Origin of the sequence: Peribacillus alkalitolerans (assembly GCF_010882125.1) — a bacterium.
In the GTDB taxonomy this organism is placed as follows: Bacteria; Bacillota; Bacilli; order Bacillales; family DSM-1321; genus Bacillus_BN; species Bacillus_BN alkalitolerans.
This window is the reverse complement of the sequence record NZ_JAAGVZ010000005.1, coordinates 57672-115342: the sequence shown is the minus strand read 5'-3', so window position 1 is coordinate 115342 and position 57671 is coordinate 57672. Positions and strand designations below refer to the sequence as shown.

At 36.7% G+C, this 57671-nt stretch carries 54 protein-coding genes, 1 other RNA gene, 2 pseudogenes and 1 riboswitch (2 of these 58 cut by a window edge); of the genes and pseudogenes, 47 read left to right on the top strand and 10 right to left on the bottom strand.

Features of this window, described 5'->3' with window-relative positions:
* The 8 genes from dinG to G3O09_RS07945 all read left to right on the top strand — a co-directional run.
* On the top strand, positions 1-203 hold the end of the coding sequence (dinG, locus tag G3O09_RS07980) for an ATP-dependent DNA helicase DinG (RefSeq protein WP_163100968.1). 2596 nt of this gene lie to the left of the window's left edge; 203 of the gene's 2799 nt are visible here — the last part of the coding sequence; its start codon lies beyond the left edge, outside the window; its stop codon occupies positions 201-203.
* 346 nt (positions 204-549) lie between these two features.
* Positions 550-720, top strand: a complete 171-nt coding sequence (locus G3O09_RS07975; RefSeq protein WP_163100967.1) for a YpmA family protein — start codon at positions 550-552, stop codon at positions 718-720.
* Positions 721-735: 15 nt separating this feature from the next.
* Positions 736-1212, top strand: a complete 477-nt coding sequence (locus tag G3O09_RS07970; protein WP_163100966.1) for a cell wall elongation regulator TseB-like domain-containing protein — start codon at positions 736-738, stop codon at positions 1210-1212.
* A gap of 18 nt (positions 1213-1230) precedes the next feature.
* The gene (locus tag G3O09_RS07965) at positions 1231-2421 is read left to right on the top strand and encodes a pyridoxal phosphate-dependent aminotransferase (protein ID WP_163100965.1); all 1191 of its coding nucleotides are present in this window, start codon (positions 1231-1233) and stop codon (positions 2419-2421) included.
* A 468-nt stretch (positions 2422-2889) separates the two neighbouring features.
* A complete protein-coding gene (gene asnS / locus G3O09_RS07960) occupies positions 2890-4182 on the top strand; it encodes an asparagine--tRNA ligase (protein WP_163100964.1) in 1293 nt (430 codons plus the stop codon).
* 181 nt (positions 4183-4363) lie between these two features.
* Entirely contained in the window at positions 4364-5053 is a 690-nt protein-coding gene (locus G3O09_RS07955) for a DnaD domain-containing protein (RefSeq protein ID WP_163100963.1), read from the top strand.
* 14 nt (positions 5054-5067) lie between these two features.
* The gene (nth, locus tag G3O09_RS07950; RefSeq protein ID WP_163100962.1) at positions 5068-5739 is read left to right on the top strand and encodes an endonuclease III; all 672 of its coding nucleotides are present in this window, start codon (positions 5068-5070) and stop codon (positions 5737-5739) included.
* A complete protein-coding gene (locus tag G3O09_RS07945; protein ID WP_163100961.1) occupies positions 5720-6259 on the top strand; it encodes a YpoC family protein in 540 nt (179 codons plus the stop codon). Before nth ends, G3O09_RS07945 begins: the two co-directional genes overlap by 20 nt.
* Before the next feature lie 65 nt (positions 6260-6324).
* Here the strand turns inward: G3O09_RS07945 and G3O09_RS07940 are convergent, their stop codons facing one another.
* Together G3O09_RS07940 and recU are read right to left on the bottom strand one after the other, a co-directional pair.
* Entirely contained in the window at positions 6325-8937 is a 2613-nt protein-coding gene (locus tag G3O09_RS07940; protein WP_163100960.1) for a transglycosylase domain-containing protein, read from the bottom strand.
* A 36-nt stretch (positions 8938-8973) separates the two neighbouring features.
* On the bottom strand, positions 8974-9591 hold the full coding sequence (recU, locus tag G3O09_RS07935; protein ID WP_163100959.1) for a Holliday junction resolvase RecU: 618 nt from the start codon (positions 9589-9591) through the stop codon (positions 8974-8976).
* A 138-nt stretch (positions 9592-9729) separates the two neighbouring features.
* On the opposite strand from recU, the gene G3O09_RS07930 reads away from it, so the two are divergent.
* The 4 genes from G3O09_RS07930 to G3O09_RS22180 all read left to right on the top strand — a co-directional run bounded on the left by G3O09_RS07930 (position 9730) and on the right by G3O09_RS22180 (position 12751).
* Positions 9730-10713 carry a DUF2515 family protein gene (locus tag G3O09_RS07930; protein ID WP_163100958.1) on the top strand — a complete coding sequence of 328 codons (984 nt, stop codon included), beginning with the start codon at positions 9730-9732 and terminating at the stop codon, positions 10711-10713.
* 379 nt (positions 10714-11092) lie between these two features.
* Positions 11093-11362: a hypothetical protein gene (locus G3O09_RS07925; RefSeq protein WP_163100957.1), complete on the top strand. Its 270-nt coding sequence runs from the start codon at positions 11093-11095 to the stop codon at positions 11360-11362.
* A 68-nt stretch (positions 11363-11430) separates the two neighbouring features.
* Entirely contained in the window at positions 11431-11793 is a 363-nt protein-coding gene (locus G3O09_RS07920; protein WP_163100956.1) for a DUF1798 family protein, read from the top strand.
* A 136-nt stretch (positions 11794-11929) separates the two neighbouring features.
* Complete coding sequence (locus G3O09_RS22180; protein ID WP_240338378.1) at positions 11930-12751, top strand: YppG family protein; 822 nt, start codon at positions 11930-11932, stop codon at positions 12749-12751.
* Positions 12752-13163: 412 nt separating this feature from the next.
* Here G3O09_RS22180 and G3O09_RS07910 read toward each other — a convergent pair whose 3' ends face one another.
* Positions 13164-13637 carry an Hsp20/alpha crystallin family protein gene (locus G3O09_RS07910; protein WP_163100955.1) on the bottom strand — a complete coding sequence of 158 codons (474 nt, stop codon included), beginning with the start codon at positions 13635-13637 and terminating at the stop codon, positions 13164-13166.
* 227 nt (positions 13638-13864) lie between these two features.
* On the opposite strand from G3O09_RS07910, the gene hcp reads away from it, so the two are divergent.
* The 15 genes and pseudogenes from hcp (at position 13865) to G3O09_RS07845 (ending at position 31632) form a co-directional block, all read left to right on the top strand.
* On the top strand, positions 13865-15154 hold the full coding sequence (hcp, locus tag G3O09_RS07905) for a hydroxylamine reductase (RefSeq protein WP_163100954.1): 1290 nt from the start codon (positions 13865-13867) through the stop codon (positions 15152-15154).
* A 354-nt stretch (positions 15155-15508) separates the two neighbouring features.
* Positions 15509-15748: pseudogene (locus tag G3O09_RS22470) on the top strand (IS5/IS1182 family transposase); the annotation flags it as partial.
* Between the two features lie 423 nt (positions 15749-16171).
* Positions 16172-18478, top strand: coding sequence for a DEAD/DEAH box helicase (locus G3O09_RS07900; protein ID WP_163100953.1), 2307 nt, complete (start codon positions 16172-16174; stop codon positions 18476-18478).
* 20 nt (positions 18479-18498) lie between these two features.
* Entirely contained in the window at positions 18499-18837 is a 339-nt protein-coding gene (locus tag G3O09_RS22465) for a hypothetical protein (protein ID WP_240338377.1), read from the top strand.
* Positions 18812-19771: a ribonuclease H-like domain-containing protein gene (locus G3O09_RS07895; protein ID WP_338048407.1), complete on the top strand. Its 960-nt coding sequence runs from the start codon at positions 18812-18814 to the stop codon at positions 19769-19771. The genes G3O09_RS22465 and G3O09_RS07895 overlap by 26 nt, the downstream gene beginning before the upstream one ends.
* Before the next feature lie 505 nt (positions 19772-20276).
* Positions 20277-20804: a CotD family spore coat protein gene (locus tag G3O09_RS22745; RefSeq protein WP_275898306.1), complete on the top strand. Its 528-nt coding sequence runs from the start codon at positions 20277-20279 to the stop codon at positions 20802-20804.
* 103 nt (positions 20805-20907) lie between these two features.
* Positions 20908-21459, top strand: a complete 552-nt coding sequence (locus tag G3O09_RS07885; protein WP_163101113.1) for an SLOG family protein — start codon at positions 20908-20910, stop codon at positions 21457-21459.
* Between the two features lie 121 nt (positions 21460-21580).
* Positions 21581-21892 carry a cell division regulator GpsB gene (gene gpsB / locus G3O09_RS07880; RefSeq protein WP_163100952.1) on the top strand — a complete coding sequence of 104 codons (312 nt, stop codon included), beginning with the start codon at positions 21581-21583 and terminating at the stop codon, positions 21890-21892.
* Between the two features lie 69 nt (positions 21893-21961).
* Positions 21962-22346: RNase P RNA component class B (gene rnpB, locus G3O09_RS07875), an RNA gene on the top strand.
* Positions 22347-22647: 301 nt separating this feature from the next.
* Complete coding sequence (locus G3O09_RS07870; RefSeq protein ID WP_240338376.1) at positions 22648-24741, top strand: sensor domain-containing protein; 2094 nt, start codon at positions 22648-22650, stop codon at positions 24739-24741.
* Positions 24738-25877 carry a THUMP domain-containing class I SAM-dependent RNA methyltransferase gene (locus G3O09_RS07865; protein WP_163100951.1) on the top strand — a complete coding sequence of 380 codons (1140 nt, stop codon included), beginning with the start codon at positions 24738-24740 and terminating at the stop codon, positions 25875-25877. Before G3O09_RS07870 ends, G3O09_RS07865 begins: the two co-directional genes overlap by 4 nt.
* A 72-nt stretch (positions 25878-25949) precedes the next feature.
* Positions 25950-26123 carry a hypothetical protein gene (locus tag G3O09_RS07860; protein WP_163100950.1) on the top strand — a complete coding sequence of 58 codons (174 nt, stop codon included), beginning with the start codon at positions 25950-25952 and terminating at the stop codon, positions 26121-26123.
* 312 nt (positions 26124-26435) lie between these two features.
* Positions 26436-28361 (top strand): ATP-dependent DNA helicase, encoded by a 1926-nt coding sequence (locus tag G3O09_RS07855; RefSeq protein WP_163100949.1) that lies wholly within the window; start codon positions 26436-26438, stop codon positions 28359-28361.
* A 502-nt stretch (positions 28362-28863) separates the two neighbouring features.
* Positions 28864-30378, top strand: coding sequence for a carboxypeptidase M32 (locus G3O09_RS07850; protein WP_163100948.1), 1515 nt, complete (start codon positions 28864-28866; stop codon positions 30376-30378).
* 345 nt (positions 30379-30723) lie between these two features.
* Entirely contained in the window at positions 30724-31632 is a 909-nt protein-coding gene (locus tag G3O09_RS07845) for a DMT family transporter (RefSeq protein ID WP_163100947.1), read from the top strand.
* 183 nt (positions 31633-31815) lie between these two features.
* Here the strand turns inward: G3O09_RS07845 and G3O09_RS07840 are convergent, their stop codons facing one another.
* Genes G3O09_RS07840 through G3O09_RS07830 form a run of 3 tightly spaced genes read right to left on the bottom strand, consistent with a single transcriptional unit; the run spans position 31816 to position 34115 of the window.
* Positions 31816-33468, bottom strand: coding sequence for a b(o/a)3-type cytochrome-c oxidase subunit 1 (locus tag G3O09_RS07840; protein WP_163100946.1), 1653 nt, complete (start codon positions 33466-33468; stop codon positions 31816-31818).
* The gene (locus G3O09_RS07835) at positions 33468-33944 is read right to left on the bottom strand and encodes a cytochrome c oxidase subunit II (protein WP_163100945.1); all 477 of its coding nucleotides are present in this window, start codon (positions 33942-33944) and stop codon (positions 33468-33470) included. Before G3O09_RS07835 ends, G3O09_RS07840 begins: the two co-directional genes overlap by 1 nt.
* Before the next feature lie 21 nt (positions 33945-33965).
* On the bottom strand, positions 33966-34115 hold the full coding sequence (locus G3O09_RS07830) for a cytochrome c oxidase subunit 2A (RefSeq protein WP_163100944.1): 150 nt from the start codon (positions 34113-34115) through the stop codon (positions 33966-33968).
* A gap of 530 nt (positions 34116-34645) precedes the next feature.
* Positions 34646-34747: riboswitch (purine riboswitch) on the top strand.
* A gap of 122 nt (positions 34748-34869) precedes the next feature.
* On the opposite strand from G3O09_RS07830, the gene G3O09_RS07825 reads away from it, so the two are divergent.
* The 3 genes and pseudogenes from G3O09_RS07825 to G3O09_RS07815 form a co-directional block, all read left to right on the top strand.
* A complete protein-coding gene (locus G3O09_RS07825) occupies positions 34870-35463 on the top strand; it encodes a xanthine phosphoribosyltransferase (protein ID WP_163100943.1) in 594 nt (197 codons plus the stop codon).
* Positions 35463-36773 carry a nucleobase:cation symporter-2 family protein gene (locus G3O09_RS07820; RefSeq protein WP_163100942.1) on the top strand — a complete coding sequence of 437 codons (1311 nt, stop codon included), beginning with the start codon at positions 35463-35465 and terminating at the stop codon, positions 36771-36773. Before G3O09_RS07825 ends, G3O09_RS07820 begins: the two co-directional genes overlap by 1 nt.
* 482 nt (positions 36774-37255) lie before the next feature.
* Positions 37256-37363: pseudogene (locus tag G3O09_RS07815) on the top strand (SDR family oxidoreductase); the annotation flags it as partial.
* A 91-nt stretch (positions 37364-37454) separates the two neighbouring features.
* On the opposite strand, the gene G3O09_RS07810 reads toward G3O09_RS07815, so the two are convergent.
* A complete protein-coding gene (locus G3O09_RS07810) occupies positions 37455-37907 on the bottom strand; it encodes a chemotaxis protein CheX (RefSeq protein ID WP_108671179.1) in 453 nt (150 codons plus the stop codon).
* Positions 37908-38103: 196 nt separating this feature from the next.
* Between G3O09_RS07810 and G3O09_RS07805 the strand changes: the two genes are divergently transcribed.
* From G3O09_RS07805 to G3O09_RS07775, 7 genes are all read left to right on the top strand, one after another.
* Entirely contained in the window at positions 38104-39198 is a 1095-nt protein-coding gene (locus G3O09_RS07805; RefSeq protein ID WP_163100941.1) for a type III polyketide synthase, read from the top strand.
* Positions 39191-39715 carry an isoprenylcysteine carboxyl methyltransferase family protein gene (locus G3O09_RS07800; protein ID WP_163100940.1) on the top strand — a complete coding sequence of 175 codons (525 nt, stop codon included), beginning with the start codon at positions 39191-39193 and terminating at the stop codon, positions 39713-39715. The genes G3O09_RS07805 and G3O09_RS07800 overlap by 8 nt, the downstream gene beginning before the upstream one ends.
* A 638-nt stretch (positions 39716-40353) precedes the next feature.
* Positions 40354-44025, top strand: coding sequence for a dynamin family protein (locus G3O09_RS07795; protein ID WP_163100939.1), 3672 nt, complete (start codon positions 40354-40356; stop codon positions 44023-44025).
* Between the two features lie 13 nt (positions 44026-44038).
* Complete coding sequence (locus G3O09_RS07790; RefSeq protein WP_163100938.1) at positions 44039-44803, top strand: DNA polymerase beta superfamily protein; 765 nt, start codon at positions 44039-44041, stop codon at positions 44801-44803.
* 21 nt (positions 44804-44824) lie between these two features.
* Positions 44825-45655: a sulfurtransferase gene (locus G3O09_RS07785; RefSeq protein WP_163101111.1), complete on the top strand. Its 831-nt coding sequence runs from the start codon at positions 44825-44827 to the stop codon at positions 45653-45655.
* A gap of 15 nt (positions 45656-45670) precedes the next feature.
* Positions 45671-46573, top strand: a complete 903-nt coding sequence (locus tag G3O09_RS07780) for a 5'-3' exonuclease (protein ID WP_163100937.1) — start codon at positions 45671-45673, stop codon at positions 46571-46573.
* A gap of 70 nt (positions 46574-46643) precedes the next feature.
* The gene (locus G3O09_RS07775) at positions 46644-46910 is read left to right on the top strand and encodes a DUF6123 family protein (RefSeq protein ID WP_163100936.1); all 267 of its coding nucleotides are present in this window, start codon (positions 46644-46646) and stop codon (positions 46908-46910) included.
* Positions 46911-47006: 96 nt separating this feature from the next.
* Here the strand turns inward: G3O09_RS07775 and G3O09_RS07770 are convergent, their stop codons facing one another.
* Together G3O09_RS07770 and G3O09_RS07765 are read right to left on the bottom strand one after the other, a co-directional pair.
* The gene (locus G3O09_RS07770) at positions 47007-47927 is read right to left on the bottom strand and encodes a DMT family transporter (RefSeq protein ID WP_163100935.1); all 921 of its coding nucleotides are present in this window, start codon (positions 47925-47927) and stop codon (positions 47007-47009) included.
* Between the two features lie 5 nt (positions 47928-47932).
* Positions 47933-48325, bottom strand: a complete 393-nt coding sequence (locus G3O09_RS07765) for a reverse transcriptase-like protein (RefSeq protein WP_163100934.1) — start codon at positions 48323-48325, stop codon at positions 47933-47935.
* A 306-nt stretch (positions 48326-48631) separates the two neighbouring features.
* Between G3O09_RS07765 and G3O09_RS07760 the strand changes: the two genes are divergently transcribed.
* The 5 genes from G3O09_RS07760 to G3O09_RS07740 all read left to right on the top strand — a co-directional run bounded on the left by G3O09_RS07760 (position 48632) and on the right by G3O09_RS07740 (position 53145).
* The gene (locus G3O09_RS07760) at positions 48632-49285 is read left to right on the top strand and encodes a reverse transcriptase-like protein (protein WP_163100933.1); all 654 of its coding nucleotides are present in this window, start codon (positions 48632-48634) and stop codon (positions 49283-49285) included.
* Between the two features lie 9 nt (positions 49286-49294).
* Positions 49295-49477, top strand: coding sequence for a zinc-finger domain-containing protein (locus tag G3O09_RS07755; protein WP_338048406.1), 183 nt, complete (start codon positions 49295-49297; stop codon positions 49475-49477).
* Between the two features lie 101 nt (positions 49478-49578).
* Positions 49579-51744, top strand: a complete 2166-nt coding sequence (locus G3O09_RS07750; RefSeq protein ID WP_163100931.1) for a DNA topoisomerase III — start codon at positions 49579-49581, stop codon at positions 51742-51744.
* A gap of 95 nt (positions 51745-51839) precedes the next feature.
* Positions 51840-52271: a transcriptional regulator MntR gene (mntR, locus tag G3O09_RS07745; protein ID WP_163100930.1), complete on the top strand. Its 432-nt coding sequence runs from the start codon at positions 51840-51842 to the stop codon at positions 52269-52271.
* 193 nt (positions 52272-52464) lie between these two features.
* Entirely contained in the window at positions 52465-53145 is a 681-nt protein-coding gene (locus G3O09_RS07740; RefSeq protein ID WP_163100929.1) for a class I SAM-dependent methyltransferase, read from the top strand.
* Between the two features lie 90 nt (positions 53146-53235).
* On the opposite strand, the gene metA is transcribed toward G3O09_RS07740, so the two are convergent.
* Positions 53236-54141: a homoserine O-acetyltransferase MetA gene (metA, locus tag G3O09_RS07735; protein WP_163100928.1), complete on the bottom strand. Its 906-nt coding sequence runs from the start codon at positions 54139-54141 to the stop codon at positions 53236-53238.
* Between the two features lie 212 nt (positions 54142-54353).
* Between metA and G3O09_RS07730 the strand changes: the two genes are divergently transcribed.
* From G3O09_RS07730 to G3O09_RS07710, 5 genes are all read left to right on the top strand, one after another.
* Positions 54354-54905: a hypothetical protein gene (locus tag G3O09_RS07730; RefSeq protein WP_163100927.1), complete on the top strand. Its 552-nt coding sequence runs from the start codon at positions 54354-54356 to the stop codon at positions 54903-54905.
* Between the two features lie 71 nt (positions 54906-54976).
* Positions 54977-55453: a glutathione peroxidase gene (locus tag G3O09_RS07725; protein WP_163100926.1), complete on the top strand. Its 477-nt coding sequence runs from the start codon at positions 54977-54979 to the stop codon at positions 55451-55453.
* Positions 55454-55864: 411 nt separating this feature from the next.
* A complete protein-coding gene (locus G3O09_RS07720; RefSeq protein ID WP_163100925.1) occupies positions 55865-56710 on the top strand; it encodes a DegV family protein in 846 nt (281 codons plus the stop codon).
* Positions 56711-56839: 129 nt separating this feature from the next.
* Positions 56840-57487: an HD domain-containing protein gene (locus G3O09_RS07715; RefSeq protein WP_163100924.1), complete on the top strand. Its 648-nt coding sequence runs from the start codon at positions 56840-56842 to the stop codon at positions 57485-57487.
* A protein-coding gene (locus G3O09_RS07710) for an ABC-F family ATP-binding cassette domain-containing protein (RefSeq protein WP_163100923.1) crosses the window boundary here: on the top strand, positions 57484-57671 show its beginning. The gene runs 1702 nt beyond the window's last position; 188 of the gene's 1890 nt are visible here — the first part of the coding sequence; the start codon lies at positions 57484-57486; its stop codon lies beyond the right edge, outside the window. The genes G3O09_RS07715 and G3O09_RS07710 overlap by 4 nt, the downstream gene beginning before the upstream one ends.

The following is a 57671-nucleotide window of genomic DNA, read 5'->3' as shown; positions in this document are numbered from 1 at the left end:
TACCAGAGGCAATCCTACGTTTTAAGCAAGGTTTTGGAAGACTCATCCGTACTGAAAAGGATAAGGGGCTTCTGATTGTATTAGATAGAAGAATCATTACGACTGAATACGGTAAATCCTTTATTAAATCTATACCAAAAGTTGATATCCAAGAGGTAAAAAAAGATGAAATGGTAGAAATTATCAATAATTGGCTCTTTTAAAGAATGTAAAAGGCTGTTTTCGTAAAGTTTGCTGTTTTTTTAGTGTTATTTAACTTTAACTTTCTGAGTTGAATGTAGTGCCTAAATCTGTAATCAACGGACAAACTTTACCACACCTTTCAAGAAAAAAAGCAGCTCAAGAGCTGCCAACAGTGTGTGTGGATTAGAAATAATAATTAGTGGTATGCAAAAAAAGTCTACATGCAAGGTTGAAAAGTTGGGTAAACATTATCCTATCGCTTTTCAACCTGTTATAATGATGTGAGAAAGAATCATTGTACAAATAGTATGAGTCATACAAAGGTTGTCTATGATTAACAATTTCTTCTGCCCACAGGAGGTCAATATGGAAAGCAAAATTGAAGTGATTTCAACAGTGAAGATTCAAAATACTCCTGATTTGTACAAGGTTGTTGATGCTTTGAATCGTACCTTGAAGGACCGGGATTTAATGTTTGGCCTAGCACTGGATCAAAAGGATAAAGAAAAAGCAATTTTTACGATCTACCGTACATAGAAAGTGTGAATAAAAGTGAAAAAATGGTTGGTTTTTATCGGGATTGCTGTTTTCTTAATAGTTGCATTAATAATAAACAGTTATATCCAAGGAATTAATGTAAAGAAGGAACATTACAACTATGCTGTTTCTATTGCTAAAAAAGATGGAAAGCTCGTGGAAATAAACCAGTTTCATCTTTATAATGGTATGGAAACATATTATGTGGTGCAAGGGATAGATGAAAATGGTAAGGGGAAAACAGTATGGATTCCCGAAAACAAGAAAAAAGAAATAACCATTCTTTATAATTCCAATGGCAAATCAAAGGAAGATATCGTAAAAATAGTTAATAAAGAGCTCAATCCATACGAAATCATTGCTATAAAGCCTGGGATGGAAAAGGATACTCCTCTTTGGGAGGTAACCTTTAAAGATGAAAAAGGTCGCTTTAGTTATTATTACTTTGATTTTCGGACTGGTGAATGGTTAAAATTTTATCGAAGCATATAGGATTAGGGGGATCATTTCATGAAACTTTCACAAAGAGTGGCTGCATTGACACCATCTACTACTCTGGCCATTACAGCTAAAGCAAAAGAGTTAAAGACACAAGGATTCGATGTAATTGGATTGGGAGCAGGGGAGCCTGATTTTAATACCCCGCAACATATAATTGACGCTGCATTTAAGTCTATGAATGAAGGCCAAACGAAATATACGCCTTCAGCAGGATTGCCGCAGTTAAAACAAGCGATTGTGAATAAATTAAAAAAGGATCAAGGGTTGGATTATAAACCATCTCAAGTAACAATTGGTTCTGGAGCTAAGCATTCTCTATATACTTTATTCCAAGCTATTCTGGATGAAGGCGATGAAGTGCTCGTTCCAATTCCATATTGGGTTAGTTATCCTGAACAAGTAAAGCTTGCTGACGGAATTCCAGTCTATATTGAGGGTAAGGAAGAAAACCAATTTAAAATTACTCCGCAACAAATAGAAGAATCCGTTACAGACCGTACAAAGGCAATTATCATTAACTCACCAAGTAACCCTACTGGGATGCTTTATTCAGAATCAGAACTAGCTGAAATTGGTGAGGTCTGTATTAAACATGACCTATTGATTGTATCAGACGAAATATATGAAAAACTAATTTATGGTGATAACAAGCACGTGTCAATTGCTCAGCTTTCTGAGGAACTGAAACAACGTACTATCATCATCAACGGAGTTTCTAAATCGCATTCCATGACGGGTTGGAGGATTGGTTATGCGGTTGGTAACCAAGAGATAATAGACGCGATGACGAATCTTGCGAGCCACAGTACTTCTAATCCTACAACTACCGCTCAATTTGGTGCGATTGCTGCCTATGAAGGACCACAAGATGCGGTTGAGGAAATGAGAAGCGCATTTGAAGAACGATTGAATATTATCTTTGACAAACTAGTAGCAATCCCTGGTATTACATGTTTAAAGCCACAAGGTGCATTTTACCTATTTCCAAACGCTAAAGAAGCCGCAAAATTAACTGGTTTTGAAAACGTAGATGATTTTTCAACTGCATTACTAGAGAAAGCGATGGTTGCCGTAATACCTGGGTCAGGATTTGGTTCACCAGATAATATCCGACTTTCTTATGCAACATCAATGGATGCTTTAGAAAAAGCAGTGGAACGAATCCATAATTTTGTTGTGACAAATTCTGTTTATAAATAATGTAATGTTAGTAGCTAAAACTGAGGATGACTCATTAGGTTCTAACCCTATAGAAATTTTAAAAGGAGTAAACGGCGTTACTCAATTTAATGTTTTGGCTGTTTTCATAAAGTTTGTAGCTTTATTAGTTTAATTTAACTTTAACGTTCTGAATTGATTGTAGCGGAGGGCACTTGTCTCCTCGAAAATGCAATCGCATTTTCTTCGTGCGGTGTTTTTTCAAAGCAGATTATTCAATGTCCTATGGGAAAAAGAGGGAAGTGGGAGACCCCACAGGCGTAAACGCCGAGGAGGCTCCAACCCTCCCCGCGGAAAGGAAGTGCCTCTCGCTGCAATAGACCGGACAAACTTTATGTCTTACTAAGTTTTGAGTCGCCTGTGTCTACTCATTGCTTGTATTAAAAGGTGAAGGTATAATAGTAACGATTATAGTAAATGATTTGGTTATTTTTTGGAGGGAACGTAGCATTGAAAACAACAATTTCACAAGTACATAAATTTATCGATCAGCAAGTCACAATTGGCTGCTGGATTGCTAATAAACGTTCAAGCGGTAAAATTGCCTTTTTACAGCTCCGTGATGGGACGGGCTTCATTCAAGGTGTAGTCGTTAAGGCAGAGGTACCAGAAGAAGTTTTCGCTGTATCAAAGTCTGTTACTCAAGAATCTTCTGTTTACGTAACTGGTACAGTTAGTAAAGACGAACGTTCACCGTTTGGATATGAACTGCAAGTATCGAATGTTGAAGTTATTCATGAATCGGTAGATTATCCAATTACTCCAAAAGAACATGGTACGGAATTCTTGATGGATCATCGTCATTTGTGGCTTCGATCTAAGCGTCAACATGCGGTAATGAAAATTCGTAACGAAGTAATTCGTGCAACATATGAGTTCTTTAATAATGAAGGTTTCGTGAAAGTAGACCCACCTATTTTGACAGGTAGCGCTCCAGAGGGAACCTCTGAACTGTTTGCAACGAAATACTTCGATGAAGATGCTTATTTATCGCAAAGTGGACAACTATATATGGAAGCAGCAGCTATGGCATTAGGTAAAGTATTCTCTTTCGGTCCAACATTTCGTGCTGAAAAATCAAAAACACGTCGCCATCTAATTGAATTCTGGATGATCGAGCCAGAAATGGCATTTTATCAGTTCGAAGATAATCTAGTAGTTCAAGAACAATATGTATCGTACATTGTTCAATCTGTATTGAACAATTGCAAACTTGAACTTCATACTTTAGGACGTGATGTGTCCAAACTTGAAAACATCAAAGCTCCATTCCCACGAATTTCGTATGATGATGCCATTAAATTCCTAAATGAAAAAGGCTTTAATGACATTGAATGGGGAGATGATTTTGGAGCTCCGCATGAAACGGCAATTGCAGAAGCCTATGATAAACCAGTGTTTATCACACATTACCCTAAGAGCTTAAAGCCTTTCTACATGCAGCCTGCACCAGATCGTGATGATGTTGTCCTTTGTGCGGATATGATCGCTCCTGAAGGCTATGGTGAAATCATTGGGGGATCAGAACGTATCCACGATGCTGAATTGCTAAAAGAGAACCTAGAAAAGCATAACTTAGGTATGGATGCTTATAAATGGTATCTTGAATTACGTCAATACGGTTCAGTTCCTCATTCAGGTTTTGGTTTAGGGTTAGAAAGAACTGTAGCTTGGATAAGTGGTGTGGAACACGTTAGAGAAACGATTCCGTTCCCTCGCTTATTGAACCGTCTATATCCATAATATGAATAAATAGAAAAAAGAGCTGACCTTTGACAGCTCTTTTTTCCTTCTTATCATTCAACTAGACTTATTGAAGTTTGAGAGGAACTGACGCATTGCCTTTCTTATTCATGTAAGTTTTTGTCAATTGCTTTATCCCTCATATTTTCATGATATACTAGGATGAAAGAGGTGTCTGTTAATGTCCTATGATGATTTATTAGCTTGGAACCAAGAAGGTAATTTTACAATTCCTTCTTTTCTTTTGACTCATTATGCAAAAATGGGATTGAATGAAAAGGAAATGCTCCTATTATTACACTTACAATATTTCCACGATCAAGGGAATGATTTCCCCACTCCAGATGAAATTGCCGAACGAATGTCGGTTTCTTCTTTCGATTGCTTGAATATTTTAAGAAGGCTGGTCCAACAAGGTTTTGTTGATATACTAGAGGAAATGTCAGACGCATCCATTCTAGGTGAAAAATATTCATTATTGCCTTTGCAAGAAAAAATGATGCAGTTTTTCTTATTAGAACGAAATAAATTAAAGAATGTATCAAGGTTACAATCGGAAGAAAGTTTATATACCATTTTTGAAAAAGAATTTGGCCGGGCACTGTCTCCATTTGAATGTGAAAGTTTAAGCATGTGGATGGATGAGCATGAAAATCACAGTGTCATCAAATCCGCATTAAGAGAAGCTGTCATTTCAGGTAAATTAAATTTCCGCTATATCGATAGAATTTTATTCGAATGGAAGAGGAATGGAATTAAAACTGAAGAACAAGCTGTAGAGTATTCACAAAAATTTAGAACTTATCAAAAAAGAGAAAAGAAAGATGAACAAACCCAGCACGTTCCATTTTATAATTGGCTCGAAAAGTAGGTGGAGAATGTAAGATGCTAAATAAATCTCAAGTCAGAATATGCTTGGATACAATAGCTGAAATGTTTCCGGAAGCCCATTGCGAATTGAATCATTCCAATCCTTTTGAACTTGTAATCGCAGTGGCTTTGTCAGCTCAATGTACGGATGTATTAGTGAATAAGGTTACCAAGAATCTATTTGAAAAATACAAAACTCCAGAAGATTACTTAGCAGTCTCATTAGAAGAATTGCAAAATGACATTCGTTCTATTGGACTGTATAGAAATAAAGCTAAAAACATACAAAAACTTTGTCAAATGGTCATCCACGAATATGGGGGACAAGTCCCACAAGATCGGGATGAGCTGACGAAATTACCGGGTGTAGGACGAAAAACAGCTAACGTAGTGGTTTCAGTTGCTTTTGGTGTGCCTGCAATAGCTGTTGACACCCATGTTGAAAGGGTATCAAAGCGATTAGGTATTTGTCGTTGGAAGGATAGTGTTTTAGAAGTCGAAAAAACATTAATGAAAAAAATACCAATGGAAGAATGGTCCGTTAGTCACCACAGAATGATTTTTTTCGGACGTTATCATTGTAAGGCGCAAAACCCACAATGTGAAACCTGTCCTTTAATAGATTTATGCCGCGAAGGTAAAAAAAGAATTAAAGGCAAGGTGGAGCATGGAGCAATTAAAGGTTAATTTAAGAGATGAACACGATTTATTTCACCCCTTTTTCTGGGGAGAAGAAACAGAAGTATGGGTTAATGATATTGAAAAAGAGGATATGGTTGTACCATATGATCCATCTAGTTTTCTTTATGAAATGTTTCACTACTTAGGTGTAGAAGAAGCGTTTAAACCATGGGAATCCAAGAAATCGATTGAAATAATCTTACAGCAATGGCCATCATACCAAACGAGTTTGAAAGTGTCGTTCCAAACCCGTGATTTTCAAAATCTCTTACCTTTAATGAAGAAGGGAATTTCGTGTTGTTTTTCAATTCTTTTTTGGCAAAATAATCAACCTGTTAATCTGAAAAATTGGGAACACAAGACTACATTACTTTATTATAAACCGATTAATTTTATCGAAAGAATGGGTTTCATCCTGTCACGTCCAAAATTATTTCATTCATTTATTCAATTATCCCAATTAATGGAAGAACTAACAAAAACATATCACAAAAGTTTAATACTTAAAAATAGAAAAAACGTCTAAGCCAAGCGGCTTAGACGTTTTATTATTTTATTTTATCTTATATCAGTACTTGATATGGTAGCATTTCAGTTTGTAGTACCATCGGGAAGGATGCTGACACCATCGTCGTCGCCATCTTGCCCATTATTTCCGCCGTTCCCATTCCCATTCCCATTACCATTTCCAGTGCCATTACCGTTACCAGGAGGTGTAGTACCAGGTAGAGTGCCAGGGAATTCACCAGTAGTTCCATCACCATCTTCACCTTGACCTTCACCTTCACCATCTGGCTGTCCCTCCTCCACCTGATCTTCAGCCTCAGTCATTGGATCCGGAATGGTAATTGTTGTTGAAGCAGGTTCACTCTTTTGGTCACCTAAAATTGCTGTAACCTTGAAGGTATAAGTTCCTCCTCCGATAGGATTCAATAGCATTAGAGCCATGTCCTCCGTTAATGAAAGTACCTTTTCTGGGCCTTCATCTAGACTGACCTTTACTTCAAAAGTTGGCTTTGTTAGATTGGATTCATCTTCACCGCCAGTTTTTTGTGGATATTTCCATTCCAACATGATTTCATTTGTATCTTCCTTATAGGATGCTTTTAAATCCTTTGGTGAATCCAATTTATCAAAGGTTTCTGATACCTTGGTAGGTTCAGTTCCTTTTACGAAATACTCATTTACAATCATTTCATCAGGAGTATATTTGCTAGGAAGTTTTGGTGGATTGCTTCCTTTTTCCACACTCACTTTTTTAACAGAAGAAGGTTTTTTGAAGTCCTTCGTTTCAACGTCTTCTGAAAGGTGAGACATGACATTCTTAAACATTTTTTTCGCAAGCTGTTGTGAATCATTCCCTAGATATTCTTTTTGATTAGAATATCCATTCCATACTGCAATTGTATAGTTTGTAGTATAGCCTGCAAACCATGCATCTTTAGCAGCTCCGCTAGGAATGTCCCATTTTTCCTTCTCATCGGAGGAATAGTTTGTTGTCCCAGTTTTGCCGGCAAGTGGCAGACCAGAAATATTTGCTGCGCGACCTGAACCGTACTTAACAACTGATTTAAGCATATCAGTGACCATGAAAGCAGTATAATCCTTCATGACTACCTCTTGCTTTGGTTTAGTGGTAATTTCTGTGTCTTTATCTTTAAAAACAATTTTACGAACGGCATGTGGCTTCGTATAGATACCGTTATTACCGAAAGCACTATAAGCACCGGCAAGCTGCATAGGGGAGATCAAGTCTCCGCCACCAATCGCATTAGATTCATACATATCCTCTTTCAAGGGTAGCCCTAATTTTACCCCGAAATTCCTTGCTTTGTCCTTACCAACTGCTTGCATAGCTTTTAATGCAGGAATATTGAGGGACTTAGCTAAAGCATCACGGGCTGATACTTGACCTAGATGTTTTTTATTATAGTTATTGATCTTTGTACCATCAGAATATGTGTATGGCTCATCGACAATTTGTTCGTAAGTTGACCATTTCAAGTATTCAATGGCAGGTCCGTAGTCCAAAATTGGCTTAATAGTGGAACCAGGCTGTCTTTTAAGGTCTGTGGCATAGTTGAAACCACGTTTGACCTTTTGATTACGGCCACCACCGATAGCAAGAATTTCACCAGTTTTTGTATCTAAAACTGTTAGCCCTGCCTGAAAGTCTTCACTAGGATAGTTAATGATATCATCAGAATTCAACATGTTATAGACATATTCTTGTGCATTTGTATCAAGAGTGGTATGAATTTCTAACCCATCAGTAAAGATATTTAAGTCTTTTCCAATATCTTCTACTTCATCAATGATTTGATCGATAAATGCATCATAAGGAGCTGTATCTTTTTCACCCTTATCTTCTTTAACCAGTGCAGTATCGATTTTAGTACTTTGTGCTTTTTCCATTTGTTCCTTACTGATGAATCCATGTTTATTCATAAGCATTAACACAATATCACGACGTTTTTTTCCGCGTTCTGGGTTATCGAATGGACTATAATTGTTTGGGCTTTGCGGAAGTCCGGCTAATAATGCTGCTTCCTCTAAAGTAAGATCTTTTAGTTCTTTGCCGAAATACATTTTAGAAGCGGTTGCGACTCCATAAGCACCTTCACCGAAATAAATCTTATTGACATACATTTCAAAAATTTCTTCTTTTGTATATTTTTGTTCGATCTGGAATGATAGCCAAAGCTCTTGAGCTTTCCTCTTTAGTGTTTTATCCGGTGTTAGGAATGAACGTTTGACTAACTGTTGAGTGATAGTACTCGCACCTTGTGAACCAAAACCTTGTGTCACATTTGCGATGACTGCACTTCCTAGACGTAATATATCTACGCCATGATGTTTATAGAAACGAACGTCTTCAGTAGCTAGGAATGCTTCTTCAACAGTCTTTGGAATTTCATCAAATGGTACGTATTCACGATTTTCTTTTCCTAGCTCAAATACAACCTTATTGTTCCGATCTAGAACCTTTGTTGAAAGTGGGTCTTTTAAAGCTGCTTCATTCACTTTAGGTGCATCGCTAACGAAGAAGGCAAAGGTTCCAACCCCAATCACCATTCCAACAATAGCTAATGCAATTAAGCTTAAAAATATCTTTTTAATGAGTCCTGTTTGTTGTTTTTTCTTTACTTTTTTACCTTGTGCCTGTTTGCGTTTTTCTTCTCTTGTTTTATATTGTTCAGACATTTAAAGGTTACCTACCTTTCTTATTGCACGATAAACTTATCCATGATCGTCCATCAATCGATCGACCGCGGAAAGATAATGAATTCGAGGCTGAAATCCAATCGATATGGGAATACAAGTGTGGATTATTTCTTCTTTTGTTATAGATTTTCTCCCACCGGACTTCATCCGATTCCAAAATTGGATTAAATCGGTTGCCTTCATAAGGTATATTTCTGCATCTACAGAAAAACATAGAATAATAAAAGATATTCCATTTTGCTTAACGACTTGTTCCATATGGGTGATTTGATGCTCATGGAAATTCTTCAAAGGGAATGATGTTCGGTTTTGTGTTTCTTTTGCTTCAAAGTCTAAATATTTCCCTTTATAAACACCATTGTAATCCGTAGTGGATGCCTGCTTGAAATAGGCTTCCTTAATGACGGCAGCACTCCTTTTAGGATAATGAACATCGACAATCTGTATGGGTGTCGGTTTTTTATGAATGACTGCAATCCCGTTTGCCAAGTAATAGGCATTGCTTACATTAATATCTTCTTCTAAAGTCATTCCTCTGTTAGAATAACTTCCTTTTTTAATGGAAGAAGGACCCTTGTTAGAAGTAGATGGTGGAGTCACAAACTTCTTACCATTCGGATAGTGTATAGCCAACTTATTCCCTCCTTGACCACTAATCTATGATAACAGAAAAGAAAAGGAAATGTAGAATAAAACGATACATATCATTGAATCCTAAATAGGAAAAGGCCTTATTGCATATTTAATCCCTAATATTTAGAAGGTGAAGTTGTGTTTGATCTTGGATCCTTACAGGTAGTCAATAATGAAAAGTCACTCATAAATACGATAAAAAAAATTACTTCAAAATGGAATAGAGATAATATATCAAGAACAAAGGCATATGCAAACTATTTTAATTTTCATCCTGAAGTAAAGTGGTCTTTTTTGGCGAGTATGGTTTCCAGGAATGCAGGCTACAACATGTGTGATCTTGAAGGAGAATGGTTTCCCAAAGTTCTTCCTATTGACTTTCGACATACACTTTTTATGACATACGAAAGAGCAAACTGGCTGATATTTCAGGATGCGTACCCACAGTTGTTGCTCTATCATTATTCGACGAAACTTAATATGCCAATGTTTCACCTTGGCGTGTATTTCAATAATTCAGAATTCATCATGAGTGAATGGAGGAGGTTTTGGGGATTAAGAGACGAAAAACGATTATTGGTTTCTCTGATAATTAATGAACAAAATATCATTCAAGAACCAGTAATTGAACATAGCAGCCTAAAAAAGAAAGTATTTCGTTCTTTCGTTTTTGGATTGCAGGACTACTTTCATTTTAGCACAGTCATTTTTCCGACTTTAAATGGGGATTTATATGGTGCTAGTGTATCGAAGTTTAGAAAAATTGACAGTCGGATCGAGTTAGGGAAAAGGCTGGGGTCGATATTATTTAATCAAGAACTGTTTCCCCTATTTTTAAAGTTTTCTATTCATACTGAACATACAGGTTCAAGATTGGATTATGAACAATACTTCCCATACAAGAAAAGGAGGAATACTCCATTTCTTCGAACCACCTATCCAATTATTACTCATCATAATAATCATCCCAATCAATGGGATAAGGGGAAAAAAATAAAAAAAATGTGGCACGAATCACCAACTTTTGAGGAAACCATTTTATTGAATGATTGGTATAAAAAGAAACAACTTCAACTTCAGGCTTTAATGTCTATCGAAAGCCTATTTAAAAAAGGAGACTGATATTTATCAGTCTCAAGGCATCAAGTATTTATGTAGAAGGTCGATTAGGGCCTGTTAATTTTGGATTCCCATAAGCAGCTTTTGTTTCCGCTTCGTTCTTCTTACCTTGTTTGGTTTTATCACCTTGGTTTTTTGCCATTTTCCCTCACCTCCTTTTCCTATTATTGTTTCAAGTGCAGAGTATTGTATGCGCATTTAATCAAAGTATTAGCTTTTGGAATTTGAACTGGCGCTTCCGCTTTTCGAGTTGTCGAATTATTTGCGAAAAATGACATCTAGCCACTTTCTTTGGCGATTTACTTCTAGTTTTGTCAGTGTGGAAGGTGATAGAAAAATCAGGAAGAAATATTATATACAATGATATTGAGGAGGAATATTTATGGATAACAAAAGAATCGGGAAACAAGAAATCATAAACATGTTAGAGGGAATCGCATTGCAGCTTGACGCTTTGGAAGTTGCAATCTCAGATGGTGTTAAAAATGAACAATCTCGATATATCGATCAACAACAATCAATGATCATGAAGTTAGAATATAACCTTCAAGCTTCAGAGAGAAGATTTAGAATTAATGAGCAACAACAACCTAACCAAAGGAAGAGAAGCAAAAATCATTCAATTCCAATCCAGCCGAAGCTTGGATACTAGTTTATTTACAGCTATTAACAGATTCTTTATACTAGTTTCATACACTAAGAAGGGAATGTTGATGGCTGGTGACATATACATCTTTACATGAGAAAACAATAGAACTACTCAAATATGCACATCAAAGCATGAATAGATATGAATCAGTACGAAATAATTTAGAAATCGAATATGACTTTTACTCTGATATTAAACCTTTTTGTGATAGGGTGTACCATCTAGCAAAAGAATGGGAAGAGCTTTCTCAAGATTGGATCCAAAAGGAACAACCAAGATACACAAATATGAATGGAATCATTCAAACGATAGATAATTTAAATAATGTGGCAGTGAGTTCATTTGATAGGAAAACAAGTTATAAACGATTTATCGATCATTATCAATCCGTTACATTCCATTTAAATAAGGTCGCAAATTCCACACGTATGTGATTTTCATACGAAAAGGAAATAGGTGATTCTAACAGAATAAAGGTTTCTTGAAGAGTGAATGGAAAGACATTCACTTTTTTTATTTGCCCACATATAGTAATATCATCTATTTCTATGAAAGAAAGAAGGGAAAATGATGTTTCAGAACCTTCCTTGGCAGGTGCAAGGTCAAAGAAACCTTCCCTATTCTTATGCACCTCAGGAATACTCTGGTTTCACTTTGAACCATGCTATGATGATGCAATCGAATATGGAGTCAAATAGTCATTATCCAACTAATCCAATGTATCAACAGCATGGAGTTATCGGGTTTGATCATTTTCAAAATGGATTTCCTCTTGAAAGTGCAGGGTTTATGGGAAACGCTTATCCAGGACATTATCCTAATGCAATTCAGCCTTTTTCACCACAAGGCGGTCAACAAGCACTGCCACCTCAACAAGCACTAGCAGCCCAACAAGCACTTGCAACTCAACAAGCACTAGCAGCTCAACAAGCACTGCCAGGCCAACAAGCACTAGCAGCCCAACAAGCACTAGCAGCTCAACAAGGACTGCCAGGCCAACAAGCACTACCAGCTCAACAAGTACTGCCAGGCCAACCACATTTCGGTGTGAATATGCCTAATCAATATATTCATCAACCATTTGCTCCTTCACCACAAATGGGTTACGTTCCTAAACAAACACAAAGCCTTTTTGCAAATCCACTGCAACAGCAGCCTGATCCAATAAATAATCCAGGGATGCAGTATCCTAATCCTTATCCGAAAAAAAGTTTTATGCAAAAACAACAACCATCAGGTATTTCATCTATTATGAATCAATTCAAAACTCAGGACGGTTCAATTGATATTAATAAAATGATGAGCACAGCAGGGCAAATGATGGGAACGGTTAACCAAGTACAAGGTATGTTTAAAGGACTTGGAAGCTTCTTTAAAACCACCTCCGTTTAAAGAAAAGGCTGTATTTTAACATAGATGGCTGTTTTAGACATTTAAAAGTTTGTCCGTTGATTTGCGCTCCAGGCACTTGCTTTTAAGCGGGGAGGGATGGGAGCCTCCTCGGCTTTACCGCCTGTGGGGTCTCCCAATTCCCTCTTTTTCCCGCAGGACATTGAATAAGCTTGCTCGAATGAACACCGCATAGGAAATGCGAATGCATTTTCGAGGATTCAAGTGCCCTCCGCTACAATCAACTCAGATATATAAAGTTAAATTCACTTAAAATGCAACAAACCTTAAGAAAACAGCCAATAAAAATAGGATGTCTAGGATGACCTTTAGCAGAGTCATTACAGACATCCTATTTGGTTTTATCAAATGTAACTCGGAAATCATGAGTAATTCTACAATTTACAACTTAGTTTTATAAATCAATTACAGTGCCTCTTTGTTTAGGTATAGATATTTTTAGAATGCCATCTTCATGATTTGCTGTTATTTTGCTAGCTACAATTGGTTTAGGGAAGGAGATGGCTCTTGAAAGTGTTTGAGAAGAAGATTTACTAAATAAAGTTCCTTTATCTACATTTTTTTCTTGAATTAATTCTTTCTGATTTACAGTTATAGATAAGGATTGATTAAAGCACTCAATCTCAATTTGATTTTTTTTCACACCAGGTAATTCTACAGATATTACATAATCATTTTGATTTTCTTCAAGTTTAATGGCGAGCCCTCTTGACAAGGAAGCATTGGTAAAGAATGAATCCATTGATTGTAAAATTCCATTGATTGGTTTTTCTCCAAAAAGATCGTCTATAGTATTCATCCACTCCGAAAAAATGTCTTTCTTCTCTCGTTTTACAATACCCTTTTGTTCATCGTTTTTTTGCGTCATTCTAGTAACTCCTTTCTGAAAAATAGGCAAATGCCTGAAAAGGTCTAATAAAATTGTATGCATAATTGAGAGTGATGGTTACATTCAATACTTCATCTTTATGTGGGAGCAGAATTTATTTACATTTATGGACGATTCGTGAACTTTCAAAAAATGTGAGGAACATCACATAAATCTTCGAGAGTATCTTGTAAGCTGAACTTATCAAAGGAAAGCGAGGGGATTGTATGTTTTGTCATCAATGTGAACAAACGCCAACAGGGGGCTGTAAAGTTATTGGGGTTTGTGGTAAAGATGAGACCATTGCCAGTTTGCAGGATACGATGATTTTTGCATTAAAGGGAATAGCAGCTTATAGAAATCATGCATCACAATTAGGTTATACCGACCATTTTGTAGATAAAGTCACTCATGAAGCATTATATATGACATTGACTAACTCGAATTTTAATGTTCAAGAGCATATTGATATGGCTATGAAAGTCGGTACATCTGCATTACGGGTGATGGAGTTGCTTGATCATGCCCATACAGAACGTCTTGGTGTACCTGAACCAATTCGTGTATCGCAAAACAAAATTGAAGGGAAATGCATTGTGGTTACTGGACACAATCTCTTTGCCTTAGAGCAATTGTTGAAGCAAACAGAAGGAAAAGGTATAAACATTTATACTCATTCTGAGATGTTACCAGCTCACGGATACCCTGCCTTGAAAAAATATCCTCATTTAAAAGGAAATATCGGTAAAGCTTGGTTTGATCAACGTCGCCTTTTTGAAAAGTTTCCAGGCGCTATCTTGGCAACGACTAATTGTGTCATGCCTATCAAGGGAACTTACAGTGATCGATTCTTCACATATGAGGTAGCGGGTCTAGAAGGCGTTGCTAAAATCGAAAATGATGATTTCTCTCCATTAATTACTAAAGCATTGGATCTTCCTGAAGCAATGATAGAGTCTGATGAGACTTTACTAACTGGGTTTCACCATAATACTGTATTAGGGATTGCCCCTGAAGTCATAGATGCAGTAAAGGCAGGTAAAATTAAGCGCTTCTTCGTGATTGCTGGTTGTGATGCACCTGGGAAAGGCGGGGAGTATTATCGGGAATTAGCAACAAGTTTGCCTCCAGAGGCAGTCATTTTGACAACATCATGCGGTAAATATCGATTCAACGATGTAGAATATGGGGTTGTCCCAGGCACGAATATCTCAAGATATATTGACCTCGGTCAATGTAACAATTCAATTTCAACAATTAAAATAGCAGCCGCACTAGCAGATGCGTTTGGTTGCACAGTCAATGAATTGCCAGTGAGCATCGTTCTTTCTTGGTTTGAACAAAAGGCTGTAGCTATTTTATTGGGATTATTCAGCTTAGGGATCCAGGATATTCGAATTGGGCCAAAACCACCTGAATTTATTTCTGAAGGTGTATTAAATGTATTACAGGAGAATTTCAACCTCAAGCTGATTGGTAACGCTCACGAAGATATGGAAGCAATGTTATCTTTATGATAGGCTGTTTTACAATTAATGTGAAAAGAGCCTATTGATATTAAGGTAAACACTGAGACTCTAAAAAGAGTCTCTCAGACTGTAGACAAACACGAAGATTTTCGAGTTTGTCTACAGTCTTTTTTCTTTTCCAATGAAAGAAGTTGCTAAGAACTAGAGAAGTTGATTGCAGCGAAGGGCGAACGCTTTCCGCGGGCGTGGCTTGAGCCTCCTCCTTCGCTACGCTCGTGCGGGGTCTCAAGTTTCACGCTTTTCCCGCAGGAGTCGTCGCCCTCCGCTCCAATCAACGATGATCGTACATAATTTTGAGGTAAAACACGATCAAGACTAAAAATCATTCATACCAAAGCACGTAAAAATTATGAGCGTCGTTATCAAGACTCCGATGTATTCGAACAAATTTTCTACCATATTTTAAAATAGATTATGGATCATAGGCTTCTACATTCAGATCATATGATTCCAAACACGTCAAAGGCGAGCGCGCATAAACAAAAATTTGATTAGAAAATCGTTTGAAGAGAAACACGAGCGTATGAAAATAAGCTTCAAATAGAACTGAATTTGGTTGGAGAAGAACATGGGAAAAAGCCTTAAGTTGATTTTTCAAGGACACGGTTTGATTGGAGCGGAAGGCGCTTGACTCCTGGGGGATTAGCGTTACAGACGAGACCCCGCAGGAGCAGTAGCGACGAGGAGGCTCGGCGAACGTCCCCCGGAAAGCAAGCGCCTGGAGCGGAAATCAACCTTTTCTTCTACAATACATATATCAAAAATGACAAATGGTATCGAGAAAGCGTACCCTCGATACCATTTGTCGACAATCTGTGAGACTCTATTAAGAGTCTCTTTTTTCTTTTAAAGCCATGATTAATCCCATTGTTGCTTTGGTATTAGTTGATTGGAGTGGAAGCCAATATTTTCAAAGAATGAATGACATTTATCCAGAAATTCCAGTAATTCCTCTTTTTATCCGAACGTTCATTCGCTACAATAGGAGTAATGAGGTGAGACGAAATGAGAGTAAAAAAAGACTTGTCACAGATGATAGAGAATCTTAAATCACACCCTGATTTTAAAGAGTCTATTGTCCATTGGCACACGATGGAAGAGAAAGCTGCACGTACTGAGCCTTTTCCTGAATGGATGCACTACAAACTAAAGGATGCCCTTAGCAAAAGAGGGATTAATGAGTTATATACGCATCAAGCTTCTGCATTTAATACGGCCAATGTCGGGAAAAGTATCGTAGCTGTTACACCCACGGCTTCAGGAAAGACTCTTTGCTACAATCTACCTGTTCTTCAAAGCATATTAAATGATACACGTTCAAGGGCGCTTTACATCTTTCCTACGAAAGCCTTGAGTTATGACCAAAAAAGTGAATTGCATGAAATGATAGATGGGATGGAAGCTGAGATTAATAGTTATACATATGATGGGGATACCCCCTCTAACATTAGGCAAAAAATTCGCAAAGCAGGCCATATTGTCATAACAAATCCAGACATGCTTCACTCAGGAATATTGCCACACCATACTAAATGGGTTTCGCTTTTTGAAAATCTGAAATATGTGGTGATCGATGAACTGCATATATACCGGGGTGTTTTTGGTAGCCATACAGCAAATGTGATTCGACGTTTAAAGCGTATTTGCAAATTTTATGGTAGTAATCCAGTTTTTATTTGTACATCCGCTACTATAGCTAACCCTAAAGAACTGGCAGAGCAAATTACTGAAACTGAAGTAACTCTCATTGATAATAATGGTGCTCCAAGAGGAAAAAAACACTTTGTATTTTATAACCCTCCAGTCGTAAACAAACCATTGAATATTCGAAGAAGCGCAGTTTTGGAAGCAAAGACTCTGGCTATGGAATTCTTAAGAAATAGGATTCAGACGATTATTTTTGCTAGAAGTCGGGTTCGGGTTGAAATTCTTTTGACTTATCTACAAGGTTTGGTTGCAAATGAACTTGGGCCAAAGTCAATTAGGGGTTATAGAGGCGGCTACCTACCTAAACAACGGAGGGAGATTGAAAAAGGTTTACGTGAAGGAAGCATATACGGAGTTGTAAGTACGAATGCTCTTGAATTAGGGGTAGATATTGGACAATTGCAGGTTTGTATTATGACAGGTTACCCTGGATCCATAGCTAGTGCCTGGCAACAAGCAGGACGGGCTGGAAGAAGACATGGTGAAGCTCTAATCGTCTTAGTCGGTAGCTCCAATGCTTTAGACCAATATATCATCCAAAACCCTGACTATTTCTTCAAAAGTAATCCAGAATCGGCACGGATCAATCCTGATAATCTTGTTATACTCGTAGATCATATCAAATGTGCGGCATATGAACTTCCTTTTGGGCAAGATGAATACTTTGGTGGGATGGATATTGAAGACATCCTTGAGTTTTTAGTTGAAGAAAGAGTGCTCCTTCAGAACGGTAATAAATGGTATTGGATGAATGATGCATTTCCCGCACACAATGTGAGTCTTCGTTCTGCTTCACAGGAAAACGTCGTTATCATTGATCAAACCGAAGCACCCAAAAACAAGGTGATTGGAGAAATGGATCGATTTAGTGCCATGACTTTGCTTCATGATGAAGCGATTTATTTACATCAAGGGACTCAATTTCAAGTAGAATACTTGGATTGGGATGAAAAAAAAGCATATGTCCGCGAAGTGAATGTGGACTATTATACAGATGCCAACCTAGCTGTTTCCTTGTCCGTCTTGGAAATTGACAAAGAAAAAGAAGTGAACCAATCGCTTATTTCCTATGGCGATGTTTCAGTGAGAGCCATGGCTACAATTTTTAAAAAAATCAAGTTTGAAACTCATGAAAATATTGGTTCTGGACCGATTACTTTGCCAGAAGAAGAACTGCATACATCCTCAACCATCTTTTCCTTAATGTCAATACCAAAATGGGAAGATTCTAGATTAGAGGAAGGCTTAATAGGTACTTCGAATGCATTGAACTATATCATAGCTTTGTCGGTAATGTGTGACCCTCATGATATTCACGTTTATCCACAGGTAAAAGCCTCTCATAACGAATTACCTTCCATTTTCGTCTATGATCGTTATCCTGGTGGGATCGGCTTAAGTGAAAAGGTATTCGAAAACAATGAGGAAATTTTACAAAAAACACTTAATTTGATTAAGTACTGCCCTTGTGAATCTGGCTGTCCTTCTTGTATTGGTACGGATAGTAGTGCGGCAACAACTAAGAAAGATAGTATCAGATTGTTACAATCATTCCTATTATCTGAAGACAGAAAATCATTAGACCTATCTAAATTAAAATACTAGATAGAAGGGACGTGGACTCATTGTCTTTAAAGAATAAATTAAATCGAATGAAAGCGCATCTTTCGGTTAATGCCGATAATTCTTCTATATCAAAGGTAGCTGACATCGCCATGGATTTTACTTATAACAGTCCAGTTGAAATCCCTTTTCTGTCAAAATGGAAGGAAAATCATACTTCAGTTTATTGGAATGACGATCAGTACTGTTTAATAAGGGAAAAACGATATCCAATTACCTACAAACATGGTCTGTATTCATTTGAAGAATTGGAAAAGGTAGTAACCAAATGGAATGACAACAAACTGCAACATCCTTTATCCACTAATGGTATAAATCACAGTCAATTGTTTTTTTTTTGATACCGAAACCACAGGCCTTGGAGGCGGTGCTGGCACATCAATATTTTTATTAGGCTATGCATTTATTAAGAATGGAGAAGTCGTAGTCAAACAACATATACTTCCTAAGCCAGGGAATGAAGTGGCCTTTTACACAAGCTTCCTGGAAAGTGTGGATTATCATAGCTTAGTAACGTACAACGGAAAAGCTTTTGATTGGCCACAAGTCAAGACACAGCATACTTTAATAAAAGAACATGTACCTAAACTACCGGCATTCGGTCATTTTGATTTATACCATGCTTCTAGAAGGTTTTGGAAAGGTAAGCTGGAGAAAGTCAAGTTAGCGAGTGTTGAGAAAGAATTACTTCAAATTGAAAGGGTAGATGATTTGCCTGGCTATTTGGCCCCTTTAATTTATTTCGATTTCATTGATAGGCAAGACCCTGAAGGACTTTTTGGGATTCTGAAGCATAATGAGTGGGATGTTCTATCCCTTATTACTTTATATATACATTTGTCTCAATTAATTTTAGAGCACGACAAAAAGGGTAATCGAGACGAAGCCTTAGAAATAGCTAATTGGCTCTCTTATGTTGGGGAAAGTAATGCAGCAAAAATTGCATATGAAACAATGATTGAACATGATCATGAAAAAACGACATCAGCAAAATTCTCATTGTCCATGTACAATAAAAAAATGGGTAAAATGGATAAAGCCATATCGCTTTGGAAAGAGATCGTTGAAACTAGCTTTGACCAAGAAAAGATTCAATCGTTAATAGAATTGGCGAAATGGTACGAACATAAGGAGAAAAATATAGGTAAAGCTGAACATTATACAATGGAAGCTGTAAACATAGTAAGAAATACTAAGGTTTTTCCGGAAAGCAAGCGGATGAAATATTTGAATGAATTAACAATCCGTTTAGGAAGATTAAATAAAAAAAAGTAGCTAAATGTTGGGAAAAACACAGGACCTTTCGCTTATTTTTGTAGATTTCATTTTTTTTCTTAAATAATTATTGTCGATGTATGCCGGAGTATGTAAAATGAGGAATTGTGTGATGTTTCTTTAATTTTACCAACTATCAGAAAGTTTATCTGTCACTGAACTACATTTAGTTGCTTATTCATGAGTCGAATGTAGGAAGATAGTAAAATTTTTGCAAAGCAAGGTTCCGGAGTAGGTTCTTACCAAGTTTCTAATCTGGCTTAGCGGTAAATCATTTAAGAAACATGGAATTTACTAAAAGCGGGGTCTTTTTATTATGTATAAAACAATTATGTTTTTATTTTTTGTCGTTCTTTGTTTAACTGTTGTATTATTCTCTACGATGAAAGAAAGTTTCTATACTTTTTTATTATAAATTGGGTCATATATCCAGTACGGTTGGGTTGTCCAACTCATAGTCTGATAATGTAAGACAAATCAAACTATGAAGAAAGGGGAAACTCTAATGGAAAATATGTATAAGCCAAAAGGAGTTCCAACGAATGTAGGTGGTATGATGGGTGGAAATTGTCCAAAGGCAATGCCTATGCCATATCCAACTCAAGTAAGTCCTGCAGGAATGGGACCTATGCCTGGTCAAGTAAGCCCTGCTGGGATGGGACCTTATCCAACTCAAGTTAGTCCTGCTGGGATGGGACCTGGACCTTATCCGAGTCAAGTAAGCCCTGCTGGAATAGGACCTGTTCCAACTCAAGTTTTACCAACTGTAGTCCATCCGACTCAAAATGTGGTACAACAGAATGTCGTTAAAAACATTGTTCCTCACGTACACCCAACACATACAACAACCGTTAATAACACTATATATCAACACCAACATTATTTCCCGCAGACACAATCAGTTGTGAATCAATGCTTTAGTCAACATTTGAAATGTCCTGGTTTGCCACCTCAGGTATCACCACTGGGTCCATGCCCACCACCATGTCCACCACCATGTCCACCAAGGCCAGGGTTCGGGTTCTGGCGTTAATAAATTATACAGGGGCTGATTTTTTAGCCCTTGTTTTATTTACATATGGTATGATTTGGAGAAGATGTGTGTCCCAGGAACAATTAGGGGGCCTCTATTTTTGATAAAAGTTCTTTATTTAACGGGTTACAAAGCATTTGAATTGGGTATTTTTAAAAACAATCATGAAGGTGTACACTATATAAAAAAAGCGATCCGTCATACTTTAATAGCTTTAATCGAAGACGGACTGGAATGGGTATTAGTCAGTGGTCAACTTGGAGTTGAACTTTGGGCAGCTGAGGAAGTTTTAGCCTTAAGGAAGCAGTACCCCCAGCTCCAATTAGCAGTGTTGACTCCACACTTCCATCAAGAAGAAAAATGGAATGAACAAAATAAAGAATATTACCATTCAATCCTTAACAAAGCTAATTTTGTCGATTCAATATCAAAAAAACCATACGAAAATCCTATGCAGTTGCGGATGAAAAATCATTTTTTATTGAATAAAAGTGATGCGTTGCTGATTGTGTATGATGACGAAAGACCCGGATCTCCCCGTTATACGTATGATGATGCAAAAAAACATAATGAGAAAAAGGATTACCCAATTTACCAAATCACTTTTTATGATTTACAACAGCAAGCTGAATCATTTGATACCCATTATGACTAGGTACTTAAGTAGCGGAATTTAAAAGTTATGATTTACGTATAAAGATAAATTGACAAAAACCCATGATTTTGAAAAAATAAAACTTAAAGTTGATAAATGGCGAAAGTTCGAGGTGTGCTAAATGCTATCCGATAAAGTAAAATTAACTGCTAAAGATATTCTTGAAAAAGAATTCAAAACCGCAATGCGGGGGTATAAACAAGAAGATGTGGATCAATTCCTTGATTTGATTATTAAAGACTATGAGCTTTTCCATCAGGAAATTGAAGATTTAAGACAAGAAAATATGAGATTGAAAAGGTTATCTGAAGAAACTACAAGAAGATCAAGTGTCCAACAACCATCTGCAGCTCCTGGTACAACTAACTTTGATATACTAAAACGATTATCCAATCTAGAAAAACATGTTTTTGGAAGTAAATTGTACGAGTGATCGATTTGTATAGATTTTCCATTGCTAAAGGCCTGTAAAAAGACTATAATGAATTTTGTTATGTGAATGACGTTCGGGTAATCGCTGCAGAATATTATTCTGTAGAGGAAAGTCCATGCTCGCACGCGCTGCGATGCGCGTAGTGTTCGTGCCTGGCGAAACAATAAGCCAGGGCAACCAGGAAGCTGGTTGACGGCCGGGAAAATGCCTAAGTCCTTGTGATATGGCATGAATACCTATAAAAGTGCCACAGTGACGGAGCCTTCCCAGAAATGGGAAGGGTGGAACGCGGTAAACCCCACGAGCGAGAAACCCAAATTATGGTAGGGGCACCTTTTCTTCCGGAATTGAACGGAGATAAGGACAGGCTTTAGCCTGTAGATAGATGATTACCACCTTTGTACGAGACATTTTGTCGATTGCAGTACTAAGGAACAAAACATGGCTTACAGAACGTTATCATCCATAATCTTTATTGAATATGTAGAAGCTCTCCTCACAGAGGAGAGCTTTTAGTACTTTAAGAAAGTATAAATTCGTAGCAATGAAGTAAGGCGACGTCGTGGACAATTTTAGGATTAAAGTATAAGTGCAACTAGGCAATCGAAAGCAGCTAGGCTTGGCGCTAGCCAAGTTTTCTAATATGGTTTTCGATTATCTGTCATAAATTACTGTAAAATACAGAGTTTAATAATTTATCATTATATATATAATGTAAATACCATTTTTCCTATACATAAAATGGAGGAGAAAAAGTGGCCAAAACAAATATGAATATGGATCATGAGCTAAAAGACAATTTGGCTAACTTAGTTTTTGAAACGATGGACGATGCGGTATTGTTAGTTGACGATATAGGTGAAATTTTTTTAACGAACCGATCTATAGAAAAGGTTACCGGTTTCACAATGTCTGAACTTACAGGGAAAACATTATCTTTTTTATTTATCTCTAAAACCGAATTCGCATCTTTTTGGCAGAAGGCTAAGATTTTATCTAATGGGACTGGAGAATTTAATACGAACACAAAAATGGGTTCGTATTGTATGACCCGAATCAAAGTCCAAGGAACTAAATGGAAAGAATCAAACGGTTACTATTTAGTATTTATGAAGGATATAACGGAGATAAAGAAAAAAACAGTAAATCTTCAGTTGACTAATAAAATCTTTGAAAACACAAGTGAAGGGGTCCTGATTACGGACGCGAAAGGGAGAATACTAACTGTAAATCCAGCATTCCAAATCGTAACAGGATATTCTGAGGAAGAAGTATTAGGTAAAAATCCAAGTTTACTTCAATCCGGTTTACATAATGAACAGTTTTATTTGGAAATGTGGAGAGAGATTAATGAAAAGGGGATATGGAAAGGAGAAATATGGAATAAAAGGAAAAATGGCGAAGTGTTTCCAGAGTGGATTTCCATTATTAAAATAAATGAGGATTCAGGAAAAACCTCTCATTTTGTTGCGGTTTTTTCGGATTTAAGTGACCGAAAGCACACAGAAGAGCAATTAAGGAAATTGGCTCATTATGATGCTTTGACTGGTGCCGCCAATCGTTATTTATTGAATAAGAGCTTAGAACGTTTGTTGATAACTTCCAAAAAATATAATCAGATACTAGCCGTGCTTTTCTTAGATTTAGACCGATTTAAGCAAGTCAACGATACTCTGGGTCACAGCTATGGAGATTTATTGTTGAAAAAGGTATCTGCACGTTTAAAAAGCCTCTTAAAAAATAAAGATATTATTGCAAGGCTTGGTGGAGATGAATTTGTCATTGTTTTATCGAATATAAAACATGCTAAAGAAGCAGTGGCAGTTTCAGACGACATTATCAAAGCACTAAACTCACCATTTCTTTTACATGATCATGAGGTATATATTTCGACAAGTATTGGTGTATCATTATTTCCTTATGATGGTGACGATTTAGAGACTTTATTAAAGAATGCTGACAGGGCTATGTATCAGGCTAAAGCGAATGGGAAAAATAATTTTTCCTTATATCATAACGACTTACATCAAGAAAATGAAACTAGGCAGATGAAGATCCAGAATCTTATGCGAAAAGCATTAGTCCATAAAGAGTTTTCGTTAAGCTATCATCCTCAAGTCGAAACCAGGACAGGAACTATTGTCGCTGTTGAAGCACTGTTGCGTTGGAACCAAAGAGAATTAGGCAATATTTCTCCTGCAGAATTCATACCAATTGCAGAAGAAACTGGTCAAATAATCCCGATTAGTGATTGGGTTTTAACAAAAGCATGTGAAGATGGTAAAAAGCTTCATTTAGCAGGCTTCCCCAATTTGAAAATTGCGGTCAATATCTCTGGGTTGTATTTCAATCAGGTGGATTTCGTTCAGAGGGTCAGCTCTATTATCCAGAACACGAATTTTGTGCCGCAATGCTTAGAATTGGAACTTACTGAAAGTATCATAATGCCAAATGCACCCGAAACCATTAATAAACTTGTAAAATTGAAGGCTCTAGGTGTAAAATTATCTGTTGATGATTTCGGTACAGGATATTCATCTCTTAGTTATTTACATAGATTTCCAATAGATAGTTTAAAGATTGATCAGAGCTTTATCAAAAATCTTCATGTTTATAATGACGATGCATCTATCGTAAAGGCGATAATCACAATGGCCCAACGCCTTCATCTCGAAGTGGTTGCTGAAGGGGTGGAAGGGAAACATCAGTACAAATTTTTGCAACAAGAAAATAGTGATTATGTACAAGGGTATTACATAACAGAGCCCCTTCCATATTCCAGGTTGCTGGATTTTATGGAATTATGGGACTATGAAAAATTTAATCTAATAAGAGTGGTGGAAGCATGAGAAAGTTTGAACTGATTGCTACAGCTGCTATGGGGTTAGAATCCATCGTAGCAAAAGAGGTAAGGGACCTTGGATATGAGTGTACGGTCGATAATGGGAAAGTTTTATTTTCTGGCGATGTAAAAGCAATCGCCAAGGCCAATATGTGGCTGAGAACTGCAGATCGAATCAAAATCAAAGTTGGGGAATTCAAAGCTTACACGTTTGATGAGTTGTTTGAGAAAACAAAGGCGATTCCTTGGGAGCATTATCTTCCAGAAAATGCGGAATTTCCTGTGTCAGGGAAGTCTCTGAAATCAAAATTATTTAGTGTTTCTGATTGTCAGGCTATTGTAAAAAAAGCCATTGTTGAACGTTTAAAAAGAGCCTATAGCCGTACATCATGGTTTGAAGAAAATGGACCTTTATTTAAAATTGAAGTAGCCATATTAAAGGATGTAGTCACTCTTACTTTAGATACATCGGGAGCGGGTTTGCATAAGCGGGGATATAGAGCTGAACAAGGAGAAGCACCTTTAAAAGAGACATTAGCTGCTGCATTAATTCAATTAACGAATTGGAATCCTGATAAACCTTTCGTCGATCCATTTTGCGGTTCTGGCACGATTCCTATTGAAGCTGCAATGATTGGTCAGAACATCGCACCGGGCTTTAATCGAGAATTTATATCTGAAACATGGCCATGGATTCCTACAGAAGTTTGGGAAGATATTAGAATCGAAGCAGAAGATGTCGCTAAATATGATCAACCCATCGATATATCAGGATTTGATATCGATCATCGGATGGTTGAAATGGCTAAAGCAAATAGTTTCGAGGCAGGCTTTGCAGATATAATTAATTTTAAACAAATGCAAGCTAAAGACTTCACCACAAAGAAGGAATATGGAGTCATTGTTGGCAATCCTCCGTATGGAGAGCGTATTGGTGAAAAAGACGTTGTTGAACAATTGTACAGAGATTTAGGACAAGTATATGCAAAACTAGATACATGGTCCATTTACATCCTTACTTCAGATGAAAACTTTGAACACCTCTACGGAAGACAAGCGACGAAAAAAAGGAAACTATTCAACGGCTTTATTAAAACGGATTATTACCAATATTGGGGTAAACGCCCTCCTAGAATTGAGTAATGAAAAAAATGAATGAAGATCCCCTTATGTGAATATACTAAATGTATCTTTGCGAAAAAGGGGTTGTAGAAAATGTATGGGAATTCTCTTGATTTCAACCTCATTACTAAGGCAATCCATTCTACTTTTAATGAAATAAGAGAAAGTGGTAGAGATTCGGAGATAGAGTGGGGAGAAATTGTGAAAGCAGAAAAAAACCTTTCTGAAGCACTTTCATATTACCTGCAAAAGGATTTTATTGAGTGATAAGGAATGAGAGATTCAATAGAATTATTTAAACAGCTTAAGTGTCTGGTTTTAATGACCAGCCACTTTTTGTTTTGGTTAAATTTAAACGGATACATATGATTATAGTTGAAAATCATCCCTAAATTTGAGAAAATAAAAGTTCATGTGTATCGAAGAAATAAAAATCAGTTCAGTCTTTAGGTGAATCACCAAGGACTTTTAGTTTATAACAAGACATACAGAAGTGGTGTCTCAGTCGATCAATGTAGGATCCCACTTATCTTACTCTTAGAAATTTTCCATTGGTGTTTTAGAAAGGAAGAATAATATATGTTAAAAACCTTACCATTTACCGTTTCAAAAACTGATTCCTTCTATGATAAATTTTCAGAGTGGATTGGAGATGTATTCTACGATATTCTTCCTGATAAGGGCTTTGAACTGAGGGACGAACAAGTATATATGGCTTTCCAAATGGAGAAAGCTGTTAAAGATAAACAAGTCATTTTTGCAGAAGCTGGGGTAGGAACAGGAAAGACCCTTGTGTACCTTTTATATGCAATTTGCTATGCAAGGTATATGAATAAGCCTGCTATCATCTCATGTGCAGATGAAACATTGATTGAGCAGCTTGTAAAAGAGGAAGGCGATATTGCCAAAATCAAAAAAGCTTTAGGACTTGAAATTGACGTTCGTATGGCTAAAGCAAGAGATCAATATTTATGTTTGAAGAAATTAGATCGTGCGATTGATATTGGAATTTCCGATAATATCGACCAAGTTTACGATGAACTTCCTCCATTTGTCCATGATACAGGTTCGATGGTATCCTATGAAGTCTATGGAGACAGAAAACAGTATTCATATTTGAACGATGAAGACTGGTCCCATGTTGGTTGGGATCAATTACAAAATTGTGTAAGTTGTGATAAGCGTCATCGTTGTGGTCAAACTCTTTCCAGGGATTTTTACCGTAAATCAATGGATCTAATTATTTGTTCACATGATTTCTTTATGGAACATGTATGGACAAAGGAGTCTAGAAAAAGGGAAGGGCAATTGCCACTTTTACCTGATTATAGTTGTGTCGTATTCGATGAAGGACATCTTCTTGAATTTGCAGCGCAAAAAGCTTTGACCTATAAAATTTCAGAAAACACAATTTCAACCATCTTAGAAAATCTGATGGCAAATGATGTACGTGAAGAGACTCTTTATCAAATGGAAGATTTAGTTGATTATAATGTTGAATTCTTTTCCTTGCTTTCGCAAATATCCGTTCCTGTCAAAGGTTCAGACCGTCATGAAATTACTGACATGGAAAAAGCAAGAAAAGTTGCAGCTAAACTTCATTCTATGATGGATCAGCTTCAAGAAAGCTTAGTTTTTGAGGCTGAGCTATATACAATCAATGAATATGATTTGAAAATAAGTGAGGAATATTTAGATCAAATCTCACATTCATTATCACTATTTATTACAAATTTAGAGGCAATTTCTTGGTTTGAACAATTAGAAGATACGAGAAATATTGTAATCATGCCTCGCCTTGTAAATGATATTCTCTCAGAACAAGTATTTTCTAAGAAGGTACCGTATATCTTCTCGTCAGCAACCCTTTCTGAAAATGGATCATTTGAGTATATAGCCAAAAGCTTAGGAGTTAAAGAATACTTAAGCTTCTCCGTTGCTTCCCCGTTCGACTATGAGGAGGTAATGGCTATCCATACATCTAAATTGGGAAAAGAAGAATTAGATAAAAAATTACAATATACTCTGAATAGCATTGAAGAAAATAATGGTAGTACACTTGTTCTTTTTTCATCAAAAGAAGATTTATTGAAATTCAAAGAAATGGCAAGTTCCACTCCTCAAACCGTACCATTCTACTATGAAGGTGATGAGGAAATCAGTACCCTAGTGAAGAAATTCCAAGAAACTCCCCAATCCGTATTATTAACCTACCACTTGTGGGAAGGACTGGATGTTCCTGGTGAATCCTTGAAAAATGTCATAATCTATTCATTGCCATACCCACCGCAGGATCCTGTATTCCAAGCAAAAAGGAAGGCTTCTTCTGACTCGTTTAATGAAGTCGACTTACCTTATATGATATTGCGATTACGTCAGGGTATAGGGAGATTAATAAGAACAAGCGAAGATTCAGGTAGTATCCACATTTTTATTGAACCGGACATCAAAGAAGAGGTCTTGAACCGAGTGTTGGAAGTTTTACCTGTAACACCTAAAATATAAAATTAAATTATTATATTATGGTTGTTTTCGTAAGTTTGTTGCTTTATTAGTTAAATTTAACTTTAACGATCGGAGTTGATTGTAGCGGAGGGCACTTGACTCCAGCGGGAAAAAGAGGGAAGTGGGAGACCCCACAGGCGTTATCGCCGAGGAGGCTCCCATCCCTCCCCGCGGAAAGCAAGTGCCTGGAGCTGCAATCAACGGACAAACTTTATAATCTAAAAACAACAGTCTATGAGAAAAAGAGCCAAATTTATAAAGGAAGACTATAGGTTCATGGAACCTATAGTCTTCCTTTATTTTGTTTAGAACTTGCCCGATGTGAAGAAACTATATCAAAACTCTGTTATTAGAAATATTGCTTGAAAGTATTATATATTCATAATGAATTCCAAAGAGAATACTAACAAGAAAAACGAATCTATATTAGAAAATTTTAAATTAATGGAAAATACCGTTAGTTTATATGATAAAATGGTTGTGACAAAAGGGGGAAATACATATGACTGCAACTGTAAACAAAATTGAGCAAGAATTTTTAGATTATGTTAAGAAGATGACAGCATATAATGAGGCGCTTTCACTTATATTCTGGGATTTGCGCACTGGAGCTCCTAAAAAAGGCATTGACCAACGTTCTGAAGTAATTGGAATGCTTTCTTCAGAAGTATTTGCTATGTCTACAAGTCAGGAAATGGCCTCTTTCATCGCTCGCTTGACACAAGATGATGAAAAGGAACTCTCAGAAATTACAGTTAAACTATTAGAAGAATGTAAAAAAGAATACGATAAAAATAAAAAAATCCCAGCAGATGAATTTAAAGAATACATCGTTCTCCTTTCAAAATCTGAAAGTAAATGGGAAGAGGCAAAAGCAGCTTCAGACTTCGGGATGTTCAAGCCTTACCTTGAAAAAGTAATCGAATTTAACAGAAAATTCATTTCCTACTGGGGATATGAAGGGAATAAATACAATACTTTGTTAGACCTGTATGAACCCGGAATGACAGTAGAAATCTTGGACGAAGTGTTCAGTGAGTTAAGAGATAGAATTGTACCTTTAGTTAAAAAGATTGCAGAAAGCCCAAATAAACCAGAGACTACTTTCTTATTCAAGCATTTTTCTAAGCAGAATCAGCGTGATTTAAGTTTAGAGATTCTAGAAGAACTTGGTTATGATTTTGAAGCAGGACGACTTGATGAAACCGTGCATCCTTTCGAAATTACACTGAATACAGGTGATGTTCGTATTACAACAAAATATGATGAATCAGATTTTCGTACAGCCGTATTTGGTACCATTCATGAATGTGGCCATGCCATTTATGAACAGAACGTTTCTCCTGAATTAAATGGAACGTTGCTTGCTTCCGGTACTTCTATGGGAATCCATGAATCACAGTCGTTATTCTTTGAAAATTTCATTGGGCGGAACTTTAGCTTTTGGAAGAAAAATTTCGGATTATTGAACAAGTATGCAGAAGAACAATTCTTCGGGGTATCATTAGATGACTATTACCGTGCCATTAATGAATCAAAACCATCATTGATTAGAATCGAAGCTGATGAATTAACATATCCGTTACACGTTATGATTCGATATGAAATCGAAAAAGCACTTTTTAATGGTGATCTTCAAGTAGATGATTTACCAAAAGTGTGGAACGAAAAATATGAAGAATATCTTGGTGTAACTCCATCAAATGATGCTGAAGGTGTGTTGCAAGATGTTCATTGGTCTGGAGGAAGTTTTGGGTACTTCCCGTCTTACGCACTAGGCTATATGTATGCAGCACAATTTAAGCAAAGCATGTTGAAGGATCTTCCAAACTATGATGAACTTTTGGAAAGCGGAAATATCGCCCCGATTAAAGAGTGGTTATCATCAAAAATTCATAAACATGGTAAAATGAAAAAGCCATTTGAACTATTGAATGAAATTACAGAAGAAGGTTTAAACGCTAGTTACTTAATCGAGTATTTAGAAGAAAAATATGCAAAGATCTATTCTCTATAAGGTTTAATAAGGGATGAGTTTTTTATCATCCCTTTTATACTTGAACAAAGGATCGTAACTTTACGACATAAATTACGTTATAAGGTTTTTTGCATTGGCTTTTTTCGTAAAGTTTGTTGCTTTTTTATTGCAATATAAAAATACATGTCTGAGTTGATTGTAGCGGAGGGCACTTGACTCCTGCGGGAAATAGAGGGAAGTGGGAGACCCCACAGGCGGAACGCCGAGGAGGCTCCCGCCCTCCCCGCGGAAAGCAAGTGCCTGGAGCGGAAAGCAACGGGCAAACTTTAGAGTCTAAAACAACAATATATACGAAAAGAGCCTTTGCATTAAAGGAGCAAGGGAATGTCAAAAAAAGATTATGCAGTTTATTATGTTATCGTCGCCGCCATCTTTTGGGGGATGATTGGCATTTTCGTAAAGGGATTAAAAGAAATCGGTTTTGAACCAATGGAAATCGTCGCAATACGTGCAATCAGTACAAGCCTGATTTTAGTATTTTTTGGTTTACTTTCAAAAAGGGACAGCTTAAGAGTTACTTGGAGGAGCGTTCCTTTTTTTATCGGAACTGGAATTCTAAGTATTGTATTTTTTAATTGGTGCTATTTTTATAGTATGGATAAACTTTCCATATCGACAGCTGTAATCCTTTTATATACCGCGCCTATTTTTGTAGTGTTATTGTCGTCCATTTTCTTGAATGAAAAATTGACCCTAAAAAAACTGGCACTAGTTTTATTGACAGTTGTGGGTTGCGGATTTGTGACAGGGATCGATTCCTCTGGAATGGAGTCTAATCAATTAATAGGTTATTTAATTGGTCTAGGAGCAGGGCTAGGATATGCCATGTATAGTATTTTTGGGAAGTTTGCATTAAAAAAGCATTCGTCCTTCACTGTAACCACCTATACTTTCATATTTGCTTCCATTGCCTTAATCCCAGTTACAAAACTGTGGGAAAAGAAAAGCTTGTTTCTTCATTCCGATGTATTCTTTCATATATTTGGACTTTGCATCATTTCCACAATTGCTGCTTACCTATTTTATACGGCCGGTTTAAATAAGATGGAAAGTAGTAAAGCTTCCTTACTTTCGACCATCGAACCTGTTGCAGCCATGGGAGTTGGTTTATTTGTTTTTAATGAAAGTTTGGATATATTTCAATGGATTGGTGCGATTCTTATTTTGTCTGCAGTAGCAATATTCAGTATACCTTCTAAATTAAAGGTATCCTGGGAAAGTAGTAGTTTGTAAAGTTAAAGAAGATGTGCAAAATTATGATGGTTAATGACAAAAAAGGAATGAACCTAAATGGATTCATTCCTTTTTTAAATATCAATAAGTATATGGTTTTTAATTAGAGCATTGTTTAGTTACGACGCATTGGAAGTGTCGACTTTTTGCTGACGTTCCTATAAGGCAGCTCTTATTATTCATTTACCAAAGTTTATAGCCCTTAGAGCCTGGAGGGGCGTTCTGGATCATATCAATGAATGGAATTGTGTAAGCAAAAAGAATAAGTACTACAGTAATTCCAAGCCATAGCTTCCAGTTTTCGAAGACCATTGGCGTTTTTTCTGCTTGATCTGCAACTTCACCGACAGGGAATTCTTGTTCACCTTTAGGTGCGAAGAAGGCTAAATTCACAAAAATGTATAATACTAATATGATACCGATGAATAAGATTGAACCACCTACAGCTTGAGCAATTTGATACGGAATCCAATCGTGTGCCTGTGCCGCTTCTCCATATGTTGAGAATGAAGAACGACGAGGTGCTCCTAGTAAACCTACAGCATGCATGGCTCCTGACATGAAAGACATACCGACTGCCCAAACAATAGCTTGAATGATTGCAAGTTTGTTCATTTGCTTAGTTAATACACGGCCGGTTAAATGTGGGACTAGCCAATAGGATATCCCGAAGAAAGTAAGAACTACAGATGTTGCTAATGTTAAATGGAAGTGACCTGTAACCCAAATCGTGTTGTGTACCACTTGGTTTAATTGGTGGGAAGCATTGACCATTCCACCTGCTCCAGCAGGAATGAAGGCTAACATTCCAATGAAAGGAACTACAAAGCGTGCATCACCCCATGGAAGCTTCTTAATCCAACCAAATAGACCAGTTGCACCTTTAGAACGACCGTACATTTCAAATGTACCGAACAATGAGAATGCAGTCATAAGAGAAGGGATGACAACCAAGAAAGTTAAAATAACCTGTAAGAATTTCCATGCTGGATCAATACCTGGCTCCATTAACTGATGGTGGAATCCAACTGGAATCGAGAATAATAGGAATAGAATGAAAGACATTCTTGATAAAGAGTCAGAGAAAATTTTCCCGCCAATTATTTTTGGAATTACTACATACCAACACATGTAAGCAGGCAATAACCAGAAATAAACTAGTGGATGGCCGAAATACCAAAATAGTGTACGGCTGACTAATACATCAATTGTATCCACCCATCCTAAAGACCAAGGTAACATCTGTAATAAAACCGTTGCAGCTACACCAATAGTTGCAACAATCCAAAGAACCGTATTTACGACTACCATAAACGTTAACAATGGACTTACTTTACCAGGGTTATTCCTGCGCCATTTGATGTAATTTGAAATCATAGCGCTACCTGCTACCCAGCTTCCCACGACCACTAATGTCAGGCCGATGTAGAAAATAGGGTGAGCTTGAAGTGGTGCATAGAAGGTGAACAACACTGAAGCTTCATTTAATAAAATCATTGTCGCAGCCATTGCAGTACCTAGAGTCATTAACCAAAAGCCTATCCATCCAGTCTTACGTGCGCCATTCGAAAGGGCACCAGCTGTACGGCTTACTGCTGCAAATTGAAAACCTAGAATAAAGAATGTTGTAAGAACAAGTCCTAGTAAAACACCATGAACTGTTAACACCTGATAATAACCAATTCCAAATGGAAGTTGCCATTTCCCTGAACGGACAAGGACTTGAAGTAATCCTGCTAGGCCTCCTAATGCCAGTGCAGTGAAAGCTACATAGAAATGGGCCATGGATAATTTCGCATCGCGTGGATCCACTTTGTTAATAGTTTGATTCAACATTATTCAACCACCTCGATTCTTGAATTCATCATGTGGTGACCTGCTCCACAATATTCATTACAAAGGATTAAAAATTCTCCTGATTTATCAAAAGTTGCTACATATTCTGAGATGAACCCAGGCTCAAGCATCATGTTAATATTGGTTCCGGCTACTTCGAATCCGTGGATTACATCTTTTGTAGTTGCCATGATTTTTACCTTTGAACCTTTTGGTATTTCTACTTTTCCTGGATTGTAATTGAATGCTGATGCCACAAATACCAATTCATAGTCCCACTCCTTGCCTTCTACTTTTTTAAGTCCAGGTTCATTGAAAGGAGCTGTCGTGTCTACTTTTTCTGGATCTATAGTTGCCAAGCAGCTTGGCGGCTGATTTCCCATATAAAATGCGCTGACTCCTATTACAGAAAGGAATACAAGTAAAGTTCCAACCCCAAAAATGAGCCATATTTTTTCGAATTTATGCATATGCATGGCTTTTTCCTCCTCAATCTCTTATAAGCGGTCTAAAAATAAGAAATAAACACTTACCCATGTAATAACCAAGAAGAATCCTAAAATGAAAACGGATGCTAATGTGCCTTTCAGAGAAGAATGATCCTCAATTTGGGTCTTAGTCTTATTTTTTAATTCTGGCTGAGCCATTTTCTCCACTCCCTTCCATGAGATAAAAGTTATGATTACAAATTCATCATACAAAACAATTTGTGGAATTCTAGTTGGTTTTTCCTACTTCACAAATTGTTCATTCGTTTCTTATCTACTATCTTAATAGTAAAAAATTGATGCAACAGTGATTTATGTCACTCTTAAAGGTTGTAAGATGTGAAATAAATGTGAAGTTTTCTATCTTCAATTATGAAATTGGTAATTAATAAGAACTTTGAAATGAAAAATCCAAACCTATTCCAAAACCTAAAAAAATAACCATTCATATGGGTAAATAAATTTTATGTGTTACAGCTTTAAACTGAGTTATGGATGTCATGTACCACTTTGTTTGAATGTTTTTTTATATTTAGTGTTTACCTATGGCGTTGTCTTTTAAGGAGTTATTCTGAAGGGGGGCTTTTAAATAGGTAAAATACCACTAAAAGACGAACGTTATTTTAATTTATTTGTTTAATGTTAAGATATCGCTTTACAAACCGAAAGATATAGAGCTATAATAATGTTGTTTTTAAATATTAAACCCTCATATAATAGCGGGAATATGGCCCGCAAGTTTCTACCGGATTACCTTAAATGATCCGACTATGAGTGGGCATAGAAGATATTGAACGGGATTTCCTTTGCTCAATTCTATTGCTGCACTCTTTTTCATTCAGCAATAGGATTGGGCTTTTTATTTTGCAAAAATGCTCCCTTCTGAATGATTAAAGTCTAGGAGGTTAGTTAATTGAAATTACTAAAAGACAAAATTATACAAGAAGGAAGAGTTTTATCTTCAACCGTTTTAAAAGTTGATTCATTTTTAAATCACCAAATGGATCCTGAATTGATGAGTGAAATAGGGAAAGAGTTTGTTAGTAGATTTAAAGACGAGGAAATTACAAAAGTTCTTACTATTGAATCTTCGGGGATTGGTCCAGCCCTTATGACCGCATTGGAGCTGAAAGTCCCAATGATATTTGCTAGGAAAAGAAAGTCTTTGACTTTAACTGAAGATTTATTGACTGCACAGGTTTATTCATTTACAAAACAGGAGGAGAATACAATTACGATTTCTTCTTCCTTTATTAATGAAGGAGATAGAATATTAATTGTGGATGACTTTTTGGCAAATGGACAAGCTGCATTAGGGTTGATCAACTTAGTTGAGCAGGCAGGAGCAATTCCAGTCGGTATTGGGATCGTTATAGAAAAAGCGTTTCAAGATGGGGCAGAGTTGTTAAATGACAGAGGGATAAAAGTTGAATCATTAGCAAGAATCGCATCATTAGAAAATAATAGTGTAATATTTTTAGATTCCCTGCAGGAGGTTCATCTATAATGAAACAACAACCATTAAGAATTGCTTCTTTAGGCTTACAACATGTTCTTGCTATGTATGCAGGTGCAGTCATCGTCCCATTAATAGTGGGTGGTGCTCTTGGTTTAACTGGAGAGCAACTTACGTACCTTGTATCCATTGATATTTTAATGTGTGGTATAGCAACTATCCTTCAAGTTTGGAAAAATAAATTTTTTGGAGTGGGGCTTCCAGTAGTATTAGGTTGTACTTTTACAGCAGTTGGTCCTATGATTTCTATTGGGATGCAAAATGGTATTTCATCCATTTACGGTGCAATTATTGTTTCTGGATTATTCGTAATCATGATAGGCAAGTACTTTAGTAAGCTAGTAAAATTTTTCCCTCCTGTTGTGACGGGATCAGTTGTTACCATAATCGGGATCACACTAATACCGGTAGCTATCAATAATATAGCTGGAGGAGTGGGAGCTCCTGATTTTGGATCAGGAACGAACATTGCATTAGGATTCGGAACATTGTTATTTATTATTTTCTTATATAAATTCTTTACTGGCTTTGTTCGAGCTATTTCAATATTACTTGGTTTATTAGCAGGGACAGGTGTAGCGTTTGCAATGGGAAAAGTAGACTTATCGGCAGTTGGAGATGCTAGTTGGTTCCATATGGTAAAACCATTTTATTTTGGAACTCCTACCTTCGAATTGACTGCAATCCTAACAATGATTTTAGTCGCTATAGTCAGTTTGGTTGAATCAACGGGTGTATATTTTGCATTAGGCGATATTTGCAATAAAAAACTTGATGAAAAGGATCTTGCAAGAGGGTATAGGGCAGAAGGGCTTGCTATTCTTCTTGGTGGGATATTCAACGCATTCCCATATACGACATATTCTCAAAATGTAGGCTTATTACAGCTTTCAGGTGTGAAAACTAAAAACGTCATATATGTGGCAGGTGGGTTCTTAATCGTTTTCGGTTTAGTGCCTAAGATTGGGGCATTAACAACGGTCATTCCACCATCGGTTTTGGGTGGGGCAATGGTTGCCATGTTTGGTATGGTCATTGCATATGGCATTAAAATGCTTGGGAATGTCAACTTTAATTCGCAGGAAAATCTATTGATCATTGCATGTTCAGTAGGAATGGGACTAGGAGTTACAGCCGTCCCTACATTATTTGATAAGATGCCTGAAAGCATTCAAATATTGACGGATAACGGTATTGTGGCGGGAAGTTTGACTGCGATTTTCTTGAATCTAGTATTCAATGTGCTTCCTTCTTTTTCTAAAACGAAGTCAGTAGGTATTTACGAACAAAAAGCATCATAGTATTTTGATGTTCAAATAAAAACATCATTAACCATTCTCTGAACATATAAATATAATATTACAATTATATTTGTAAAGGGAATGGTTACATTGAATACTCGTTATTGTAAATTTTGTAAGACTTTATCTGACACAGGAAACATTTGTAGTGCATGTGGAAAATCAGAATTTCAACAAATTGAAATCCAAGTACAAAAACACAATCATTTTGTAAAACCAGAATCATCAAAATTAGATAATAAGTAATGAACAGGGTGACTCAAAAAAGATAGCCACTTATCTCATTGGCATTGGCCATAGAAGGGGTATTGGAAATTGGAGTCTCCCTTTTTCTTGTTCTTCTAATGCCAAAAGCTTTAAGGAATTTTGAATGCATGTTTATATAGAAGTAATAAATGGATAGGGAGGAATTATATGTTTTTGCCAAGTTTTAGGATAGAAGGAAAGACGGTATTAGTAACAGGGGCAGGAAGAGGAATAGACTTTCCGAGTTGGTAGGTCCCGCTGTCTTCTTATCTTCTGGAGCTGCGAATTATATTACAGGGCAGACATTATTTGTCGATGGAGGCATGACGATTCAAGGTTTTTAATAGATGAATGAAATGAAATAGTATAATAAAAGATAGTAGAGAGTATTATACTTTCTACTATCTTTATTAATAAAATGAATAAGTCTACTTATTAATTCTCTACCATAAGTATAATACTCATTTTTCCAATATCCTCAAATGATAGTGGTAAACATAAAGCTTTTTCGAAACCGAATAATTTTGTTTCACCCAGCAGCACTGTAGGTGGGGTAATGTCCATTTCTACCCCTTTTTGTGCAATGCTTGTTGCTAAGTTTCCAGCTAGCATATTCCCTAATTCACCTGCGAATGATTGCAGCATTTCACCTTCAATAGGCATACCAAACATGGATTGTCCAATTCTTCCAATTACCTCTTCATTACCTTCAATGATCAATCTTCCCCTTACATCACCGGTCATGCCAATTAGGACCCCTAGTGAAACCTGTTTATAAGGTTGTTTAATCAGTGTTGGTTTATCTATTTGAATAGGAAGGGGAATCACAGATTTTACGGAATCGATGGTACCATTCAATACATTGGTAATAGATGCACTAATTGACATTTGAACTTCCTCCAAAACGATGACTTACATCTAATAATACCAAAAAATATGAGCATAAAGTCTATGAAAATAATAAAATTTTGGTTTTTTATTAATATATTGATAAATAAATCACAACTTCCTTCCTATTTAGCTAAAGAATCAAAAATATGGAATTGGATAAGATATCCTTATCATAGTAAAAGGTGGAAGTTGTATGCCCTCCATTCTAAGTATTTCTTCGATAAAATTGCCTTATAAAGTTTCCCAGTCAAATGCAATGGAATTCGCCAAAGAAATGTTTGCTAATTCATTCAAGGATATAACTAGATTGATGAAGATTTTTGAGAATGGCCAGGTGGATTCTAGATACTTTGGAATGCCATTGGAATGGTTTAGAGATCATCATGGATTTGAAGAAAAAAATGAAATGTACATAAAAATAGCAAGCGAATTTGGAACGAAGGCAATTCAGGAATGTCTATCTAACCCTCTTTTTCTGACAAATCCATACCATCAAGAGCAAATAGATGCATTCATTTTTGTTTCCAGTACTGGAATCAGCACTCCAACCATTGATGCACGCATCATGAATCGTCTCTCATTTTCATCACATATCAAGCGGATCCCTTTATGGGGATTAGGCTGTGCAGGTGGAGCTTCGGGTTTAGCAAGAGCTTTTGACTATTGCAAAGCTTACCCAAAACAAAATGTGCTTGTTCTCTGTATTGAATTGTGCAGTTTGACCTTCCAAAAAGATGATATTTCTAAAAGTAATTTAGTCGGTACCTCATTATTTGCCGATGGGATTGCCTGTGCACTCGTCTGTGGGGATGAATCGGAGGCAAGAAATTATGCTAAAACCAAACATGTCCCGCAAATTTTAGCGAGCAGTTCTACACTTATGCCTGATTCTCTGGAGGTGATGGGATGGGAGGTGAAGGATAATGGATTGTACGTCATTTTTTCAAAAGATATACCATCGATTATTGAAGGATGGCTTAAACCAAACGTGGAAGGATTCTTAAAAGAAAACGGATTATCATTATCTGATATTTCTCATTTTATTGCACATCCGGGCGGGAAAAAAGTGCTGGATGCCTATCAGCATTCACTGGGATTCAAAGAAGAAATGCTTAGAATATCTTCAGACGTTCTGAAGGAGTTTGGAAATATGTCGTCCGCTACCATTTTGTATGTACTAGAAAGGTTTATGCATATGAATAAATCTGAAGGTGAATACGGGTTGGCGGCGGCTCTTGGGCCGGGATTTTCTTCTGAGCAAGTTTTGGTGAGGTGGGAGCATGTTTAAATGGTTTTTATTATTCATCCTTTTACAACGTGCAATCGAACTAGGAATAGCTAAAAGCAATGAAAAATGGATGAAAAAAAATGGTGGGGTAGAATTTGGTCAGACGCATTATATTTGGATGATAGCGATGCATACTCTATTTTTCATATCCTTGTATACTGAGGTATCCATTCTACAAAAATCCCCATCGAAAGGTTGGCCACTACTCTTAATCATCTTTATTTTGGCACAATTTATTCGAGTGTGGGCACTCTATTCTTTAGGTAGACACTGGAATACCAAAATCATTGTTATTCCAAATGTCAATGTAATAAAAAAGGGACCATATCGCTATGTACGCCATCCAAATTATGCAATTGTCGCAATGGAAATTGCCGTAGTTTCCTTACTATTTAATGCATTCTTCACATTCGTCCTTTTTTCAATTGCTAATGCCATCATGATGTACGTGAGAATACCATTGGAAGAGCAGGCATTAAGAACTTTAACGGATTACAATGATCATTTCGGAAAGTGAAGTTGGATTAGATTAAATCAAGGGCTGTTTTCATAAGGTTTGTTGCTTTTTTAGAGTAATTTTAAACTTTAACAATCTGAGTGATTGTAGCGAAGGGCACTTGCTCCTCGAAAATGCATCCGCATTTTCTTCGTGCGGTGTTTAATCGAGGAAGCTTATTCAATGTCCTGCGGTAAACAGAGGGAAATGGGAGACCCCACAGGCGGCAACGCCGAGGAGGCTCCCACCCTCCCTGCGGAATGCAAGTGCCTCTCGCTGCAATCAACGGACAAACTTAATAGTCTAAAAGCATCTATCTATAATAAATGAGCCAAATCAAAAGACAAAAAACCTATTGAAAATGATTATCGTTTTTGATAATATCTAATTGAACATGAAAATTATTCTCACTTATAATAAATGTCAAAGGCGGCGCATGACATGGTGTGGTTATTTATTGCTTCAACAATCGCTACATATAGTCTTGTAATGAAACACGTTCTAAACAATGTTCAGGGCGCATCGAATTCCAATAATTAATAAAAAATGATATCATATAAAAAATACTACTTATGACCAGGCTATTTGACTGGTCATTTTATTTTGCTCAAAAATCGATTACAATGAAGGCATATTGTATTGCAAGGGGAAAACTAAAAATGATTAAAACAACTATGAAACATAGCACTTTGATTCAATCTCTATTTTCAATTTTTCAAACATTTGAGAAGAACGGTGATTTGCAAAGTGCGGAAAAAATGAAGCAATTAATACAAAAGACAAAAACAAAGGAACACATCATTGCTCTTTGTGGTCATTTTTCTGCAGGAAAATCGAGCATGATTAACTACTTGTTGGGGGAGCAAGTTTTGCCTTCCAGTCCAATACCTACAAGTGCAAACCTTGTAAAAGTAATGAGTGGGGAAGAATATGCAAAAGTATTTTATTTCCATGATGAACCTGCCCTATTCCCTGCTCCCTATGATTTAAGAGAAGTGAAGAAATATTGTAAGGACGGGGATGCAGTCAAGGAGATTCATATCTCCTCACCGATGTTTCCTTTACCTTCACAGTGTTCGATCATGGATACACCAGGTATCGACTCTACAGATGATGCCCATAGAGTATCGACAGAATCTGCACTTCATTTAGCAGATATTATTTTTTATGTAATGGACTATAATCATGTCCAATCTGAAGTGAATTTTTTATTCACGAAAGAACTTACAGATGCAGGGAAGAAACTTTACTTAGTGGTCAATCAAATTGACAAACATGAAAATAAGGAATTAAGTTTTGAAGCTTTCCAGAATTCAGTAGAACAGGCATTTTCAGAATGGAATGTAAAGCCTGATGGGATTTTCTATTCGTCAGTCAGGGATTTAGATCATCCTAAAAATGATATCCAAACTGTTAAATCAATTATGTTTGAAAGTGTCAATTGGAGTGACGAGTTTACACTGAATTCCATATACAAATCTGCAGAAAGATTGGTAGAACAACATATCCTTTGGCTTCAAGACCAAAATGAAGAACGACTTTCTGAAGAAATTCAAATTTTGGATGAAATTGACCCTGAATCGTTGGCGTTGATGGTATCTGAGTTAACCAAGTTAACTTCAGCAAAACAGGAAATTTATGCAAGTCGTTTGGAGTTGGAGCAACAATTTCAAGAGGAATTAGTAAAAACTCTAAACAATGCGTACTTAATGCCGGCGGAAACGCGTGAATTAATTCGCTTGTTTATTGAATCTCAACAAAAAAACTTTAAGGTTGGCCTTCTTTTTTCAAAGGGTAAGACAGAACAGGTTCGACTGGAAAGAGAGAGAAGTCTGTTTGAGAGTCTAAAAGAAAGAATTCAAACACAGCTGGACTGGTCTGTTAAGGAATTATGCTTGTCTACAATTAATAAATTGAATTTATATTTGCCTAATCTTGAAAAATCCATTCAAGAGATGTCAATCTCCTTACCAGAACAACAGATTAAAGATATGGTCAAGGAACAATCGACCATTACAGGCGATTATGTCCTTCTATTTAGTAACGATGTGGCAGACTTATTGAAAAAACAAGCAAGACAAATGGCAATGAAATTTTTTGAAGTGATTCAGAAAGAACAAAATAAATCATTAGAAGAACAAATGTCTCTTTTTACAGCTAGAATGAACGAAATAGAAAAGTTTGTTTGTGCAAGTGAAAAGGTGCAGGATGGAAAAAATCGCATAGCTGAACAATCAAAAGAACTTCAGCAAGCTCTCATAAATGCCCCTAATATTCTTGACACAGAATCAATATTGCAAAAGTGGGCGACAGAGGAAAAGCAAGTGAGGATCATTTCAAATCAAGAGAAAGAAATAGATCAAAATATCTCCAAAACAACATTAGATGTTACACCAACTAATGTTCTAAATGATGGAAATGAGTCACAGGAAAATGGTAAACATAAACTTGAAATAACAACGAAAAAACTGAATCAAGCGGCTAAGTTCCTTACACCAGTGAAAGGTTTTACTCAGCTTGCTAAAGAATTACAAGAAAAATCGAAGAGACTTGAAAATCAAACCTTTACCATTGCCTTATTTGGAGCTTTCAGTGCCGGTAAATCCAGTTTTGCGAATGCATTGATTGGAGAGCGTATATTACCCGTATCACCAAATCCTACAACAGCTGTCATTAATAAAATCGTTCCTCCAACAAATGGGCAAGAGCATGGAACTGCAAAGGTACGATTGAAAAGTGAAGAAATGTTGTTTGAAGATATCCAAATTGCGATGCAAGCCTTTAAATTGTCTCCGAAGAATTTAGAAGAAGCATATCATTCTGCTAGAAACTTTAGTTATACCGATAAAGGCGATGGAAGAGAAAAAGCACATTTATCCTTCATTAAAGCTTTTGCAGCCGGTTATCCATTATATAAAGGACAATTCGGATCTGAAAAAATCGTTGATATGGCTGAGTTTCAGGATTTTGCAGCCAATGAAACGAAGTCTTGTCTTGTCGATTGGATTGAACTTTACTGGGATTGTGAATTTACTAGAAATGGAATGGTACTTGTAGATACACCAGGTGCTGATTCGATTAATGCTCGACATACGGACGCAGCATTTGAATATATCAAAAATTCCGATGCCATATTGTTTGTGACCTATTACAATCATCCATTTTCAATAGCTGACCGAGAATTCTTAATTCAGCTCGGCCGAGTGAAGGATTCTTTTGCAATGGATAAAATGTTTTTCCTATTAAATGCAGTAGACTTGGCACAATCCGAAGAGGAATGTGTAGATGTTAAAACCTATATCGAAGAGCAATTACAAGGTTTTGGTATTCGTTTCCCTAGGCTTTATCCGATTTCCAGTAAAGAGGCAATAGCGGAAAAGTCGGGAGATGATAAGTTCCAGCATACGTTTTTAAAAGACAGTGGGATGTCTAATTTCGAGACTGCATTTTATAGATTCATCTCTAATGAGTTGACAGACCTTGCTATCTCTTCAGCGATGAATTCAGTATCTAATGCTGTTTTGATGCTTGAAGATATGTTGAATACTGCCAAACAATCTCATGAGCAAAAAGAGCAGACTAAACTTACTTTTAATGCAGAATTAGAAGAAATGAGAAGTGTCATTGCTGAAATTGATTCTGAAGTTGAATTGGGAAGGATGCATAAGGAAGTTGATGAGCTATTATTTTATGCACGTCAAAGGGTATTCCTTAGATTCAATGATTTCTTTAAGGAGGCATTTAATCCAGCTGTAATAAAGGATGACGGCAGGGATTTGAAGCAAGCATTACAAACCTCTTTTTCGGAATTAAAGGAAAGCTTAGGCTTTGATCTCGCGCAAGAAATGAGAGCCACTGCATTGCGTATTGAGCTATATACTCAAAAACTTCTACAGCAAAAGCAATCCGCTCTATTACAGGAGCTTCAAAAAGTTAGAGGAGGAATTAATATCTCCTTTAAAGATACGAAAAAGCTCGATGCCTTACACTTTGAGGCTGCATTAAAAAATGTGAATGCAAGAGATTATAGGAAGGAACTTGCATTCTTCAAAAACACAAAAAGCTTCTTTGAGAAGAATGAAAAACAAAAAATGGCGGATGCGTTACATGAGGGGTTGAAATCTCCTACGCAAGAATATACCAATGAGCAAGGGGATTTGTTAAAGGCATACTATGGATCAAGTGTTGAATCGGAAATGCAGGACATCATGCAACACTTTGGTAAAAGTATAGAGGAAATTTACGAAGGCTATTATGACACACTATTAAATTCAAATAACATTGAAGAATATCAAAACCTTGTTAAAGAAATGAAGGAACTACTGGGTTAGTAGGAGTGATTTCTTGCAAAAAAATGTAATGGGTTTGATTCAGGATAAAGCTCGAATGGAAAATAAACAGGTGTTATTTGTGGCAGTCGTAGGTAGCCATGCTTATGGATTATCAAATTCTACCTCAGATCTGGACGTAAAATGGATATATGTTGAACGAGATAAAAGGAAATATCTTTCACTAAAGAAATCGAGTGATGTGCTTCAACAAGTTTGTCCTCCCTTTGAAATCGAAGGATGGGACATATATAAGGCATCTCATCTATACCTTAAAAGCAATCCAGGAATGTTCGAGTGGCTGACAACAGAAAATGTCTTGTATGATGAAGGCATTGGTTGTTTTCTTCGAGAGAATATGGAAAAACATTTTTCTTTGAAAGCACTTGGTTATCATTATTATCAAATGCTTGTAAAGAATGTGAAAAAACTTGAGGCAAATGAAAAGCTTGAATTAAAGGAAATAAAAATCTGTATTCAGGCCATTCGTTGTTATGTTATGCTTAAAAACCTGCTGTATCATCGTGAAATAATTAAAAGTCTCCAGGTTCCAACACTATTAGAAAGCATTCCATTAGATGGTGAAGCTTTAGAGCAATTTAAACTTACTATAAATAGTAAAACGCAAAATTCAGACTTTGAAAAAGTTCCAATACGAAGTATCCATGCATTCTTAAAGAGAGAACTGAATGGGTTTGAAGAGGGATTAAAGCAACTCCCTATAGGAGAGAATGCCGCGTCCATCTTGGACCAAGAAATTTGGCGGATATTGCAAGTATGATAGAGGGGGCCGATTATGAGCATTTTTGTTGATAAAGAGTGGGTAATGAATCAACTAACAAATGATGATGTCATTTTAATAGATTGCCATTTCCAGTTAGGAAATCCTACATTCGGCAAGGAGCATTTTGGGAAGGAACATATTCCTGGAGCAATTTTCTTTGATCTCGAGGAAGATTTATCTGGTACGGTTCAGTCCCATGGGGGCCGTCATCCTCTTCCTGATTTAAAAGTTTTTCAAGAAAAACTCGAGCAAAGGGGAATATCTCCTAAGAATACTGTGGTTGCTTATGATGATGGTGCAGGTCCATATGCATCTCGTTTATATTGGATGATGAAATATGTAGGACACGAGAAAGTTTATATCTTAAATGGTGGTTTAACAGATTGGAAAAAGGCGGACTTGCCGATTGAAATAGATTGTAAGCAAAGGAAAAGTAGCAATTATCCTTTGAAGGTAAATCCTGAAATCCTAGCCACGTATGAAGAGGTCCAGAAAGTCAGTCAGGGACATTCTTTAGATGTCACTCTGATTGATTCAAGGGAAGGGATGCGTTACAAAGGGATTGAGGAACCGATTGATAGAATAGCTGGACATATTCCCGGAAGCATCAATGAATTCTGGATGAATGGATTATCAGAAGGCAGGTTTTTACTTTCGGACGAACAAAAAAATCGCTTCAAGCACCTAGACGCCGATAAGGAAATCATCGTTTATTGTGGCTCAGGGGTTACGGCTTCTCCTAATTTTGTAGCTTTGAAAGAAGCAGGCTTCAATAAGGTGAAGGTTTATATCGGCAGTTACAGTGACTGGGTTTCCTATCCTGAAAATCCAGTATCAAAGGAATTGTAAAGTGAGGTATTTAAATTGAAAGAATCTAAATCTACTTATTTGTTAATAGATGGTATGGCCCTGTTATTCCGTGCATTCTATTCAACTGCCATGACAGGGCAATTCATGTTCAATTCGAAAGGTGTCCCAACCAATGCTGTACAAGGGTTCCTTAAGCACATGCTAATGGCGGCGGAAAAATTCCAGCCGTCCCATTTAACAGTTTGTTGGGATATGGGTTCAAAAACTTTTCGTACGGAAATGTTTCAAGAATATAAAGGGAATCGACCGGCTGCTCCAGTGGAATTATTGCCACAATTTGATTTAGTAAAAGAAGCTGTAGAGGCTTTTGACATTCCTAATATTGGACTGGAGAACTTTGAAGCAGATGATTGCATTGGCTCTCTTACAGCAATGCATAAAGAAGACTACCAAATTCAAATCTTGACAGGAGATCAAGATTTACTGCAGCTATTGGAACCTTCCGTCTCAGTTATTCTGTTGAAAAAAGGATATGGAAACTATGAGGTTCATGATGAAGAATCGTTCTTCGCTTGGAAAGGAATTTCACCTACCCAGATGGTCGATTTGAAAGCTCTTATGGGAGACCCATCCGATAATTATCCTGGTGTAAAGGGAATCGGGGAAAAGACTGCAATCAAGCTTCTTCAACAGTTTGAACATATTGAAGGGATATTAGAGAATTTGGCATCGCTAACTAAAACGCAGCGAACAAAAATCGAGGATGCTGTCGATCTCCTTCATTTGTCGAGGAAGTTGGCTGCAATTAAGTGTGACGTTCCAATTTCTTGTCCTTTAGAAAATGCAATATACAAATATGACAATGAAACAGTACATGCCATGCTGAAATCTCATGAATTTAAAACGGTCTATAGGCATGTCCCAAGCCCTACACCAGATCCTTTTGCATTGATATAGTCATTTTTCAAGAACTAAGGTATTATGTAGGAGGGAAATAGATACATTTTTGTGAGGGATCAATCTGAACATGAAGACAGTAGACGAGTACATTTGCTTCCTTGAAGACAAAGGGTTTCATTTCGCGGATGAAGCAATAGGCTTTATCTATTTTGGTAAGCAATATACCAATGCGCCAGATTGGCTAGTAAACACCTGCATAGAAATGACTCTGAAAGCACAGAAACAATTTGATGGAAGTTTTTACGTATCCTTGCTTGAATCTATGACACACCAAAAAGTGGAGAATCGGAAGCAAGCAAAGAATGTGGCTGAACAGTTTGGAGTTTTGGTATAAAGTTTCCAAAATCAGCTTCCCCGTAGTGATAGTCTTCCATTTGAAACTAAAAATAGCCGCTTGGGAAATAATTCCCACCGGCTAAATGATCACTATTTATGCGGACACCTTTTCATTAATGGAGGTGTCCTTTTTTCTTGGTTTATTCGGTAGTTCGGCCAATATCATGCCAGCGAAGATCATAATGCATCCAGCCAATGTGGCAGCAGTGAATCTTTCAGAAATCCATAAGTATGATGTTATAGCTGCAAACACAGGTTCCATAGCGAAAATAAGAGCCACTCTTGTAGGGGATGTATAGCTCTGGAAATAAGTTTGGGCCAAGAAAGCGAAAGCTGTAGCTAAAACAGAAGTTATGATTAAAGCTGAAAGGACTTCAGGTTGAATGAATGTGTCGACATCAAACATTCTACTAAAGTCTTCTGTTCCTATACTAAAAGCAGTGGATAACAAACCGACAGTGAGGATTTGAATCAACGTCAACTCTAAAGCCGGGTAGGTGCCTGCGTATTTGGTAGTAGTAATAATATGCATTGCAAAACCGATTGTACAAAAAAAGACTAAAATGTCTCCCATATTAACGTTCGAAGTTTGTATGGCAGTCATTACGTATAATCCTGTCGCTGCAAATATTACTCCAATAACAGCATTCCTGTGAGGTTTCTGTTTTAAAACGAACAATGAAAAAAGCGGAACAAGGACGACACTTAAACCAGTAATAAAACCCGCCTTAGCTGGGGTAGTATACAAAAGTCCAAATGTTTGGAACGCATATCCTATGAATAACCATATCCCCATTTTAATACCAGCAAATAGTAAAGGTTTAGAAAAACCAAGTGTTTGTTTTTTTCTTGCTAAAAACCATATATATAAAATAATAAAAGCCATCATAAATCGAACTGCATTAAAACTAAAAGGCTCCAAAAAGGATATCGCATCTTGGACAAGGACGAAAGTGGCTCCCCATATAAAAACAACCAATAATAATGTACAATCTGCAAGTAGTTTTTTATTCATCGACATCATCCTTTATTCAATTGTACAGCTTTTCTAGCTAATTCATCAGCATTCCTGTTTTCAGAACTCGGTATCCACTTTATGAAGAAAAGCGGAATTTGCTGATACAAGTCCATTGCTTTTGCAAGTAAAGGAGCATAGCGTTTGTTCTTTGCAAATTCTTTTTCAACAGCAGAACTGATTGCTTGAGAATCTGTCCGAAAAGAAACAGTGTGAAACCCTTTTTCTACACATATTTCCAATGCTTTAATTAATGCATGGTATTCGGCTTCGTGATTTTCCATTTCACCCAATGGAATGGAGTATCTCTCTACCTCACCATTATTTTTAATGAAAATTCCTGCCCCACTAGGGCCAGGATTGCCTGCGCTTGCACCATCGATATAAACCTCAATCATGTAACAAATGCCTCCCTAAGTATATACCTATGTAGTTTATCATAAAGTATATTCAAAATAGATGGTACAAAAAGTATGAGGGCCAATTTTCCTTAATAATAGAAAAATTTTGAAGGAAAGGGAAGTTTTAAGGGTATTATGAGAAAATATATATAGCTAAATTAAAATCTCGATTATCCATCAGAAGATGCCTTGTTTAGCTGATTTCAATAATTGAATTCATCTTTTAACGTCGTTTTGGATAAATATATAAGAATAACGAAATTAGTCAACCTCACTCTTCTCAAAAGTGGAAGGAATGATAGTATGCAAGTAAAAATCGAATGGAAATTCACTCTGTCTAAAAAACCATCTACTATTTTCTATTCAGATTGGGTTCCAGCAGGGGAAGCAATTGTTATTATGGAGGACCTTGAAAAAACTGGTCGGGCTCATGAAATAGAATTTCAAGATGAAATAGGGACTGTATGGACGAAAAAAGAATTGAAAAAATTATTAGAAGAAACAAAAGAAGAACCACAGGATGTAATGGTTTATTTTGACGGTGGATTTTTAAAAGAAGTCGGTAAGGCTGCTAGTGGGCTTGTCATTTACTATTCACAAAATGGTAGGAAACTTCGGTTAAGAGTGAATAAGGTGTTGGAGGGTCTTTCTTCCAATAATGAAGCTGAATACGCTGCTTTTTATGATGGGGTATTAGCACTGGAAGACTTAGGAGTTCACCATCAAGCGGTAACATTTAAAGGTGATTCACAAGTAGTTTTGAACCAATTAGCAGGGGATTGGCCTTGTTTTGAAGATGAGTTTAATAAATGGCTTGATCGAATTGAAGAAAAACTAAATGCTTTGTCAATCCATCCTAAATATGAACCAATTAGCAGGAAACTTAACAGCGAAGCGGATAAACTGGCTACACAGGCACTTCAGGGGACAATAATAAAAAGTACACTCGAAATTTAGAAAGGGTTTATGGAGATGAATCGAAAAAGGATTTTTAATGAAGTCCAAGACGTATTGACTTCTTATTGTGAAGGATGCTTTGTTTATTCTCATCATCGAAAAGAGTTAGGTAGGAATAATGCCCACAATTTTTGTATCACATATTGTACGGTAGGTCAGAAGTTAAAAAGTATTGGAAAGAAATTAACTTAGAATTTTGACAAGGAGGTGAAGCACACCTCCTTTTTATTACGCCAAAAAAGCAATTGTGATACTATTAAGGTAATAATAGGTTTGGGCGTAAGAGGTGAAATATGAAAATAATCATAGCTGAAAAGCCAGATCAAGGGTTAAAACTGGCCGCACCATACAGCTTCAAGAAAAAAGATGGGTATGTAGAGATTGCACCTAATAGCACTTTCCCTAAAGGTGCCTTTTTAACGTGGGCCATAGGACATTTATGTGAATTGATACCTCCCGAAGAATATGATCCATCATGGAAAAAATGGAAAATAGATACTTTGCCAATCATTCCAACTAGATTTCAGCACCGCGTCATGAAAGCCAAGTGGAAACAATTTAAAGTCATACAAGGGCTCGTCCAAAATCCAAGTGTATCAGAGGTCATCATTGCAGGGGATGCTGAGCGGGAAGGGGAAGCGATCATTCGGATTATCCTTGGTCAATGTAGGAATCAAAAACCAATGAAGAGGTTATGGATTTCCTCGTTGACTGAAAATGCCGTAAAACAAGGGTTTTCTAATCTATTAGAAGAAGAAAAAACAAGAAATTTGTATCACGAGGCATTAAGTAGACAATGTGCAGATTGGCTAATTGGAATGAACGCTTCAAGGATTTACACCTTGCTTCTTCAAAAAAAAGGCCTTCAGGACGTTTTTTCTGTTGGAAGAGTTCAGACTCCAACTTTGGCTTTAATTGTAAAGAGGGAAAAAGAAATTCAACAATTCACTTCTAAACCATTTTGGGAAGTCATCTGTGATTTTTCAATAAATGGGAAAACATATTCCGGTAAATGGCATAAACATAAGGAAACACGAATTGAAGACGAAAAAATGGCAAATGCCATCCAAAAGTTTTGTATAGGGAAACCAGCCACAGTAGCAAGTGTAGAAAAGGAAAGAAAAGAATATCTTCCCCCATTTTTATTCAATTTATCTAGCCTACAAGCCACAGCGAACAAGTTGTATAAATTCCCTCCTAAAAAAACCCTTGATATTGCCCAAAAACTATATGTCCAAGGTGTAATATCTTACCCACGGAGTGATTCAAGCTTTGTGACTAAGGAAGAGGCTAACGGATTTCCGGACATTTTGGATAAGCTTTCGAAATTCAATGAATTCTCATCTCTTTTCCCATTGCCTAAGGAATCCATCATGAATGATAAAAGATATGTGAATGAAAAGAAGGTCACAGACCATTATGCCATCATTCCCACTGAACAAGTTCCTAGAGAGGGTAGGTTAAGTGGTGATGATTGGAAAATTTATGAGTTGATTGCAAAACGTTTAATTGCGGCCCACTATCCAAAAGCGATTTTTGATTATACAACTGTTCATACATTAGTGGATAAGAGAGCTGAATTCATAACGAAAGGCAAAGAGAAAATTCAAGATGGCTGGCGAAAAGTTTTATTTGAAAAAGAAAATAAAGAGAGTGATGAAGAACAAGACCTTCCTCCATTTGAGGAGGGAGAAGAAGGTAGTGTGATAAAAGCTAAGGTGAAAAAGGGAGAAACACAGCCCCCTAAACGATACACCGAGGGACAGCTTATTACGCTTATGAAAACGGCAGGCAAGCATATTGAAGACCAAGAGCTTCAAGCAATGCTAAACAAGACGGAAGGATTAGGGACAGAAGCCACTCGCGCAGGGATCATAGGAATCCTAAAGGACCGTGGATATATTTCAGTTGTAAAGAACCAAGTTTATGCCACTGATAAAGGGATGGTTTTAATTGAGGCAGTTGGGAAAACCATACTAGCTTCTCCTGAAATGACAGCTAAATGGGAAAAAAGACTTGAAGAAATAGGTGATGGGAATGCGGGTCCATCGGAATTTATGAACCAAGTTAAGAAACTATCCACAAAACTGATAGAGGACGCTGTAGAAAATGAGGCAACTTGGGAATTTCATCAATTCGATTTGGAGAGTATGTCAAAAAGTACGGTTCGTAAAGGGAAAAAGGTTATTAAAAAGACCACTTCACTTGGAATTTGCCCTAATTGTAAAGGATCGATTGTAGACAAAGGGACTTTTTATGGGTGCAGCCAATATACCAAAAATCAATGTAAGTTTACGATTTCTAAAAAAATGCTCGGAAAATCTATCACCCAAAAAAATATTCGACTCCTTTTAAAAGAAGGTGTCACAGAACAAATAGAAGGATTTAAAAAAGATGATAAAGTGTTTACAGCAAAGCTTTGTATGAAGGATGGAAAGGTTTCATTCCAGTATGGGTAAACCCGTTTCTATGGAAAAAGAGTCCCAATCCTTGTTATGTCCCCAAGAGTATAGTAAAATTTTTATGATATGTGTTTTGAATGGGAGGATATGGGATGCCAACACCTAGTATGGAGGATTATATAGAACAAATTTATTTACTGATTGAAGAAAAAGGATATGCAAGGGTTTCCGACATTGCAGAAAACTTGTCAGTACACCCATCCTCCGTGACAAAAATGGTTCAAAAGCTAGATCAAGAAGAATATTTAGTTTATGAAAAATATAGAGGATTGATTTTGACTCCTAAGGGCAAGAAGATTGGCAAAAGACTCGTATTTCGCCATGATTTGCTAGAACAATTGTTACGAACAATTGGAGTGAAAGAGGAGAATATTTATAGGGACGTTGAAGGAATAGAGCATCATTTAAGCTGGGATGCGATAGATCGGATTGGTGATCTTGTTCAATATTTTGAAGAAGATGAAAATCGGATAAACCACCTTCAAGCCATCCAGAAACAAAATGAAGACAATCAAAAGAATTAAACACGAAAAAGGATTGCACAGAAAGTGCAATCCTTTTTCGTGCTAAAAGAAGTCCATTTTTCCAATAGACTAAAGTTAAACGGATTTTTTCACCACAAGTACAAGTCATTCCCACATTAGAAGCTAGCTAAGTTCCCTAAAGTTGTTATAATTATCTAAAAGAGTTGATACATATAGTGAGGAGTGTGTTGGAATGAATAATTGGCACATAGAAGCTGAAAAGCAATGGGATCAATTTGCCGCAGAGTGGTCAAGTAACTCTAAGGATATGTGGGAAAATGGCAGTAGAAAAAAAATCCTTCCCTTTTTTTTGAGTCATTTAAAGGAAGGATCGTATATCGCTGACTTAGGTTGTGGTGACGGATACGGCACGCTGGGTCTGGCAAGGCATGGAATGAAGGCAATAGGATTAGATCTTTCTAAAGAAATGGTTGATACAGCAAGCGATAGAGCAAAAGGTTTTAAGGGGGTTCAGTTCATTCAAGGTGATTTGAGCCAACTTCCATTTGAATCGGATTCATTGGACGGTACTATGGCCATTAATTCGCTGGAATGGACTGAAAATCCGTTACATTCCTTAAATGAGATTAGAAGAATTGTAAAAACAGATGGTGTTGCTTGCTTTGGGATATTGGGGCCAACTGCGGCACCGAGACAGGCGCATAGTTATAAACGACTTTATGGTGAGCAGATTATTATGAATTCGATGATGCCTTGGGAGTTCGCCAGATTGGCAGAAGAAAATGGATGGAAACTAATTGATGACAAGGGTGTTGAAAAAAGGGAAGCGAAACTTGAGCAACTGGTGCATTTGCCTAAGGAAATTCAACAGGCCGTATGTTTTATGTGGTTATTCATTTTGAAAAAAATATAGGACCAAAAAAGGATCAATTCTCGAAATGAGAACAGATCCTTTTTTCTCTAAAATACCGACCCTTCAACCCATACGGGGCAAACTCCTCATTTACCATTGATAAGGTGTTTCTTGGTAAACATAATAATTGAGCCAGTTAGAAAACAAAAGGTGTGCATGGCTTCTCCAGCGCTGCATTGGAATCTGATTAGGGTCATCACAAGGAAAGTAATTTTCAGGAATGTGAATATTTTGGCCCTTCTTGAGATCGCGCGCATATTCTTCCCCTAATGTTTCTGCATCGTACTCCAAATGACCCGTGATCATGATTCTCTTTCCATCCTTAGATCCAACTAAAAGGACACCGGCATATTCGGATTCAGCTAAAATATTCAAATCTCTGTTTGCTTCTAAAGTATTTCGCTCTATATCTGTATATCGTGAAATAGGGGCAATGAAAACATCATCAAACCCTCTTACTATTTTCTCATTTCTATTTTTTACATAATGGGAGTAAACACCAAAGCACTTTCTAGATAACTCATATTTGTTAATACCGTAATGATAATACAAAGCTGCCTGAGCTCCCCAACAAATATGAAGGCTCGATGTTACATTTCTTGAAGACCATTCCATAATCTCTTTTAACTCTTCCCAATAATCCACCTCTTCAAATTCAAATTTTTCAACTGGTGCACCGGTAATGACTAAACCATCGAACTTTTGGCTTTTTACCTCAGAATAAAACTTATAAAATTTATCTAAGTGGGACTTACTCGTATTTTTTGATTGATGGGAAGCTAATTTTAGGAATGTTACATTAAGTTGTAGAGGGGTATTTCCTAAGAGTCTTAACAATTGTGCCTCGGTTTTCTCCTTTTCTGGCATCAGGTTCAGAATGGCTATGTTTAAGGGTCTAATATCTTGGTGGTCTGCACGGTCCTCTTCCATAACAAAAATTTGTTCTTGCTCCAAAATTTCCTTAACTGGTATTCCACTTGGTATTTTAATAGGCAAACTTCAAAACCTCCGTTTTTTAAACTGAAAATTCTAAACTCATTAATGACTTCATTATATATAGATTTAGAGTTTTATCAATGTCAATCTGATCGATAATAACACGTACAAGTTGTATGTAGGAGTAATTAATGGAAATTCAGAAGGAATATGTATAAAATGTGTTCATAAAACAACAAAATTTAGATATTTATAGAAAGCAGTGATACAAAATGTTTGATCCGACAGCCTTTGATAATATGAAAACGGTCCTAGAAGGTGCAGTGTATGACCAAGATTTAGAGGGGGCTATCCTAGTAACCAATCGAAATGATCTTTTGGACTTAGCACAATTGTCTAGATGCTTCAAAATTGATTTGCAACTTAGACCTATTAAGCAAGGAACGGAATCAACAATAACTGCAAGTTTGGTATTAAGGTCGTCCCTGGAGAACTTTGCAGCGGAGTTACTATCGAGTGAAAACCCATCTATCTGGAAGAATGCAGGTGCGAATCTAAAGATACAATTTGCTATCCCCATGCAATTGCCTTCTCTAGACAGCATTCAAAAATTGACGTCACTCCTCAAAAAACAATGGGGGGAAAACCGGGAAATCATTATTAAGGAAGAAAAGACGTTTGAAAATGCTGTCTATAGGGATAGTCTAATATATTCAACAGTGCAGTTTGCAAGACTTGTGACAGAAGATCAGTTAGAGGATTTATTTGAACTCGTTAACCATGTTATCAAGTCATTAGAAGAATTGGAGAGTTTCACATCATAATAGTATTGTGAATGGAACAACTACTTTTACTCATGTACAATTAAGGTATTTCCGAAAAGGAGGGAATTTCTATGTCTATATATGAATATGAAGCTAAAAGTATCGATGGCTCAATTGTCACTATGGAAAATTATAAAGGTAAAGTGCTTTTAATTGTTAATACGGCCAGTAAATGTGGATTTACCAACCAATATGATGAACTCCAAAAGATATATGAAAAATACCGTGACCAAGGATTTGAGATACTAGGATTCCCATGTAACCAATTTATGGGGCAAGAACCTGGCGATGAATTAGACATCCAATCATTTTGTCGTTTAAACTACGGAGTTACATTTCCAATGTTCGCAAAGATCGACGTGAATGGGGAAGATGCACATCCTCTGTTTAAATACTTAGCTGATGAAGCCCCAGGCCTATTAGGCTCAAAAAGTATAAAATGGAACTTCACTAAGTTCCTGATAAATCGAGAAGGAAAACCAGTTAGTCGATTCGCTCCGAAAACGAAACCATTCGAATTTGAAAAAGACATTGAAAACTTATTATAATGTGAAGTAACCTCGCCAAGCTAAGTTTAGCTTGGCGTTTATTTTTGGCTAAGTTAAAGCTCATTGTTGATTTGGTACTAAGTTGATTGGACGGCACGTTTGGGACTCATCAAGAATATATTCAATTCCTTCAAGCGGGGTTTTTCGAGGATGCTAATTCAATTTCCGGCAGGAAAGCGGATCGATGGTGACCCCACAGGCGTGCAATGAACGAGGAGGCTTCTGAAGCAAGTGCCTCTCGATAAAGGCTAGTAACAGAGCCTAAATTTTTAAGAGTTCTAAAAACAAGAATTATTATTCAATGAAAAGTATTTTTTTAGAAAAAATAAAGGAAATTCGCAACAAAGTTAGAAATCTAAATAGTAATGATATTGCATAAACTAGATAACAACCTAAAAAAGGGTGAATAAATTGAACGAAAAAATAGCATGGGTTACCGATAGTACAACTTTTCTTGATGAAGAATTAAAGGGAAATCCAGATGTATATGTGATTCCAATGATGGTTTTTGTGGAAGGTAAAGAATATTTGGATGGAGTCGATATCCACCCTAAGGATTTATTTGCATTAATGGATGAAAAGAAAGCGGTTCCAAAAACGTCACAACCTTCTGTGGGCACCTTCTATGAACTATATAAAAAATTGGAAGATTCATATGACAGAATATATTCCTTCCATGTTTCCAGTTTTCTAAGCGGGACTGTATCATCAAGTCAACAGGCGGCACAAATGGTTAATATACCTGTACATACGGTGGATTCCTTGATTCTGTCGTATCCTACTTCCTTCTTAATGAAAAAAGCAATGAAATGGTTGTCTGAAGGAGTCTCCAATGATGAAACGTTGACAAGAATTGACGAGTTAAAACAGAAAAATGAGACGTATGTTTTGATTGGTGACCTAGTCCAGCTTCACAGAAGTGGAAGGATGAATGGGGTTCAATACTTCCTAGGCAGTATGTTAAATGTGAAACCGATCATTTCCATTGAAGATGGAAAGCTCTCAAGCAAGGAAAAGGTCCGAAGTGAAAAACAGGCACAGAAAAAAATCTTTTCATATTTACAAAGAGCGGTAGATGAGGGGATTGTCAAAGAGTGCTTTATACTTTATGGAAATGATGAATCCCAAACAATAGAATGGTATGAAGAACTTACTTCACTATACCCTAATATCCAGTTCTATAAATGTGCACTTGGAACGGCAATTGGTGTCCATGCAGGTGGGAATACATTAGGTATAAGTTGGTATAATGAGTAAGGAATTTTGTAGGGCTCTTAAAGGGGCCTTTTTTTTGTTGAGAATTCGTTATGTAATACAAATCCATCATTCTTCATTCTGCGATTAATCGTGGTACAATAAGGTCATTGCAATAATAAGGAGAACAAGATGCATAACAATTTGATAAAAGAAGCTGAAATGTTGGTAAGAACTCAATTAGGTAAAGATGCCTCTGGTCACGATTATCATCATTGTGACAGAGTACGAAAACTTGCCATTAAAATAGCCATCCAGGAAGGGATTACTGATACAAGTATCATAGAATTGGCAGCGTTATTGCATGATGTTCCTGATGAAAAATTGAATGATGGGGCCGAGCAAGGTTGGAGAATGCTTGATGAATGGTTTGATGGACAAGAAGCGCCATTAGAGATAAGAACACAAATAAAAACCATTATTCAAGAAGTTTCATATAAAGGTGGACATAATTCACCACCATCTTCTCTAGAAGCAGAAATCGTACAAGATGCAGATCGTCTTGAAGCAATTGGTGCGATTGGGATTGCACGAGCTTTTGCATATGGGGGTAAAAAGGGAAGACCACTATATGATCCTTCTATTTCTGTGAGAGATGAGATGACACTAGAAGAATATCGCAATGCGAATTCCACTACAATCCATCACTTTTATGAAAAGCTCTTGAAGCTATCAGCCCTTTTCAATACTGGAACTGGGAAAGAGATGGCTAAAAAAAGGCACGAATACATGGAATCATTTTTAGATCAATTTTATAAAGAATGGGATGCAGAAGTATGAAGATTTTTTCAATGGAAGATGTAAAAAAAACAGTTGGAGATAAAACCTTGTTTGCTGGACTTTCTTTTTCTATTCGAGAAGGCGACAAAATTGGAATCATTGGTGTAAATGGGACTGGAAAGTCCACTTTATTAAAAATTATCTTTGGACAGGAAGAAGCCGACCAAGGAATAAAAGATCATCC

What these genes read in the sequence shown, in the direction of transcription:
- G3O09_RS07975 (WP_163100967.1), top strand. Translation starts at nt 550, where the DNA reads ATGGAAAGCAAAATTGAAGTGATTTCAACAGTGAAGATTCAAAATACT.
- G3O09_RS07965 (WP_163100965.1), top strand. Translation starts at nt 1,231, where the DNA reads ATGAAACTTTCACAAAGAGTGGCTGCATTGACACCATCTACTACTCTG.
- G3O09_RS07955 (WP_163100963.1), top strand. Translation starts at nt 4,364, where the DNA reads ATGTCCTATGATGATTTATTAGCTTGGAACCAAGAAGGTAATTTTACA.
- nth (WP_163100962.1), top strand. Translation starts at nt 5,068, where the DNA reads ATGCTAAATAAATCTCAAGTCAGAATATGCTTGGATACAATAGCTGAA.
- G3O09_RS07945 (WP_163100961.1), top strand. Translation starts at nt 5,720, where the DNA reads ATGGAGCAATTAAAGGTTAATTTAAGAGATGAACACGATTTATTTCAC.
- G3O09_RS07940 (WP_163100960.1), bottom strand. Translation starts at nt 8,937, where the DNA reads ATGTCTGAACAATATAAAACAAGAGAAGAAAAACGCAAACAGGCACAA.
- G3O09_RS07925 (WP_163100957.1), top strand. Translation starts at nt 11,093, where the DNA reads ATGGATAACAAAAGAATCGGGAAACAAGAAATCATAAACATGTTAGAG.
- G3O09_RS22180 (WP_240338378.1), top strand. Translation starts at nt 11,930, where the DNA reads ATGTTTCAGAACCTTCCTTGGCAGGTGCAAGGTCAAAGAAACCTTCCC.
- G3O09_RS07910 (WP_163100955.1), bottom strand. Translation starts at nt 13,637, where the DNA reads ATGACGCAAAAAAACGATGAACAAAAGGGTATTGTAAAACGAGAGAAG.
- hcp (WP_163100954.1), top strand. Translation starts at nt 13,865, where the DNA reads ATGTTTTGTCATCAATGTGAACAAACGCCAACAGGGGGCTGTAAAGTT.
- G3O09_RS07900 (WP_163100953.1), top strand. Translation starts at nt 16,172, where the DNA reads ATGAGAGTAAAAAAAGACTTGTCACAGATGATAGAGAATCTTAAATCA.
- G3O09_RS22745 (WP_275898306.1), top strand. Translation starts at nt 20,277, where the DNA reads ATGGAAAATATGTATAAGCCAAAAGGAGTTCCAACGAATGTAGGTGGT.
- gpsB (WP_163100952.1), top strand. Translation starts at nt 21,581, where the DNA reads ATGCTATCCGATAAAGTAAAATTAACTGCTAAAGATATTCTTGAAAAA.
- G3O09_RS07865 (WP_163100951.1), top strand. Translation starts at nt 24,738, where the DNA reads ATGAGAAAGTTTGAACTGATTGCTACAGCTGCTATGGGGTTAGAATCC.
- G3O09_RS07860 (WP_163100950.1), top strand. Translation starts at nt 25,950, where the DNA reads ATGTATGGGAATTCTCTTGATTTCAACCTCATTACTAAGGCAATCCAT.
- G3O09_RS07855 (WP_163100949.1), top strand. Translation starts at nt 26,436, where the DNA reads ATGTTAAAAACCTTACCATTTACCGTTTCAAAAACTGATTCCTTCTAT.
- G3O09_RS07850 (WP_163100948.1), top strand. Translation starts at nt 28,864, where the DNA reads ATGACTGCAACTGTAAACAAAATTGAGCAAGAATTTTTAGATTATGTT.
- G3O09_RS07845 (WP_163100947.1), top strand. Translation starts at nt 30,724, where the DNA reads ATGTCAAAAAAAGATTATGCAGTTTATTATGTTATCGTCGCCGCCATC.
- G3O09_RS07840 (WP_163100946.1), bottom strand. Translation starts at nt 33,468, where the DNA reads ATGTTGAATCAAACTATTAACAAAGTGGATCCACGCGATGCGAAATTA.
- G3O09_RS07835 (WP_163100945.1), bottom strand. Translation starts at nt 33,944, where the DNA reads ATGCATATGCATAAATTCGAAAAAATATGGCTCATTTTTGGGGTTGGA.
- G3O09_RS07830 (WP_163100944.1), bottom strand. Translation starts at nt 34,115, where the DNA reads ATGGCTCAGCCAGAATTAAAAAATAAGACTAAGACCCAAATTGAGGAT.
- G3O09_RS07820 (WP_163100942.1), top strand. Translation starts at nt 35,463, where the DNA reads ATGAAACAACAACCATTAAGAATTGCTTCTTTAGGCTTACAACATGTT.
- G3O09_RS07810 (WP_108671179.1), bottom strand. Translation starts at nt 37,907, where the DNA reads ATGTCAATTAGTGCATCTATTACCAATGTATTGAATGGTACCATCGAT.
- G3O09_RS07805 (WP_163100941.1), top strand. Translation starts at nt 38,104, where the DNA reads ATGCCCTCCATTCTAAGTATTTCTTCGATAAAATTGCCTTATAAAGTT.
- G3O09_RS07800 (WP_163100940.1), top strand. Translation starts at nt 39,191, where the DNA reads ATGTTTAAATGGTTTTTATTATTCATCCTTTTACAACGTGCAATCGAA.
- G3O09_RS07795 (WP_163100939.1), top strand. Translation starts at nt 40,354, where the DNA reads ATGATTAAAACAACTATGAAACATAGCACTTTGATTCAATCTCTATTT.
- G3O09_RS07775 (WP_163100936.1), top strand. Translation starts at nt 46,644, where the DNA reads ATGAAGACAGTAGACGAGTACATTTGCTTCCTTGAAGACAAAGGGTTT.
- G3O09_RS07770 (WP_163100935.1), bottom strand. Translation starts at nt 47,927, where the DNA reads ATGAATAAAAAACTACTTGCAGATTGTACATTATTATTGGTTGTTTTT.
- G3O09_RS07765 (WP_163100934.1), bottom strand. Translation starts at nt 48,325, where the DNA reads ATGATTGAGGTTTATATCGATGGTGCAAGCGCAGGCAATCCTGGCCCT.
- G3O09_RS07760 (WP_163100933.1), top strand. Translation starts at nt 48,632, where the DNA reads ATGCAAGTAAAAATCGAATGGAAATTCACTCTGTCTAAAAAACCATCT.
- G3O09_RS07755 (WP_338048406.1), top strand. Translation starts at nt 49,295, where the DNA reads ATGGAGATGAATCGAAAAAGGATTTTTAATGAAGTCCAAGACGTATTG.
- G3O09_RS07750 (WP_163100931.1), top strand. Translation starts at nt 49,579, where the DNA reads ATGAAAATAATCATAGCTGAAAAGCCAGATCAAGGGTTAAAACTGGCC.
- mntR (WP_163100930.1), top strand. Translation starts at nt 51,840, where the DNA reads ATGCCAACACCTAGTATGGAGGATTATATAGAACAAATTTATTTACTG.
- G3O09_RS07740 (WP_163100929.1), top strand. Translation starts at nt 52,465, where the DNA reads ATGAATAATTGGCACATAGAAGCTGAAAAGCAATGGGATCAATTTGCC.
- G3O09_RS07730 (WP_163100927.1), top strand. Translation starts at nt 54,354, where the DNA reads ATGTTTGATCCGACAGCCTTTGATAATATGAAAACGGTCCTAGAAGGT.
- G3O09_RS07725 (WP_163100926.1), top strand. Translation starts at nt 54,977, where the DNA reads ATGTCTATATATGAATATGAAGCTAAAAGTATCGATGGCTCAATTGTC.
- G3O09_RS07715 (WP_163100924.1), top strand. Translation starts at nt 56,840, where the DNA reads ATGCATAACAATTTGATAAAAGAAGCTGAAATGTTGGTAAGAACTCAA.